The following is a 57,671-nucleotide window of genomic DNA, read 5'->3' as shown; positions in this document are numbered from 1 at the left end:
TCGGCGCGCTCGCCGAAGGTGGCGATGCGCGCATCGTGTACACGCAGGTGTTGCAGGCGCAGCACATTGGCCACATCGGCCAGCAAGCCGGGGCGATCGGGCGCAACCAGACTGATGCGGGTGCGGCGGCCACCGGCGCTCTCGCTGAACTCCACGCGCGGCGCAAAGCGGAAGTGGCGCAGCTGGCGCGGCACCGCACGCCGCGAGGGCCGCACCTTGTGCAGGTCGCCGGCCAGCACCTGGCGCAAGGCTGCGGCCAGGCGCTGCGGGTCGCCATCGGCGGAACTGTCCTGCGGCAGCACTTCGAACACGTCGAAGATCGCATCGTGCGGCGCATCCAGCACGCGGGCGCGATGGATGCCATACCCCTTGCGATCCAGCGTGGCGACGATCGCGGAGAACAAACCATCGCGATCGGGGGAATACACGAACACTTCCAGCGCATCGTTGTCCGGCACCGCGCGCCGCGCCTTGACCATGGTCTGGCCGATCTGCACCTCGATCAGCGACACCGCCTGCCAGGCCAGTTGCTCGGGACGGAAGCGCAGGAAGTTTTCATCCGGCATGCCGGCGAACTGGCGGTCGATGGTGGCATCGTCGTGGCCTTGCGCCTGCATCAGCGCGCGAGCGGACTCGCGCGCTTCGCGCAGGCGCTCTTCGCGCGGCGGCGGATGCTCCAGGCCCTCGCGCAGCGCGCGCCGCGCGGCGAAATACAGGTCGGCCAGCAGCCGGTCCTTCCACGCGTTCCACAGCTTGGGACTGGTGCCGGCAATGTCGGCGCAGGTCAGCAGATACAGGTAATCCAGGCGCTCGCGCGTGCCGACCAGGGTCGCGAAACGGTGGATTACCTCCGGGTCGGAGATGTCCTGCTTCTGCGCGGTGACCGACATGCGCAGATGCTGTTCGACCAGCCAGGCCACCAGCGCGGTATCGCCTTCGCTGAGCCGGTGCGCCTGGCAGAACGCGCGCGCATCCACCGCGCCCAGCTCGGAATGATCGCCGCCGCGGCCCTTGGCGATGTCGTGAAACAGGCCGGCCAGCAGCAGCAATTCCGGCTTGCGCAGGCGCGGCCAGACTTCGTGGGTGATCGAAAAACGCTCGTCGGCGCGACCGGCGGCAAACAGCGAGATGTTCCGCAGCACCATCAAGGTGTGCTGGTCCACCGTGTAGACATGGAACAGGTCGAACTGCATGCGCCCGGACACGCTGGCGAATGCCGGAATCCATTGGCCGAGCACACCCAGGCGCGCCATGCGGTTGAGCGACTCCACCGCCCGCGGGCCGCGCAGCAGTGCCATGAAGCGGTCGCGCGCGGTCGCATCGGCGACGTCGTAGGCCGGCAACTCGCGCAGCACCTCGGCCAGCGCGCGCGCGGTCAGCGAATGCAGCCCGCGTACCTCGCGGTGCGCCGCCCACTGCGCAAACAGCGCAAAGACCTGCAGCACATCGCCGGCCGGCCAGTCCTCTGCATCTGCGGCCAGATAACCGCGACGCAGACTGAAGCCCTCGCCCAGCGGCTCCGGCACCGCCTCGCCGTCGAACTGTTCTTCGAAGCGTTGCAGCAAGCGGTCGCTGATACGGCGGATCAACGCAGCGCTGCGGTAGAAGCGCTGCATCATCTTTTCCACGCCCAGGCTTTCCGGGTCGTCGGCAAAGCCCAGCCGCTCGGCGAGCGTCTTCTGGTAATCGAACCCCAGCCGCTCTTCCGGCCGTTTGGCGACCAGATGCAGGCCGAAGCGTAAGCGCGCCAGCTCCTCGCGTTCGCGCCGCAGCGCTACGGCCTCGTCGAAACCGACATGGCCGAGCCCGACCAGCGCCTCCAGATCCTTGACCCCGAACGCGCGCAGCGCCATCCAGCCCAGCGTCTGCAGGTCGCGCAGACCGCCGGGGCCGTCCTTGATGTCCGGCTCCAGATTGTCGGCGGTATCGCCGAAGCGCTGGTGTCGCGCCAGTAGCTCTTCGCGCTTGGCCTGGAAGAACTCGCGCGCCGGCCACACCTGTTGCGGCGAAATCGCTGCCGCCAGCGCGGCACGCGCCTGGCTGCCGGCCACCAGCGGGCGCGATTCGATCAAGGCGGTCAGCACCGTCTGATCGGCGGCCGCGGCGGTGCACTGCGCCGGCGAGCGCACCGCGTGGCTGATCGGCAGTCCCACATCCCACAGCAAGGCGAACAGCCGCGCCAGGGCCTGCTCATGCTGTTGCTGCACGCCGGTCTTGCCCAGCACCAGCACATCCACATCCGAGCGCGGGAACAGTTCACCGCGCCCATAACCGCCGACGGCATGCAACGACAGCCCGGCATCGGCCGGGATGCAGCGCGTCCACGCATTGCGCATCAATTGATCGACCGCGCGGGCACGCAGGGCCACCAGGCGTTCGATCGGCTCGCCCTGGTCGAAGCGCTTGCACAGCCGCATGTCGGCATGCACCAGCAGCGGGCGCGCTTGCGCGGCCCACTCGGCATCGCCGGCGACACCCGGGTCGGGTCGGTCCGCCGGCGTGGCCGTCATACCGGAGCGGGAGCGTTCGGCGACAGCGTCAGCACATCCACGCCATCTTCGGTCACCGCGACCATGTGTTCCCACTGCGCGGACAACTTGCGGTCCTTGGTCACCACGGTCCAGCCGTCCGGCAGGGTCTTATGGTGGTAGGTGCCTTCGTTGATCATCGGCTCGATGGTGAAGGTCATGCCGGGCTTGAGCACCAGGCCTTCGCCGGGACGGCCGTAATGCATCACCTGCGGCTCGTCGTGGTAGACCTTGCCGATGCCGTGGCCGCAGTAGTCGCGCACCACGCTGAAACGCTCGGCTTCGGCGAACTTCTGGATCGCGTGGCCGACATCGCCCAGCGTTGCGCCCGGCTTGACCGCACGGATGCCGCGCCACATCGCCTCGTAGGTGGTTTCCACCAGCCGCTTGGCCATCACCGACGGCGTGCCGACGTAATACATGCGGCTGGTGTCGCCATGCCAGCCGTCCTTGATGACGGTGACATCGATATTGACGATGTCGCCGTCCTTCAGGACCTTGGCCGCGCTCGGGATGCCGTGACAGATCACGTTGTTGACCGAGGTGCATACGCTCTTGGGAAAGCCGCGGTAGCCGACGTTGGCAGGAATGGTGCCTTGCACGTTGACGATGTGGTCATGGCAGATGCGGTCCAGCTCGGCCGTGGTCACACCCGCCTGCACATACGGCGCCACGACATCGAGCACCTCGGCAGCCAGACGGCCGGCGACGCGCATCAGTTCGATTTCTTCTTTAGTTTTCAGATTGACGCTCATGACAGCGATTATCGCCGATTCGGGCTGAATCTGAACGGCCTGCGCGGGCGTTTTTTCTGCTGGAGGCAATCCGCCGTCAAAACGGACGGGGCAGCAGGAAACTGGCGGCGCCGCGTATTCATGTGTGACGCACTACCGCGCGCGTCAAAAAGTCCATGAACGGGGTCATCCGAAAGACATCGCAATTTTGCGAAAACTCTCAGGATAAACAGCGAGATAGCCAAATCATTCAGGGTAATCTTTGGCACAGCTGATGCATTGGAGGCAGGGCGACGAGTCGTCGCGTCACCAATGACCAGACCGGTCAAGGAAATGTCCATGCGTACTGTCCGCCCTGTCCTGCTGTCCCTCGGCCTGCTCTCGACCATTGGCGTTGCCACTGCAGCAGATACCACCACATTCAACGTCAAGATCGCCGTCACCAAGGCCTGCACCATCACCGCTGCCTCGGCGACGGACGTCGACTTCGGCTCGGTGTTGTCCACCTCCACCGCCAACGCCGACGCCAACGGCAGCGTGACCGCGCAGTGCACCGCGCTGACCCCGTACAACATCGCCTTGAGCGCGGGCAGCAATGCCGGCACCGCCAACGACGTCACCACCCGCCGCATGAAGAACACCGATGCGCTGGTCACCACCAACAACTTCATCGCCTACCAGCTGTACCAGGATCTGGGCCGCAGCACGGTATGGGGCAGCACCACCGGCACCAATACGCTGAGCCGCACCGCCACCGGCATCAACCAGGTCTATCCGGTCTACGGCCGCGTGACCAACCCGTCGGCCAACAATCCCGCGACCGGTACCTACCAAGACACCATCACCGCCACGATCGTCTACTGAGCGCGCGCATGCCATTGCACCACCGCCTGTCGTACCGGATGCCGGCCTGGCTAGTCGCGGCCGGATTGAGCCTGACGCTGGCGCTTGGCAGCGGCGTGCCGCTGCAGCCGGCCCATGCGGCCAGCCTGCAGCTGGCGCCGACCTCGCTGACGCTGAGCGCACAGCAGTCCGCCGACGGGCTCTGGCTGAGCAACAGCGGCAGCGCGCCGGTGCAGGTGCAGACCCGCGCCTATCGCTGGACCCAGCGTGACGGCAAGGACCAGCTCGACCCGACCCAGGAACTGCTGATCAGCCCGCCGATGCGCACGCTGGCCGCCGGCGAGCGCCAGCTGATTCGGGTGATTCGCGCCGGGCCCGCGCCGACCAGCGAGGAAGTCTGCTACCGCATCATCGTCGACGAACTGCCCAACGCCGATGCGGATCGCAAGGGTATGCAGTTCGTGTTGCGCTACTCGGTGCCGATCTTCCTGCTGCCGCCGGGCAAGACCGAATCCACCCCGACCTTGAGCACGCAGGTGATTGCCGGCAGCGACGGCAATGCGCAGATCCAGATCAGCAACACCGGCAATGGGCACGCCCAGGTCGCCGACCTGCAGCATCGGGTCGATGGCACGACCAGGACGGCATTGAACGGGCTGGTGGGTTATGTCCTGCCCGGCCAGACCATGCGCTGGTCGCTGGGGGCACCGCTGGCCCAGTTCGGCCGCGGCACCATCATCGCAAGGATCAATGGTGAGGCGGACGAACGCACCTTGTTGGCCGCGCCAGCAGCGCCGTGATGCGGGCCGGCTGGCGATGACGCTGCTTGCGACCGCCACCTGCCTGGCACATGCCGCCTCCGGCGATCTGGCCGACATGGCGCCATTGCCCGATCAGGCGCCGCAGAACGTGGCAGCCCTGCCGCAGACGCTGTACCTGGATGTCAGCCTCAACCAGGCCGAGCGCGGCCTGGCACCGTTCGAACTGGTGGACGGTCACCTGCGCGGCTCGGTCGACACGCTGCGCAAGCTGGGCTTCCTCCTGGCCGACCGCGCCGCCAGCGAGCTGGTCGACCTGGATCGCCTGCCCGACGTGGAGGTGCGCTACGACGCTGCGCTGCAACGGCTTGCGTTGCAGGTGCCGCTGGCGCAGCTGTCGCTCTCCACCACGGTACTGAAGGCCGAACAGGTCGCACCGCCCAGCGCCACTGCCTCGCCGGGCATGCTGCTCAATTACGACCTCTATGCCACGCGCAATGCCGGGGCCAGCAGCGTGTCGCTGGCGACCGAAGTGCGCGGTTTCGGCATCGGCCGCGGCATGGTCGACACCACCGCGGTGTTCCTGGCCTACGACCGCCCGCAGGACCAGCGCTGGCGCAGCGAAGCGGTGCGCCTGGACAGCGCCTGGCAGATGGATTTCCCCGACAGCGCCACCAGCCTGACGGTCGGCGACTTCTACAGCGGCTTTGTCGACTGGAGCCGCTCGATCCGCCTGGGCGGGATACAGATCGGCCGCAATTACGCCTTGCAGCCGTACCGCGTGCTCACTCCCACGCCAAGCTTCCTGGGCGAGGCGGTGGTGCCGTCGACGGTGGAGCTCTACGTCGACGGGCTGCGCCAGTACAGCGGCCAGGTGCCGGCCGGCCCGTTCCAGCTGGCCGCGCAACCCGGCATCAGCGGCACCGGGCAGGCGCAGATCGTGGTGACCGATGCGTTCGGCCAGGTGCGCCGGTTGGACTTCGCGTTCTATGGCACGCCGCAACTGCTGGCGCGCGGCATTTCCGAGTGGTCGGCCGGCATTGGCCATCTGCGCCAGGACTACGGCGTGCGCTCGTTTTCCTATGAGTCGCGCACGGTCGCCAGTGCCACCCTGCGCAAGGGCCTGCGCGAGGACTTCACCATCGAAGCGCATACCGAGGCCGGCGGCGGCGTGGTCAACGCCGGTGCCGGCGGCGTGTGGCTGCTCGGCGCAGGCGGCGTGGTCAACGCGGCCTACGCGCATAGCCGGATGGATGCGCTGCGCGGCGGCCAGTACGTGCTGGGGTATGCCTGGAACAACCGTCGTTTCAACTTCACTGTCGGCACCCAGCGCACCCACGGCGACTATCGCGACCTGGGCGCGCTGCAGGGCGCGTTGCCGGCGCGCATCAGCGACCGCGCGGTGTTCGGCATCAACGTCAATCCGATCGGCTCGCTGGGCACCAGCTATGTGCGGCTGAGCTACCCGCAAGGCGACACCTCGCGCTACGCGAGCCTGTTCTGGTCGCGCAGTTTCGGGCGCAACTGGGCGGCCAATCTATCCGGCAACCAGAATCTGGATGTGCGCAGCGACCGCAGCCTGTACCTGTCGCTGTCGACCACGTTCGGCGAGCTGCGCCAGGCCAGCGCCTCGATGCAGCGCAACGGCAACCGCACCGGATTCGTGGCCGATCTGAGCCAGCCGCTGCCCGGCGACGGCGACCTGGGCGGGATCGGTTGGCGCCTGCAGGGGCGTGCCGGCGACGATGCCAACGGCGGCTTGGCCGAGCTGGGGTGGTTGAACCGCGTCGGCCGCTACAACCTCGGCGTCGCCAACCAGGATGGCGCCAACTTCGGCTATGCCAGCGCCAGCGGCAGCCTGGTGTGGATGAACGGCCGCGGCTTTGCCGCGCGCGATATCCAGGATGCCTTCGCGGTGGTCTCCACCGACGGCCAGCCCGGCATTCCGGTACGGCTGGAGAATCGCCTGATCGGCGTCACCGACGCGCGCGGAATGCTGCTGGTCACCCCGCTGCAGTCGTGGCAGCGCAACCAGCTTTCCATCGACACCCTGAACCTGCCGGCGGACCTGCGCGTGGACCGCGTCGATACCGCGGTGACACCGCGCCAGCAGTCCGGGGTGGCGGTGCGCTTCGGCATCACCCGGGTACGTGCGGCCATGATCGTGCTGCATGACGCCCAGGGCGTGCCGTTGCCGGTCGGCAGCGTGGTGCAGCGCGAAGGCGATGCCGAACGCGTGGTGGTGGGCTACGACGGCGAGACCTATCTGGACAACCTGCAGACCGACAACCGCATCCTGGTGGAGCTGCCGGATGGTCGTTGCAGCGCGCGCTTCACCTACCCGGCCAACCCCGGCGGCATTCCGCGGGTCGGCCCGCTGCCCTGCGTCCTCGAGCAGAAAACCCCATGAGCCTGCCCGCACTGTGGCGCCTGGTCGTTGCGCTGGCGATGGCCACGTTGTGGCTTGCACCCGGCCAGGACGCGCGCGCGGACACCACCTGCAGCGTTACCCTCGGCACCCCGCTGGCGTTCGGCAACGTGGCGGCCAACGGCACCACCGATGCGGTGGCAACGCTCAACGTCTCCTGCGCGACCGCCGCGCTCAGCGTGCTCGGCTATGCCCAGGTGAGCCTGTGCCTGGACCTCGGGCCGGGCAGCGCCAGCAATGGGCTGTACGCGCCGCGCCGCATGCTCAACCCCACCAGCGACAGCCTGGACTTCCAGATCTACAGCGAGGCCACGCGGACCCAGGTCTGGGGCGCCACCGGGTCGACGACGCCCTCGCCGCGCCTGCTGACGTTGTCCTACGGCGTTCCGGTGGTCACCGGCGGCTCGCAGACGACCAGCGTCACCGTGTACGGGCGGATTCCGGCCAACCAGATCCTGTCGGTCGGCAACCACACCAGTAATTTCGGCGGTGCCGACACGGTGCTGCGCTACTCCTACAACGAGAGCGTCATCGGTGTGCCACCGGCGCCGAGCAGTTGCACGGCCGGCGGCAGCGGCGCCAAGACCGCCAGCAACGCGTTCCCGTTCACTGCCTCGGCCAACGTGCCGGCACGCTGCAATACCTACGTCACCACCGACCTGGATTTCGGCAGCATCGCCGGCACCATCGATACCGCCATCGACCGCACCTCCACCATCAGCCTGTCGTGCACCAACCGCACCGCCTGGAACATCGGGCTGGGCGATGGCATCAATGCCACCGGCAGCGTCCGGCGCATGCGCCATGCCAGCAGTGCCAACTACATCGCCTATGAGCTGTACCGGGACGCCGGCCGCGGCAACCGCTGGGGCACCAGCATCGGTGTGGATACGCTCAGCGGTACCGGCAACGGAGTCGCGCAGACGGTGACCGTGTATGGCCGCGCGCCGGCACCGCAACAGCCCATTGCGGGCGCCTATAACGACACGGTGACCGTCTCCATCACTTACTGACAGTTAATAAAGTTCACATCGGGGGCGTCGCTATTTGTTACGTCTCCAATGCAAACGATTGCCTTCATGACGCTGGTCACTCTGTTGAAGCGCCTGACGCTGGTCGCCCTCGTCTGCAGCGCGAGCTCTACCGCGGCCAACGCAGCCACCGCTCGCGGCCCGGAAAACTTCACCCTGCACATCGGCCTGCGCCTGCTCAGCGGCTGCGAGCTGCGCACTGCGCCGCCACGCGCCAGCTGTTCTCGAGGCACGCCGATGGCGATCGCCCCGCCGGCCAGCAGCACCGATGCCCCCGCCGTCACCAGCACCGGGCAGGATGCCAGCGCACTTGCCGGGCCAGCGCCTGCCGGCAGCGCGCCCATCACCACGATCGCGTTCTGACCATGGCCGCGTCTCGCTCCTGTTGCGGCCTGCTGGCGCTGGCGCTGGCCGGCCTGGCCATCGGCGGTAGCGCCGTTGCCGCCGAGATCGCCATTGCCCCGACCACCGCACGCATTCCCGCCGACAGCGACCAGGCCACCGTCTGGCTTTACAACCAGGCGGCACTGCCCTGGCGCGCCGAAGCCAAGCTCTACCGCTGGCGCCAGGACGGCGACCGCGAGCTGCTCGAACCGGCCACCGCCGCCACCGTCAGCCCGGCGCATTTCGAAATTGCTCCGCAAGGCCGGCAACTGCTGCGGGTGATCCGCCTGGGCCCCAGCCCGGTGCAGACCGAAGACAGCTACCGGTTGGTGGTGACCCAGCATGCTGCCGGTAACGACACCGAATTGCTGCGCTATTCCACCCCGGTGTTCGCCCTGCCCAGCCAGCCCGGCGACCCGCACCCAGCGCTGCAGGCAAGCCTGTCGGGCCAGGGCAGCGGCCGCGCACTGAAGGTCCACAATGCCGGGCTCAGTCATGCCAGGCTGGCCGACCTGGCCTACATCGATGCCGGCGGCACCCGCCGCAGCATCCGCGATGATCTGGCCGGCTACGTGCTTCCCGGCCAGACCCGCCAATGGCCACTGCCAGCCAACCTGCCCGCCGGCAGTGGCCGCTTCGTGGCACGCATCAATAGCGATATCGAGACGACGTTAGCGTTGGAGCCGTGAGTAGGGAATCGGGAATGGGGAGTCGGTACAGCGCATCGCGGTAGCTGATCCTTCGTGGGCTTGTGGACGCTCACGGAGCTAAGCTTTCCCGATTCCCGATTCCCGATTCCCGATTCCCGATTCCCGATTCCCGATTCGCCAATTGCGCGCGCCCGCTCTGCCGGCTATACTCCGCCGGCTGTTTTGCGTCTCTTGCGCATTGCGTCGTTCACGTCGGACGTCATCGACGAATTCACACCTGCTGCCACCATCCGTGCCGGGGTGCCCCGCGAGGGGTTCGTCACGGAGGCGACAGGGAAGCCCAACCCCGGAATCGTTTGTGCGCATCCTTTCGCAAGGGCCCGCACATCCATGTGCGGACTCTTCAAAGTCCAGTCCGCGCACGTAGATTCCGCTACCAGGAGTTACTTCAATGCCCCAAGTCACCATGCGTCAGATGCTGGAAGCCGGCGTCCATTTCGGTCACCAGACCCGCTACTGGAACCCCAAGATGGCGCCGTACATCTTCGGCGCGCGCGGCAAGATCCACATCATCAACCTCGAGAAGACCGTTCCGCTCTTCAATGACGCGATGAACTTCCTCTCCTCGATCGCGCAGAAGCGCGGCACCGTGCTGTTCCTGGGCACCAAGCGCAGCGCGCGCGAGTCCATCAAGGAAGAAGCCGAGCGTTGCGGCATGCCGTTCATGACCCAGCGCTGGCTGGGCGGCACGCTGACCAACTTCCGTACCGTCAAGCAATCGGTTGCCCGCCTGAAGGAACTGGAGTCGGCCGAGACCGACGGCACCTTCGACAAGCTGGTCAAGCACGAAGTGCTGGGCCTGCGTCGCGAGCGCGAGAAGCTGGACGCCTCGCTGGGCGGTATCAAGGAAATGAACCGTCTGCCCGACGCGATCTTCGTGATCGACATCGGCCATGAAGACATCGCCATCAAGGAAGCCAAGAAGCTCGGCATCCCGGTGATCGCGGTGGTCGACACCAACTACGACCCGGCCCTGGTCGACTACGCCATCCCGGGCAACGACGACGCCATCCGTGCCGTGCAGCTGTATGCACGTGCCGCCGCTGACGCCGTACTGGAAGGCAAGGCTGCTGCGCCGAACTCCGCTTCGGTCCGCGAAGAAGAGTTCTCGGCCGAATCCGCCGACGAAGGCAAGGGCCGTCGCGCTCCGGCCAAGAAGGGCGACAAGAAGGCTGACGCACCGGCCGACGCTGCCGCTCCGGCTGCCGAGTAATCGGCCTGCAATGCGGCCGCACCATGCTGTGCGGCCGCAGCCCCGACGGGTCCAGCGCGGCCCGTCGCCGAGGCCACTGAACATTTCTACGGGGGCGGCCGGCCTGGCTGCGCCGTCTCCTACTGGCGGAACACTCCGCCGCACGCATTCGTCCATATGAGGTAATTCCATGGAAATCACTGCTTCCCTGGTCAAGGAACTGCGCGAGCGCACCGGCGCCGGCATGATGGAGTGCAAGAAGGCACTCGTCGAAAACGCAGGCGACATCGACGCCGCTGCCGAATGGCTGCGCAAGTCGGGTCTGGCCAAGGCCGACAAGAAGGCTGACCGCGTTGCTGCCGAAGGCCGCATCGCCACCGCGCAGGCCGGCGGCAAGGCCGTGCTGGTCGAAGTCAACTCCGAGACCGACTTCGTCGCCAAGGACGAGAACTTCCTGGCCTTCACCGAGACCGTGGCCACCGCCGCGCTGAACTCGGATGCAGCCGATGCCGAAGCGCTCAAGAGCGTCAAGCTCGACAGCGGCGAGACCATCGAGGAGCGTCGCGCCGCGGTCATCGCCAAGGTCGGCGAGAACCTGCAGGTGCGTCGCTTGGTCCGCATCGACAGCGCCAACAACGTTGCAGCCTACGTGCACGGCGGCCGCATCGGCGTGCTGGTCGAGCTGAAGGGTGGCGACATCGAGCTGGCACGCGGCATCGCCATGCACATCGCCGCGATGAACCCGCCGCACGTCAAGGCCTCCGATGTTCCGGCCGAGTTCGTCGCCAAGGAAAAGGAAATCGAACTGGCCAAGATGTCCGAGAAGGACAAGGCCAAGCCGGCCGAGATCCTGGAAAAGATCATCAGCGGCAAGATCAGCAAGATCGTCAACGAAGTGACCCTGTACGGCCAGCCGTACGTGCTGAACACCGACCAGACCGTCGAGCAGGCCGTCAAGGCTGCCGGTGCCGAGGTGGTCGGCTTCCAGCGCCTGGCCGTTGGCGAAGGCATCGAGAAGGTGGTGGAAGACTACGCCGCCGAAGTGATGAAGCAGGCCGGTCTGGCCTGATTCTCGCCACTGCGTAGAAAAAGCCGCGGCTTGCCGCGGCTTTTTTTTGGCCCGCCGCTGTCGCGCAGGTCCATCGACGCACGAAGCTGAAGCGAATGCATCCGCCGGGCACGCAACCGGCCTCAACTCTACAGATGTCGTTGCGGTTGCCGCTACAACTGGATGCCGACCAGGCTTTCCGCGTCCATCACGCACGCGCTGCAGCGCGGCGACGGCAGAGCTTGGCGTGCCCCATTAACGAGCGCAGCGGTATGCTTGCGCCCACCGTCGGCGATGACCCATGCAACCAGATCTACAGGCCGCCCTGCACTACTGCCGCAACCTGCCCTCGCCCCCAGGCGTTGCGTTGCGCGTCATCGAGCTGGCGCAGGACCCCGATGTGGACATGACCACCACGGCCAACGTCATCGGTATGGACATGGCCCTGAGCGCGCGCATGCTGCGGGTGGCCAATTCGCCGCTGTACGCCAGCCGCCGCCGCATCGACAACCTCGGCCAGGCGCTGACCATGCTCGGCCTCAACGCCACCCTGAGCCTGGCGCTGGGGTTTTCGATGGTGCACGGCGTGCGCAGCACCTTCACCGCGCATCCGCTGCATGAGCGCATCTGGCGCCGCGCCGGCCTGTGTGCGCTGGCCAGCCGCATCCTCGGCCAGGCCTACGGCATCCGCAAACCCGAAGAACTCATGCTGGCCGGCCTGTTGCAGGACATCGGCAAGCTCGCCCTGCTGCAGGGCGCGCCCGAACTGTATGCGCCGCTGCTGGAGCAGGCGCCCGACAACGCCGCCCTGCTCGATGCCGAACGCGAGCATCTGGGCGCTAACCATGCCGAAGTCGGCGCCTGGCTCGCGCATCAATGGCAGTTGCCGCCGTACCTGCAGAACGCCATCGCGCAGAGCGAGGAAGAGCCCGCCAGCCTGGAGCCGTTCATGGCCTGCGTCGCGCTGTCCGGACGCCTGGCAGACATCTGGCTGTCGGCCAGTGCCGCGGCCGCCACCGAACACGCGCAGCGCCAGGCGCAGGACGTGCTGGAACTGGATGCCGAACGCTTCGAAAAGGTGATCGAACGCATCGCCGAATCGCTGCCGGAACTGGAAGCCCTGTTCGACATCCGCGTGCCGCAACCCGAGCACATCCAGATGATCTTCGAACAGGCGCGCGAGCTGGCGATGCTGCGCAGCCTGCGCGAGTTGCAGGATGTCGCCGAAGCGCGCCGGCATGCCGACGAATCGGAAAACCGCATGCGCCATCTGGCCGAACAGGCCAGCCGCGATGCATTGACCGGCGTGTTCAATCGCCACCAGCTCGGCACCGCGCTTGCGCACGAGTTCGAGCTGGCATCGCGCCAGAACTGGCCGCTGTCGATCGCCTTCATCGACCTGGACGACTTCAAGCGCGTCAACGATGCGCATGGCCATCTGATCGGCGACGAGGTGCTGCGCAACTTCGCGCAGACGCTGCAGCGCATGGTGCGCACCAGCGACCTGGTGGCCCGCTATGGCGGCGAGGAATTCCTGGTGCTATTGCCTAATACCGCGGCCGAAGCGGCGTTGGCGGTGGTCGAGCGCATCCTGGCCGAGACCGCACGCACGCCGATGGCGCAACTGCAGGGCGGCCCGTTGCACATCACCTTCTCGGCGGGACTGGCCACCCACGGCGGTGGCGACCGGCAGTTCGAGAGCATCGAGCATCTGCTGCAGGCCGCCGACAGCACGCTGTATCGCTCCAAACATCGCGGCCGCAACCGCGTCACCGCCTACGATGCGACCGACATGCCGACGCCGCAGCCCCCGCGCGCGCACTGAGCAACGCGTCACGGCATCGCCAACTACCGAATTTTTACCACGCCCGGTGACAGGCTTCCGCTAGACTTGCCGGCGTTTGCCGATCCCCCACACCGAGGTCTCCCCCATGTCTGAACTTCCCTATCGCCGCATTCTTCTCAAACTTTCCGGGGAGGCGCTGATGGGAGACGGGGATTACGGCATCGATCCCAAGGTCATCAACCGCCTCGCCCATGAAGTGATCGAAGCCCAGCAGGCCGGTGCGCAGGTCGCGCTGGTGATCGGCGGCGGCAACATCTTCCGCGGCGCCGGCCTGGCCGCCAGCGGCATGGACCGCGTCACCGGCGACCACATGGGCATGCTGGCCACCGTGATCAACGCGCTGGCGATGCAGGACGCGCTGGAAAAGCTCGGCGCCAAGGTGCGCGTGATGAGCGCGATCAAGATCAACGATGTCTGCGAAGACTTCATCCGCCGCCGCGCGATCCGCCATCTGGAAAAGGGCCGCATCGCGATCTTCGCCGCCGGCACCGGCAACCCGTTCTTCACCACCGACTCGGGCGCGGCGCTGCGCGCGATCGAGATCGGTGCCGACCTGCTGCTCAAGGCAACCAAGGTCGACGGCGTGTACGACAAGGACCCGAAGAAGCACCCCGATGCGGTGCGTTACGACAGCCTGACCTACGACCAGGTCATCCTGCAGGGCCTGGAAGTGATGGACACCGCCGCCTTCGCGCTGGCGCGCGACAGCGACCTGCCGCTGCGCATCTTCGGCATGAGCGAGCCCGGGGTGCTGCTGCGCATCCTGCATGGCGAGCAGATCGGCACGTTGGTGCAGGGTCGGAGTTGAGGCCGGGAATCGGGACTGGGGATTCGTGAAAGCGCAGTGCTGACGCCTGCGTTGATGCTTGCCGGTGGAGCGGCTCCAGCGGAAGCGGCGCCGGCAAGTGAACCGGCTGCGCGGGTCCTGACGACCCGCGAGTCGTGAAACCCCAGTCCCGGCTATAATCTCCGGATTCAGCTCCACACGGATTCCGGCGATGCTCAACCAGATCAAACAAGACGCGCAGACGCGCATGACCAAGAGCATCGATGCTCTGCGCCATTCCTTGACCACCGTACGCACCGGCCGCGCCTCTCCGGCGCTGCTGGACGGCATCAAGGTCAAGGCCTACGGCACCGACACCCCCCTCAACCAGGTCGCCAGCATCAGCGTCTCCGAAGGCCGCTCGCTGGTCATCAGCCTGTTCGACAAGGGCATGATCAAGGACGTGGAAAAGGCGATCTACGCCTCGGATCTGGGCCTGACCCCGACCGTGGTCGGCACCGTGATCCGTCTGAACCTGCCGCCGCTGACCGAGGAGCGCCGCAAGGAGCTCAGCAAGGCCGTGCATGGCGAGGGCGAAGACAGCAAGGTGGCCATCCGCAACATCCGTCGCGATGCCAACCAGCAGGTCAAGGATCTGCTCAAGGACAAGGCGGTCACCGAAGACGAGGCGCGCAGCGCCGAAGACGACATCCAGAAGCTCACCGACAAGGCCATCAAGGATGTGGATGAGGTCGTCAAGGCCAAGGAACAGGAACTGATGACGGTCTGATCGTGGCATCGCCTGCCATGCATCCAGCACCTTCCGCTGCCGCCGTGCCGCGCCACATTGCCATCATCATGGATGGCAACGGGCGTTGGGCGCAGCGTCGGCGACGTCCGCGCATGATCGGTCATCGCGCCGGCGCGCGCGCGGTCAATCGCACCATCGATTTCTGCCTAGAAAAAGGCGTCTCGGCGCTCACCCTGTTCGCGTTCTCCAGTGAAAACTGGGGCCGCCCGCAGGAGGAAGTCGACGCGCTGATGAAGCTGTTCCTGCATGCGCTCGATCGCGAGGTCGACGAACTGCAGCGGCGCGGCGTGCAGGTGCGCTTCATCGGCGATCGCAGCCGTTTCGCGGCGCCGCTGCGCGAACGCATGGCCACCGCCGAACGCATGACCGCCGCCAATGCGCGGCTGGTGCTGAGCATCGCCGCCAGCTATGGCGGCCGCCAGGACATTGCGCTGGCCGCGCGGGCATTGGCCGAAGAAGTGGCCGCCGGCCGCCTGCAGCCGCAGCAGATCGACGAAGCGCTGCTGGCCAGCCGCGTCGCGCTGGCCGATCTGCCGGCGCCGGACCTGTTCATCCGCACCGGCGGCGACACCCGCATCAGCAATTTCCTGCTGTGGCAGCTGGCTTATACCGAACTGTGGTTCACCGAAACCCTGTGGCCGGAGTTCGATGCCGGCGTGCTGCAGCAGGCACTGGATGACTATGCCGGGCGCGAACGTCGCTTCGGCCTGACCAGCGCCCAGATCGCCGACAAGGCGACGGAGAGTTCCTCCGCATGACCAAGACCCGCGTGATTGCCGCGCTGATCATGGCGCCGCTCGCCATCTGCGCGATCGTGCTGCTACCCACGCAATGGCTGGCGGCGCTGGCGGCGATCCTGTTCCTGACCGGCCTGTGGGAGTGGCTCAAGCTCTCCGGCATCGACGACAGCCTGCCGCGCACCGTACTGCTGATGCTCAATCTGCTGCTGATGGTGCTGATGGTGTGGGCCTCGGCCGGCTCCATGGTGCTGTTCCAGATCGCCGCCCTGGTGGGGGTGGTCTGGTGGCTGCTGGCGTTGTTGTGGCTGCGCTTTTTCACCTTCGGTGCCGATCACGGCAACGGTCAGGCGCGCGCGCTCAAGCTCGCCGCCGGCACCCTGGCGGTACTGCCGGCCTGGGCCGCGCTGGTGCTGCTGCATGCCAACCCGGACAAGGGCAACCTGTGGCTGCTGACCGCGCTGACCATGGTGTGGGCGGCCGATTCGGGCGCCTATTTCGCCGGCCGCGCGTTCGGCAAGCACAAGCTGGCGCCGCGGGTCAGCCCCAACAAGACCATCGAAGGCCTGCTCGGCGGCATGGTCGCCGGCATCGTGGTCGCCTGCGCATTCGGCTGGCTGGCCGGGCTGACCCTGGCGCATGTGCCGCAGCTGGTGCTGGTCTCGGCGGTGGCGGTGCTGGCCTCGGTGCTGGGCGATCTGTTCGAGAGCCTGCTCAAGCGCCATGCCGGCGCCAAGGACTCGGGTGCGGTGATTCCGGGCCATGGCGGCGTGCTGGATCGTATCGACGGCGTGCTCGCCGCCCTGCCGGTGTTCGCACTCGGCAAGGAAATTCTCGGATTCTAGGCATGGCTGGCTCCCCTCTCCGTCAGGTCGCCGTGTTCGGCGCCACCGGCTCGATCGGTGCGTCGGCACTGGATGTGATCGCCCGTCATCCGCAGCGGCTACGCGCCAGCGTGCTGTCGGCCGGCAGCAAGGTCGACGAGCTGCTGGCGCTCTGCGTCACCCATCGCCCTGCGCATGCGGTGATCGCCGACCCATCCCTGTATCCGGCACTGCGCGACGGTCTGCGCGCGGCCGGATTGGCCACCCAGGCGCACGCCGGCTCCGACGCCCTGGATGCGCTGGCCGCCAGCGATGCCTGCGACACCGTGGTCGCGGCGATCGTGGGAGCGGCCGGCCTGCCCTCCACGCTGGCCGCGGCCCGCGCCGGCAAGCGCCTGCTGCTGGCCAACAAGGAATCGCTGGTGCTGGCTGGCGAGCTGCTGACCCGCACCGCAGCGGCGGCCGGCGCCGAGATCATCCCGATCGACAGCGAACATAGCGCGATCTTCCAGTGTCTGCGTTCCTGCGACGCCAGTCGCGGTGTGCGCCGGGTGATCCTGACCGCGTCCGGCGGGCCGTTCCGCGGCTGGGACCGCGCCGCGCTGGGCGCCGTCACGCCCGCGCAGGCGGTCGCCCACCCCAAATGGTCGATGGGGCCAAAGATCTCGGTGGATTCGGCGACGCTGATGAACAAGGGCCTGGAAGTGATCGAAGCCCATCACCTGTTCGGCCTGCCCGGTGCGCAGATCGATGTACTGGTGCACCCGCAGAGCCTGGTGCACTCGCTGGTGGAATTCGTCGACGGCTCCACCCTTGCCCAGCTCGGGCTGCCGGACATGCGCACCACGCTGGCGGTCGGCCTGGCGTGGCCGGAGCGGGTCGAGTCCGGGGTTGCCGGGCTGGACCTGCTGACCCAGGGGCGGCTGGATTTCGAGGCGCCGGACACCGCCGCATTCCCGTGCCTGCGCCTGGCCTGGGAGGCGCTGGAGGCCGGCGGAACCGCGCCGGCGATCCTGAACGCAGCCAATGAAGTGGCTGTTTCAGCGTTTCTTCAGGGCCAGGTGGGTTTCCTAGCGATTCCCGCGTTGGTCGAACACACACTGACAACGCTCCCACGGCACAATGCCGACTCCCTCGATACCCTGCTTTCTGCCGATGCGCAAGCGCGGCAGATCACCGAACGCGCCCTCGCCCATCACAGCCTTCATGCCTGATCGATTTACGCAGACGAGTTGCATCCATGGGTGATTTCATCGGTTCGGTCTGGTGGATGATCGTCAGCCTGGGCGTGTTGGTGACCTTCCACGAATTCGGCCACTTCTGGGTCGCGCGCCGCTGCGGCGTCAAGGTGCTGCGCTTTTCGGTGGGCTTCGGCAAACCGTTGTGGATGCGGCGCGACCGTCACGGCACCGAGTTCGTGGTGGCGGCCATCCCGCTGGGCGGCTACGTCAGGATGCTCGACGAGCGCGAAGGCGACGTGCATCCGGCCGAACAGGACCAGGCCTTCAACCGCAAGACGGTGTGGCAGCGCATCGCCATCGTGGCGGCCGGCCCGATCGCCAACCTGCTGCTGTGCATGGCGATGTTGTGGGCGATGTTCGTGGTCGGCAAACAGGATTACTCGGCCACCGTCGGCCGTGCCGATGGCCTGGCCGCCGAAGCCGGCCTGACCCCGGGCGAGCGCATCGTGCGCATCGATGGGCGCGATGTCAGCAGCTGGAGCGATGCCAGCATGCAGCTCACCACCGCGGCGATGGACAAGCGCGATATCCGCGTGCTGACCGCCACCGACGGCGCCGGCAACCGCGAGCACACGCTGCGGCTGTCGCAGCTGCCGGCTGGCTTTGACGAGCGCCGCGTGGCCTCGCTGGCCGGCATCGGCTGGCAGTTCATGCTGCAGCCGCCGGTGGTGGGCCAGGTGGTCGCCGGCTCCGCGGCGCAGGGGCTGCTGCAGCCGGGCGACCGCATCGTGGCCATCGACGGCCAGCCGATCCGCTCGGCCGACGAGATTCCCGCCCAGCTGCAGGCACTGGGCGCGCAGGGCGGTACCGGCATGATCGAGGTCGCGCGCGGCGAAGACCGGCTGGCGCTGGAAATCGCCCCGCGCCGGTCGCTGCAGGGCCAGTGGCTGCTGGGCGTGGGATTTGCGGCAGCGCAGGCACCGGCCTACGACAGCCGCCAGCAGTACGGCGTGTTCGCCGCGGTGCCGGCGGCGATCCGTGAAACCGGCCGGATGACCGCCGATTCGCTGGGCATGATGAAGCGCATGCTGACCGGCCAGGCCTCGGTCAAGAACATCTCCGGGCCGGTCACGATTGCGCGCGCAGCCAACGCCTCGGCCGAACGCGGGCTCGACTGGTTCCTGTATTTCCTCGGATTGCTGTCGCTCAGCCTGGCGATCATCAACCTGATGCCGATCCCGATCTTGGACGGTGGGCATCTGCTGTATTACCTTATCGAGTTGGTCAAGGGCAGCCCGATCAGCGAACGGGCCATGATTGCCGGGCAATATGTCGGCCTGGCGGTCCTGGCCGGGCTGATGGGACTGGCGTTCTACAACGACATCCTCGGCCTGGTTCCACGATGAAGCTGCTCCACTCTTTCCGCCTGTTGTCGTCGTCATACGTCGGCATCCAGCAACACCCGAAATCGACTCCAACCGGATGTGACATGACGCGTCTTCCCACTCGCCGCCTGCTTGCCCTCGCTCTTGCCGCCGGCCTCAGCCTGCCAGTCGTTGCCCTGGCCGCAGAGCCGTTCGTTGCCAGCGACATCCGCGTCGACGGCCTGCAGCGCATCGCCTCCGGCACCGTGTTCACCTATCTGCCGGTGAACCGCGGCGACACCGTGGACGATGCCAAGGTCGCCGACTCGATCCGTGCGCTGTACCGCACCGGCTTCTTCGAGGACGTGCAGCTGGATCGCCAGGGCAACATCCTGGTGATCACCGTGAAGGAACGTCCGGCGATCAACAAGCTCACCGTGACCGGCAACAAGGACATCAAGTCCGAGGAACTGCTCAAGGGCCTGGGCGACATCGGCCTGACCGAAGGCGGCACCTTCGATCGCCTGAGCCTGGACCGCGTGACCCAGGAACTGACCCGCCAGTACAACAACCGCGGCAAGTACAACGTCGAGATCACCCCGACGGTGAGCCCGCTGGACCGTAACCGCGTGGACGTGGCGATCGCGATCAAGGAAGGCAAGGCGGCCAAGATCCGCCACGTCAACCTGATCGGCACCGAGAAGTTCGCCAACGAGGACATCCTGGAGAACTGGGAATCCAAGGAGCACAACTGGGCCTCGTGGTACCGCCGTGACGACCAGTACTCCAAGGAAAAGATGTCCGGCGACCTGGAGAAGCTCAACTCCTGGTACCTGGACCGCGGCTACGTGGACTTCAGCATCGACTCCACCCAGGTGTCGATCAGCCCCGACAAGCGCGACATGTTCGTCAGCGCCGGCGTCACCGAGGGCGAGCAGTACAAGATTTCCGAGATCAAGGTCACCGGCGACACCGTGCTGCCGCAGGCCGACATCGAGCGCCTGGTCATCCCCAAGGCCGGCGACATCTTCTCGCGTGCGCTGCTGGAGTACACCTCCGATGCCATCACCAACACGCTGAGCAACGTTGGTTACGCGTTCGCCAAGGTCAACCCGCTGCCGACCCCGAACCGCGAGGACCGCACCGTTGCGGTGAACCTGCAGGTGGTGCCGGGCCCGCGCGTGACCGTGCGTCGCATCCTGTACAAGGGCAACAGCCGCACCTCCGATGAGGTGTTGCGCCGCGAAATGCGCCAGTTCGAAAACACCTGGTACTCGCAGGCGGCGATCGACCGTTCCAAGATCCGTCTGCAGCGCCTGGGCTACTTCGAGAGCGTGGACGTGGAAACGCCAGCGGTACCGGGCAGCAACGACCAGGTCGACGTGGTCTACAACGTCAAGGAAACCACCTCCGGCAGTTTCGTGTTCGGCCTGGGCTACTCGCAGAGCTTCGGTGTGACCACCTCGGTGCAGTTGTCGCAGAACAACTTCCTGGGCGGCGGTAACCGGGTGGCGGTGGAGGCCTCGCGCAGCAGCTATCAGCAGCGCTACGCGTTCTCCTACACCAACCCGTTCTTTACCGACGACGGCGTGTCGCTGGGCTACAACCTGTCCTGGCGCTCGCTGGACTACTCGGACTTCAACACCGCGCAGTACAACAGCAAGAATGGCTCGGCACAGGTGGTGTTCGGCGTGCCGATCACCGAGAACGACACCGTCTCGGCGATGGTCGGCATCGACAGCAACCAGATCAATACGTTCCAGGGCCAGACCCCACAGGCGATCATCGACTACATCGATGCGGTCGGTACACGCACCTTCCATGCCTGGCGCACCGAACTGGGCTGGGCACGCGACACCCGCAACGACTTCTTCATGCCGACCCGCGGCATGTACCAGCGCGTCGGCCTGGAGACCACCCTGCCCGGCTCCACGGTCGAGTACTACAAGCTCAACTACCAGATCTCCAACTACTGGCCGATCATCCCGGCGATCGTGTTGAACACGCGCTTCGAGCTGGGTTATGGCGACAGCTACGGCAACGACAGCTCGCGCGTGCTGACCAATCCGGACGGGTCGACGCGCACGGTCACCGCCACCGGCCTGCCGTTCTACGAGAACTTCTACGCTGGCGGTACCAACTCGGTGCGCGGCTTCGAAGACAACACGCTGGGTCCGCGTTCGGAACGGACGGTGAACTATTCGCGCGGCCAGCCGCTGGGTGGTTCGTTCAAGACCGTCGGTTCGGTGGAAATGTATTTCCCCAAGCTGTTCGACAGCCCGTCGGCACGCGTATCGGCGTTCTTCGACTTCGGTAACGTCTACGACGGCGTGGACAACTTCAAGGCCAACGAGCTGCGTGCGTCCACCGGCGTGGCGCTGTTGTGGCGCGCACCGGTCGGCCCCATCTCGATCAGCTACGCGTTCCCGCTGAAGAAGGAAGACAACGACGAGATCGAACGTCTGCAGTTCACCTTCGGCGGCCAGTTCTAACAGCCAACGGCAACAAAAAAGGCGGCCCGCGTGTGCGGGCCGCCCGTGTATCGCCGGTGGGACGTCGGCCGGTCAGAACCAGCTGTCGAACCAGGTGGAAACGGTATTGGACAGGCAGCTGGCGATTTCGCCGGCAGGCAGGCTGAGACACTGCAGTTGCTGCTCACCAGTGGCCTTGCCCTGATCGATATCGAAGGTCTGGGCCGATGCACTCGCGACCGCGCCCATCATGACCAGACCACCAAGGATGGAAAGAACGGTTTTCATATGCTTGCTCCTGGATTCGCCGCTTGATTGCGACAGGACCCTAGATACGCAGGCTTTGTTGGGAACTGTTTAATGGTGTTTTTTCCCCGTTAAAGCGGCGCTCCCACATTTACAAGAGGTTCACCCCGATGCGCTTGACCGCCAGTGCAATTGCCGAACAATTTGGGTTGACCGTCGTTGGCGATGGCGCCGTCGAAGTCAGTGGCGTCGCCACCCTGGCGCATGCCGGCGCCGGGCAACTGAGCTTTTTGTCCAATCCGCGCTACCGGCCGCAACTGGGCCAGAGCCAGGCGGCCGTGGTGGTCCTGCGCGCCGACGATGCGGCGGATGCACGCGGCACCGCGCTGGTCGCCAAGGATCCCTATACCGCCTTTGCCAAGATCGCGGCCTTGTTCGACGTGGCGCCGGTGCGCGAACCGGGGATCCACCCTTCCGCGGTGATCGATCCCAGCGCACAGGTTTCGCCGAACGCCCACGTCGGCCCGTTCGTCAGCATCGGTGCGCGCAGCCGCGTGGGCGATGGCTGCGTGATCGGCACCGGCAGCATCATCGGCGAAGACTGCGTGGTCGAGGACGGCAGCGAGCTGATCGCCCGCGTCACCCTGGTCACCCGGGTGCGCCTGGGCAAGCGCGTGCGTATCCATCCCGGTGCGGTGATCGGTGCCGACGGCTTCGGCCTGGCGATGGATGCCGGCCACTGGATCAAGGTCCCGCAACTGGGCGGCGTGGTGATCGGCGACGACTGCGAGATCGGCGCCAACACCTGCATCGACCGCGGCGCACTGGAAGACACCGTGCTGGAAGAGGACGTGCGCGTGGATAACCTGGTGCAGATCGCGCACAACTGCCACATCGGCGCACATAGCGCCATCGCCGGCTGCACCGGGATTGCCGGCAGCGCCAAGATCGGCCGTTACTGCCTGCTCGGCGGGCATGTCGGCGTGGTCGGGCATCTGGAGATCTGCGACAAGGTGGTGATCACCGGCAAGTCGGTGGTACGCAATTCCATCCATGAGCCGGGCGAGTATTCGTCCGGCACCCCTCTCACCGACAATCGCACGTGGCGCAAGAATGCCGCGCGCTTCAAACAACTCGATGTGCTGGCAAGGCGCATCCTGGCTGTGGGCAAGGAGAAAGAATGAGTCACCCCACTTACGAGCTGCCGATCGACGTCAACCAGATCCAGACGCTGATCCCGCACCGCTATCCGTTCCTGCTGATCGACAGGGTCATCGAGCTCGACCTGGATGCCAAGCGCATCGTCGGGCAGAAGAACGTCAGCATCAACGAGCCATTTTTTCAGGGCCATTTCCCCACTCGCCCGGTGATGCCCGGCGTGCTGATCATCGAGGCATTGGCGCAGGCCGGTGGCGTGATGACCCAGCTCGGCCTGGGACGCGACGCGCTGTCCAAGCTCTTCTACATGGTCAAGGTCGACAATGCCCGCTTCAACAAGCAGGTGGTGCCGGGCGACGTGCTGATGCTGGAAGTGCAGATGAAGCGTCTGATCCGCAACATGGGGTGCTATTACGGCGAGGCCAAGGTCAACGGCGAAGTCGTGGCCAGTGCCGAAGTCATGTGCGCCGGCGCCAAGGAATAACCCGTTTTTGGAGGTGAGACACGATGCGTGATCAAGCACCCTTGATTCATCCCACCGCCGTCATCGATCCGTCGGCGCAACTGGCCAGCGATGTGCGCGTGGGCGCGTTTTCGCTGATCGGCGCCGATGTGCAGATCGATGCGGGCACCGAGGTGGGGCCGCATTGCTCGATCCACGGCCCGACCCGGATCGGCCGCAACAACCGCTTCATCGGCCACGCCGCGATCGGCGGCGAACCGCAGGACAAGAAGTACGCCGGCGAGCGCACCGAACTGGTGATCGGCGACGGCAACGTGGTCCGCGAATTCGTCACCATCAATCGCGGCACCGGCGGCGGTGGCGGCATCACCGTGGTCGGCGACGACAACTGGATGCTGGCCTACACCCACGTGGCGCACGACTGCCATGTCGGCAACCACTGCGTGTTCTCCAACAACACCACGCTGGCCGGCCATGTCACCGTGGGCGACTACGTGATCATCAGCGGCTTTGCCGGCGCGCATCAGTTCTGCCGGATCGGCGCGCACGCCTTCCTGGGCATGGGCGCGCTGACCAACGGCGACGTGCCGCCGTTCACCATGGTCGGCAGCGAATCGCTGGGCCGCCCGCGCGGCATCAACAGCGAAGGACTCAAGCGGCGCGGCTTCGATGCCGAGCGCATCACCGCGATCAAGCGCGCCTACCGCACGCTGTACGTCGCCGGCCTGCCGCTGGCCGAAGCCAAACTGCAGCTGGCCGAACAGGCCAAGAGCAGCGAAGACGTGCGCGGGCTGCTCGAGTTCATCGAGGCGGCGGAAAGGCCGTTGTTGCGATGACGGGAATCGGGAATCGGGAATCGGGAATCGATGCCGGCGCGCACACTGACGCGCCTGCCGCCGGCCCATCGCCAGCACTTCCGATTCCCCATTCCCCACTCCCGATTCCCAGCGCGCAAACGCGCGCCCCGCGCATCGCGCTGATCGCCGGCGAAGCCTCCGGCGACATCCTGGGTGCGGGCCTGATCGAACAGCTGCGTCGCCGCTATCCGGGCGCTGAATTCGTCGGCATCGGTGGCGATGCGATGCGTGGTGCCGGCTGCCAGACCTGGTTCGATGCCAGCGAGCTGGCGGTGATGGGGCTGACCGAAGTGCTGCAGCATCTGCCGCGGCTGTTGAAGCTGCGCCGCGCCTTCCGCGAGCGGGTGCTGGCGTGGAAGCCGGACGTGTTCATCGGCATCGACGCACCGGATTTCAATCTATCAGTCGAGCGCTGGCTCAAGCAGCGCGGCGTGCGTACCGTGCATTACGTCAGCCCGTCGGTCTGGGCCTGGCGCGAGAAGCGTGCGGAAAAGATCGGCGCCAGCGCCGACCTGGTGCTGTGCCTGTTTCCGATGGAGCCGCTGATCTATGCCAGGCACGGCATCGATGCGCGCTTTGTCGGCCACCCGATGGCCGACGACATCGCCTACCAGGCCGATCGCGCAGCCGCGCGCGCCAAGCTGGGTCTGTCCGCGTCCAGCACCGTGCTGGCGGTGTTGCCCGGTAGCCGCCATGGCGAAATCAGCAAGCTCGGCGATACCTTCTTCCAGGCCGCCTGGCTGGTGTCCGAGCACCTGCCCAACCTGCACGTGCTGGTTCCCGCGGCCAACCCCGGCTGCAAGCAACTGCTGGCCGAACAATTGTCGCGGTCGTCGCTGCAGGTGCTGCGTTCGCACCTGCTCGACGGCCAGGCGCGCACCGCGATGCTGGCCGCCGACGTGGTGCTGCTGGCGTCGGGCACCGCCACGCTGGAGGCGATGCTGGTCAAGCGCCCGATGGTGGTCGGCTACAAGGTCGCCCCGCTCACCTACCGCATCGTCAGGACGCTGGGCCTGCTCAAGGTCAACCGCTACGCGCTGCCCAACATCCTGGCCAACGACGACCTCGCCCCCGAGCTGATGCAGGACGACTGCACCCCGGAACGGCTGTGCGTGGCCCTGCTGGACTGGTTCAAGCACCCGGAAAAGGTCGCCGCCCTGCAACCGCGCTATCTCGCCCTGCACGCCGAACTGCGCCGCGACGCATCGGCACGCGCGGCCGATGCGGTGGCTGGGCTGCTGGAGGGCCGGGATTCGGGAGTGGGGATTGGGGATTCGGCAGGGGCAAAAACGTGAAGATCATTGCTTCGGGTGCACAAGCCGATAGCGCCAACGCCGAGGCGCGCCAGTCGCCCTTGTTCGGCCAATCCCAAATCCCCAATGCCGAATCCCGGCGTTTGATTGCCGGTGTCGACGAAGCGGGCCGCGGCCCGCTTGCCGGGCCGGTGGCGGTGGCGGCGGTGGTGTTCGACCCGAGCAAGCCGCGCATCAACGGGCTGGACGATTCCAAGCAGCTGAGCGCGCAGCGGCGCGAGCAGTTGTATGCGCGCATCGTCGAGCGGGCGCTGGCGTGGTCGGTGGTGCTGATCGACAGCGAGGAGATCGACCGCATCAACATCTACCAGGCGACCATGCTCGGCATGCGGCGTGCGGTGGAGGGCGTGGCGCATGTGGCCGGGTTTGCGCGCATCGACGGCAACCGGGTTCCCAAGGGCCTGCCCTGCCCGGCCGAGGCCTTGATCGGCGGCGATGCGCTCGATCGCGCCATCATGGCCGCCTCGATCGTGGCCAAGGTTACCCGCGACCGCCTGATGCACGAGCTGCACGCCCAGCACCCGGAATACCGCTTCGACCAGCACAAGGGCTACGCCACGCCGGTGCATCTGGCCGCGCTACGCAGCCACGGACCGTGCCCGCAGCACCGCCGCAGCTTCGCCCCGGTGCGGCGTGCACTGGGTATCGAGGCGGCGCAGTCGCCGTGGGACGTGCCCTGCGCGGCCCCGGCCGACGACCTGCTGCTGGCCGACTGACCGACCGCCCTCCAGGCGAACCTGGAACGGTAATGGCGTCCTCCATCGCTTGGCGCGCATGCCGCCGCTGCGGCCATGGCCTGGAGCGTCGCGCCCCGCACCCGCAGCCCTGCACGCCTGCCGATCCGCGCAATCGCCACCGTCGCGCTGCGCGCAGCTAGCCGAAGCCTGAATCGGCCGCACGGCCCAGCCCCCGTGGCAGCTGGCCGCGGCCCTGCGCCGGCGCTGTCAAGCCTTGTTCGACCCGACCACGCTCGCTACCCTGACCACGCATTATTCCGGTCTCGCATGTCCACTTCCCGCTTCGTCCATCTGCACGTCCACACCGAGTTCTCGCTGGCGGATTCCACCATCCGTGTGCCCGAGAAACCGGATCAGGCTGACCCGAAAAAGGCCAAGCAGGCCAACCTGCTGAGCCGCGCGGTCGAACTCGACATGCCCGCGCTGGCGGTCACCGACCTCAACAACCTGTTCGCGCTGGTCAAGTTCTACAAGGCCGCCGAAGGTGTGGGCATCAAGCCGATCGCCGGCGCCGACGTGATGATCGCCACTCCGGACATGACGCCCTGGCGCATGACCCTGCTGTGCCGCGACCGCGAAGGCTACCTGAGCCTGTCGCGCCTGCTGACCCGCGCCTGGATGGAAGGCCACCGCCCCGAAGGCGGCGTGGCGATCCACCCGGAGTGGCTGCAGAGCGGCCACGCCAACCTGTTCGCCCTGGCCGGGCGCGACAGCCTGGCCGGGCGCCTGTTCGGCGAAGGCCGCGCCGACCTGGCCGAGCAGCAGCTGGCTGACTGGCAGCGCGTGTTCGGCGATGGTCTGCATCTGGAACTGACCCGCACCGGGCGTGAGGGCGAAGAACGCTTCAACCAGTTCGCGCTGCATGCGGCCGGCGTGCGCGGCCTGCCGGTGGTGGCCAGCAACGATGTGCGCTTCCTGTACGCCAGCGACTTCAATGCGCACGAGGCGCGGGTGTGCATTTCCTCCGGCCGCGTGCTCGACGATCCCAAACGTCCGCGCGAGTACAGCGACCAGCAGTACCTGAAGTCCCGCGACGAAATGGCCGCGCTGTTCGCCGATGTGCCCGACGCGATCGACAACACGCTGGCGCTGGCGCAGCGCTGCAACATCGAGATGCGCCTGGGCACCTACTTCCTGCCCGCCTACCCGGTGCCGGAAGACGAGACGCTGGACAGCTGGATCCGCAGCCAGTCGCGCGATGGCCTGGCCGCACGCCTGGAAAAGAACCCGATCGCGCCCGGCAAGACCCGCCAGGACTATGTCGACCGGCTGGAATTCGAGCTGGACACCATCATCAAAATGGGCTTCCCCGGCTACTTCCTGATCGTGGCCGACTTCATCCAGTGGGGCAAGAACCAGGGCATTCCGATCGGCCCGGGCCGCGGTTCCGGTGCCGGCTCGCTGGTGGCGTGGGCGCTGCAGATCACCGACCTGGATCCGCTGCCGTACAACCTGCTGTTCGAGCGCTTCCTCAACCCGGAACGCGTGTCGATGCCCGACTTCGACATCGACTTCTGCATGGACCGCCGCGACGAGGTGATCGACTACGTGGCGCGCAAGTACGGGCGCGAACGGGTCAGCCAGATCATCACCTACGGCACCATGGCGGCCAAGGCGGTGGTGCGCGACGCCGGGCGCGTGCTCGGCTTCAGCTATGGTCTGGTGGACAGCGTCGCCAAGCTGATCCCCAACATCCTGGGCATCACGCTCAAGGATGCGATGGGCGAAGGCAAGGACTCGGAGATGGCCTCGCCGGACCTGATCCAGCGCTATCAGGTCGAAGACGACGTGCGCGACCTGATGGATTTGGCCCGTCAGCTCGAGGACCTCACCCGCAACGCCGGCAAGCACGCCGGCGGCGTGGTGATCGCGCCCGAGCCGCTCTCCGAATTCTGCCCGCTGTTCGCCGAACACGACCAGGACGGACGCGGCAAGAACCAGGTCACCCAGTTCGACAAGGACGACGTCGAAGCGGTCGGCCTGGTCAAGTTCGATTTCCTCGGCCTGCGCACGCTGACCATCATCGACTGGGCGGTCAAGGCGATCAACGTGCGCCACGCACGCGCCGGCATCGACCCGGTCGACATCAGCGCCATTCCGCTTGACGATGCCCCCACCTACAAGGGCGTGTTCGCCTCGGGCAATACCGGCGCGGTGTTCCAGTTCGAATCCTCGGGCATGCGCCGCCTGCTCAAGGACGCGCGCCCGGACCGTTTCGAAGACCTGATCGCGCTGGTGTCGCTGTACCGCCCCGGCCCGATGGACCTGATCCCGGACTTCAACGCGCGTAAGCACGGCCAGCAGGAGATCATCTACCCGGATCCGCGTACCGAAGTCATCCTCAAGGACACCTACGGCATCATGGTGTACCAGGAGCAGGTGATGCAGATGGCGCAGATCGTCGGCGATTATTCGCTGGGCGGCGCCGACCTGTTGCGTCGTGCGATGGGCAAGAAGGTGCCGGCCGAAATGGCCAAGCACCGCGAGATCTTCCGCGAAGGCGCGGCCAAGGGCGGAGTGAGCGCGGCCAAGGCCGACGAAATCTTCGACCTGATGGAGAAGTTCGCCGGCTACGGCTTCAACAAGTCGCACGCCGCCGCCTACGCGCTGGTCAGCTACCAGACCGCCTGGCTGAAACGGCATTACCCGGCCGAATTCATGGCCGCGACGCTGTCCTCGGACATGGACAACACCGACAAGGTGGTGGGCTTTCTCGACGAGGTGCGCAATCTCGGCCTGACCGTCAAGCCGCCGCGCGTCAACGAGTCGGCCTACATGTTCGAGGCCGCCAGCCCGGACACCATCCAGTACGGCCTGGGCGCGATCAAGGGCGTCGGCCAGGGCGCCTGCGAGGCGATCGTCGAAGAACGCCAGCGCGGCGGCCCCTACACCACGTTGCTGGATTTCTGCACGCGCGTGGGCACCGCAAAGCTCAACCGGCGCACGCTGGAAGCGATGATCAACGCCGGCGCGATGGACGGGCTGGGCAAGAACCGCGCCTCGCTGATGCTGCAGCTGCCGGAAGTGGTCAAGGCCACCGAGCAGTTGGCGCGCGAACGCGCCTCGGGCCAGAACTCGCTGTTCGGCGGGCCGGACCCGAGCGCGCCGGCGCTGCGTCTGGACCTGCCCGAAAGCAAGGAATGGCCGCTGGGCCAGTTGCTCACCGGCGAGCGCGAAACGCTGGGCTTCTATCTCAGCGGTCACCCGTTCGACCCGCACCGCGACGAAGTGCGCGAGCTGGTCGGCTGCGACCTGGGCGCGCTGGAGAAGATCCTCGCCTCGCAACAACGCGGCGGTGGCGGTGGCGGCGATGGCGAAAAACGCGCCTGGCGCCCGGAAGTCAGCGCGATCCTGGCCGGCCAGGTGATCGGCGTGCGGCGCAAGGGCGACAGCCAGGTGTTCGTGCAGCTCGAAGACGGCCGTGGCCGGGTCGAATGCAGCGCGTTCTCCGATGCGATGGCCGAGTTCGGGCATCTGCTCACCCGCGACCGCATCCTGATCGTCAAGGGCGGCCTGCGCGAGGACGAATTCAACGGCGGCTACAGCCTGCGCATCCGCCAATGCTGGGACTACGAACAGATCTGCGCCGACCACGCACAGCGCCTGTCGCTGCGCCTGGACCTGCGCGAGAAACAGGCCTGGAAGCGCATCGACGCGCTGCTGGCCAAGCACCGCCCCGGCAAGACCCCCCTGCGCCTGGACCTGCTGCTGCGCGCCCCGACCGGCGGCGTGGCCGGCATGCTTGACCTCAACGGCAGCCACTCGGTGCGGATCGACCAGCAGCTGATGGACAGCCTGCGCGCCGACCCCGCGGTGCGGACCTTGAAGATCAAGTACAGCCCTCCGTGGGCTTGAGGGGCGGGGATTGGGCATTCGGGATTCGGGATTGGCAACAGCAACCCGGACGCAGCAGCGCCGCTTTTGCCAATCCCGAATCCCGACTCCCGAATCCCCGCCACCGAACGGCCCCGTACGGGCCGAAGGCAGCGCTTCAGCTACACTCCCCGCCTTACGTTGACGACACCACTGCATGAATCCTAACTACCTCGACTTCGAGCAACCCATCGCCGATCTGGAAGCAAAGATCCAGGAACTGCGCAAGGCCAGCACCGGTCCTGCAGTCAACGTGGACACCGAGGTGCGAGCGCTGCGCGACAAGCTGCGCGTGCGTACCGCACAGATCTTCCGCGACCTGTCGGCCTGGCAGGTCTCGCAGCTGGCGCGCCACCCGCAGCGCCCGTATACGCTGGACTACATCAACACCATCTGCGACGAATTCCAGGAACTGGCCGGCGACCGTGCCTATGCCGACGACAAGGCGATCGTCGGTGGCCTGGGCCGCATCGATGGCCGCGCAGTGGTGATCATCGGCCACCAGAAGGGCCGCGACACCAAGAGCAAGGTTGCCCGCAATTTCGGCATGCCGCGCCCGGAGGGCTACCGCAAGGCGCTGCGCCTGATGAAGCTGGCCGAGCGTTTCCGCCTGCCGTTGCTGACCTTTATCGACACCCCGGGGGCCTACCCGGGCATCGGCGCCGAAGAGCGCGGCCAGTCCGAAGCGATCGCGCGCAACCTGCTGGAGATGGCCGAGCTGAAGATCCCGGTGATCTGCACCGTGATCGGCGAAGGCGGCTCCGGCGGCGCGCTGGCGATCGGCGTGGGCGACCGCACCTTGATGCTGGAATACGGCACCTACTCGGTGATTTCGCCCGAAGGCTGCGCCTCGATCCTGTGGAAGGACGCGGCCAAGGCCAAGGACGCGGCCGAGCAGCTCGGCTTGACCGCCAAGCGCCTGAAAGGCTTGGGCCTGGTCGACAAGGTGATCCGCGAACCCACCGGCGGCGCGCATCGCAATCCCGAGCAGATGGGCAAGCGGCTCAAGGCGGTGCTGCTCAACGAGCTGGAAGCGCTGGAAAAGCTGCCGGTCGAGGGCCTGCTGCAGCGTCGTTACGAGCGCCTGCGCAGCTACGGCGCCTACGAAGGCAACTGATCGGCGGCAACAAGCCGGGGCGATGGTGCTGCGCGCAGCATCGCCAGCCGGCAAGACGATTGGCCACCATGGAAGGACCTGTTCGGATATGAGCCCGCTACTTCTGCTGTCGCTGGTATTGCAGGCTGCCTGCTGCGTGCACGTGGTGCGCAGCGGCCGCCCGCTGTACTGGATCTTCATCCTGCTGGCGTTTTCGTTGCTGGCGGTCCTGGTCTACGTGTGCGTGGCGGTGATCCCGGACCTGCGCAACGACCCGACGGCGCGCCGTGGCCTGCGCAAGGTGCGTCAGCGCATCGATCCGCAACGCGAACAACGCGATGCATCGCGCCAGCTGGATGTGGCCGACACCCCCGAGAATCGCCGCCGCCTCGCGCAGACGCTGCTGGAACAGGGCGACTACGCGCGTGCCGCCGAGCTGTATCAGGGCGCGCTGCGCGGCATCTACCAGGACGACCCGGACCTGATGCTGGGCCTGGCCAAGGCCCAGTACGGGCTGGGCCAGGCCGCAGAGACACGCAGGACGCTGGACGCGTTGATCGCGGCCAATCCGACATTCCGTTCGCACGACGGGCACCTGCTGTATGCGCGCGCAGTCGAAGACAGCGGCAGCATCGACGAGGCGCTGCACGAGTACGAAACGCTTGCGCAAGGCTATCCGGGCGAAGAAGCACGCGTGCGTTATGCGCAGCTGTTGTTGCGCGCCGCGCGCCCGCAAGACGCCAGGGCCGTCTTCGAGCAGGTGCTGCGCCACGCAGCCGCCTCGCCCAAGCATTACCAGCGCGAGCAACGCGCCTGGATCGACCTGGCGCGCAAGGGACTGAGCGAGCTCGGCGCCCAGGCGTGATCTCCGCCTGACGCGATACTCAAGCGGCGAAACACGGATGGTGAGAGCACCGTGTTCCCCAGAAGACTGGTACGCAACGAAGAGTACCGCGATGCCCAGAAAGCCTGGGATAGCGGCAAGCCTGAAGACCCGGATCGATCACCTGCTGCAATCGTCGATGCAGCCGTTTCGCAATGGCGCCTTGGCGGAATCCCTCGACTATCCGCGCCACATCACCGCAGTGCTGCGCGAACACGCCAGCGTCGACCGATGCATCCGGCAAGCGCATGCACCGCCCGGGCGTTGTGTCAGAACGGCTTGGCCAGCACCAGCCAGATCACCCCGACCAGCAACACCACCGGCACTTCATTGAACAGCCGCAATGCGCGGCCGCTGGGCAGGCTGCGGCCCTGATCCACGCCCTTCAACCAGCGCCCGGCCACGATGTAATGCGCCAGGATCAAGGCCACCGCAAACAGTTTTGCGTGCAGCCAGCCACCGGCCACCATCGTCGGGAAATCCGGAATCACCCGATAGCCCTGCCACAGCACCGCGCCCAACAGCAGCGCAAGCCCCAGCATGCTGTGGCCGAATTTGTAGAGACGGCGCCCCATCAGCACCAGGCGCGTACGTACCGCAGGCTCGGCACCGGCTTCGGCGATATTGACCAGGATGCGTGGCAGGTAGAACACCGCCGCCATCCACGCAGTGACGAACAACAGATGGAAGGTCTTGATCCACAGGTACAGGGTCATGTGCTGGCTTCGCTGGCTGGCGTAGGATGGCCCGCATTTTCACCTATCCGCTCACGCGAAAGCACCTGACGTCCATGTCCGAACCCGACGACAAGCAGTACGACGCCCACTATTTCCGCCGCTGGTACCGGGATGCCGGGCTGGCCGACCCTGCGCGCCTGCGACGCAAGGTCGCACTGGCGGTGAGCCAGGCCGAGTACTACCTGGAGCGCCCGATCCGCAGCGTGCTGGATCTCGGCTGCGGAGAGGCGGCCTGGCGCGCGCCATTGCTGGCGTTACGCCCCAAGCTGAGCTATCTGGGCTTCGACAGCAGCGCCTACGCGGTGCAGCGTTACGGACGCAGCCGGCAGATCCACCCTGCCCGCTTCGGCGATTTCGCCTGGCTGCGCCCCTGCGCGCCGGTGGATCTGCTGATCTGCTCAGACGTGCTGCATTACGTACCCACGCGCGAGTTCAACCAGGGCCTGCCGGGGTTGGCCGAGATGTGCACAGGCGTGGCATTTCTGGAAACCTTCGCCGAAGAAGATGCCTTCGAAGGCGACCACGATGGTTTTCAGGCGCGGCCGGCGCGCTGGTATCGGCGCCGCTTCGCCAGCGTGGGGTTTGCTGCACTCGGCTCGCACTGCTGGTTATCGCCGCAGTTGGCCGATGAGGCATCTGCGCTGGAGCGCGGCTGAGCAGGACGCTGGCCGGTTGAGGCACGCATGGCGAGCGGCTTCGCCGCGCACCCTCACCTCCTCCCGCAGGAGAGGGGCTTTATTCCGCTCATCTCCCCGCAGACAGAGAAACGTCACTCCCTTCTCCCGCCGGGAGAAGGTGCCCCGCGGGGGCGGATGAGGTTGCGTGCGAAGCCTGGTGGAGATTGAACGCTGATAAAGGTTGAGTGCACTGCGCTTCGCCCTGCACCTCACCTATCCATCCCCTGCAGGAAAGAGGACTCGTCCAGCAGCCGTAGGGTTCTGCGACGAACGCGCGCTTTCGACTCGCATAGCCATCCAAAGAATCACCAATCGCGGCAAACCAAATCGCGGCCAATCAACGCGCTGACGCCTGCCATAAGTCGTATGACAGCCTCTACCGTCCGCAGCCCCATTAAGGTGCAAATGCGCCAAAGGGGGTATGCTGCGCGGCAGCAAAGAGCCGCACGGATGGGTGGAATGCTTTATCAACTGCACGAGCTGACCCGCAATCTGCTAGCCCCTTGGGTGCACCAGGCCCAGGCGAACGCCAAGATGTTCTCCGACCCCGACAGTCTGTGGGCCTCGCTCCCGGGCGCCGAACGCATGGCGGCCGGCAATGAGCTGTTCCATCGCCTGGGCAAGGAATATGAAAAGCCGGCCTGGGCGCTCGACGACGTCGAGGTCGACGGCCATTCGTTGCCGATCATCGAACGCGAAGTGCTGAGCAAGCCGTTCTGCCGTCTGCTGCGCTTCAAGCGTTTCAGCGACCATGTCGAGCTGATCGGCACGATGAAGCAGCAGCCGGCCGTGTTGGTGGTGGCGCCCTTGTCCGGCCACCACGCCACCCTGCTGCGCGATACCGTGCGCACCCTGTTGCGCAACCACAAGGTCTATGTCACCGATTGGGTCGACGCGCGCATGGTGCCGCTGGAAGCCGGCGCTTTCCGGCTCGAGGACTACATCAGCTACATCCAGGAGTTCATCCGTCACATCGGCGCCGAGCGCCTGCATGTGGTGAGCGTGTGTCAGCCCACCGTGCCGGTGCTTGCGGCGGTGTCGTTGATGGCCACCAACGACGAACCCACGCCGCGCTCGCTGGTGATGATGGGCGGGCCGATCGATGCGCGCCGCAGCCCGACCCAGGTCAACAACCTGGCCACCGAAAATGGCATCGAGTGGTTCCAGAACAACCTGATCCACACCGTGCCATTCCCGTATCCGGGCCACGGCCGGCAGGTGTATCCGGGCTTCCTTCAGCATGCCGGCTTCCTGTCGATGAACCCCAACCGGCACGTGATGTCGCACTGGGATTTCTACACCGATCTGGTCAAGGGCGACCTGCAGGACGCGCAGGCGCACCGGCAGTTCTACGACGAATACAACGCCGTGCTCGACATGCCGGCCGAGTATTACCTGGACACCATTCGCGTGGTGTTCCAGGACTTCCTGCTGCCGCAGGGCAAGTGGAAAGTGGATGGCCAGCTGGTCAAGCCGTCGGCGATCCGCAATACCGCACTGCTCAGCATCGAAGGCGAACTGGACGATATCGCCGGTCTTGGCCAGACCGAAGCGGTGCACGATCTGTGCACCGGGATCGACGCGGCGCATCGTCGTCATCTGGTAGTGGAAGGTGCCGGCCACTACGGCATCTTCAGCGGCCGTCGCTGGCGCGAAGTGGTGTACCCGCAGGTGCGCGAATTCATCGCTCGCTATGATGCCGACCCGGTCGGCAGCCGCGATCCCGCCACCGTCACCCCGATCCGCAAGCGCGGCAAACGCGCCTGATCGGCCGAAAAATCGGCGGACAAAAACGCCCCTTGATCGAGACCGATCAAGGGGCGTTTTTTATGCGCAGATTTTTGGTTCCAGTAAAAACAGCGCACTGCGTGGCAACGTGCGCGGCGCCCGCACCAGACAGTTGCCGGTCGCTTTATTGAAAGTGCTTGCCACCACGCACACCGACCATCTTCGATGGTCCTTGCCCGCCCACCGTCGCGGGACCTTACGCGGCATGGATGCCGCGTAAGAGCCTACACGGACGTACTTGCGGCGTGTCCTGCGATGGTGGGCGGGCAAGGGCCCTGCTGCCAAGCCGCAGATCCGCCGCTTCACAACTGGTCCATGCGCGCTATCCAGACTCCTCAGGACGCAACGCCTAGAGCAATCGAGACTTAGAACGGTGGCGTCGTTTAGCCAAAATCGGATGCTTAACTCAAGAGCTTGGTGATTCGAGCGCGCGGTGCCCTCGCCGCTCGCGGGACACGCCGTGAATCCGTCCATGGAGGCTCGTTAGCGGCATCCATGCCGCTAAGGGTCCCGCAACCGGCGAGGACACCGCACCAGAGAGTTCGTCGATTGTTTGTTTAAAACCCTGCACATCGACCATCTCGACTGGTCCTTGCCCGCTCACCGTCGCGGGACCTTACGCGGCATGGATGCCGCGTAAGAGCCTACAAGGACGTACTTGCGGCGTGTCCTGCGAGGGTGGGCGGACAAGGGCCCTGCAGCCAAGCCACAGAGCGGCCGCCCTGCAACTGCTCCATCCGCGCTGTCCAACCACCTACACGACTACGGGACTTCAAGTCGTTGCGTCTTTCAGGCCTTTCACTACAGACCACGTAACACTGCAGCGATCGCAGCCGCGTGCCATACAACCCGCAATCACACGCTGCACTCAACCTTCACCGCTCTTGACCAGCAAATGCTTGGCGAACATGCCGTGCAGCTTGCCGAAGGCGCGTGCCAGATGCAGCGTGACGAACAGCAGCAGCACGCCCACGACGAACAACGGCAGCGTCATCCAAGCGCTGGTGACATCCACGCCATCCCAGGTCAGCACCGCCGTGTTGTCGAACAGCAGCACCAGCGGTGAAGCGGCCAGGCCCAGCGCCAACGACAACAAGGTGGTGAACACGCTGAAGTAGACAATGCCCAGCGGCAGCATCAGCAGGAAGTACAGCATCGTGCTCCAGGTGAGCGCATCGGTGAACATCGCGCCGATGCGTTGCAGCCAGCCACCTTGTGGCCCCGGATGGGCAGGACGACGCGGCATGCGCACGCCCAGCAGCGTTTCCACCACGCGGCCTTCCACCAGTGATAGCACCCGCACCGATCCGAAGAACAGCACCAGCAACGGCACGCCGATGATCAGGATCATCAAACCCGCCGACAGGCTCGCGCCGGTGATCACCCAGGTGAAATAGAACACGCCGGTGACCAGCGACAGCAGCATGTAGAACAGCGCGCCGTAGCTGCGTGGATCGGCAGCCACGCCGAAGAATCTGCCGAACCACGTGCTGCGTCTGCGCGGCAGCGGCGGGCGCAGTGCACGTGTCACCGTCACTTCGGTTTCGCGATAGATCTCGGCCACCTCATCCGGCGCACCGTAGCTGCCTGCCACGCCGGCGATTACTTCCGCTTCGCTCTTGCCGGCCTGCTCGGCCAGTTCGGCGCGCAGATACTCTTCGGCGTCGTAGAGCGCGTCCTGGATCATCGCCGGATCCGCGCCGGCCAGGGCCTGGCGCAGTTGTGCCAGGTAATCGGGAATGGTGGTCGGCAACGGGCGTGCCTGCGCAATGGTCGTCATGAGTGGGTCCCCTCCAGCACTGAGTCAACGGAATCGCGGGTGGCGCGCCAGGCGGCGGTCCAGTCGCGCAGGCAATCACACCCGGTTTGGGTGATGCGGTAATAGCGCCGCGGCGGACCGGATGCCGACGGCTCGACATGGCTCTGCAGCAACCCGGCCCCCTCCAGATTGCGCAGCACCGGATACAGCGCGCTCTGCTTGCCGCTCAGCACACCGTCCAGCCGCTCCATGCGCTTGGCGATCAGATAGCCGTACAGCGGCTCCTCGGCCTGCGCCAGCACTGCCAGTAGCGCCAGAGACACCGTGCCCGCACTCAGCTCTTTCTGAAATTTCCGCAGGTAGGCATCGGGTTCGCTCATCGGCCATCTCCGCTAGGTCGAAGGCAATGCTATTGCGAAGTTGGGTATAGTGGATGTGCCGGTAGTCATGAGGCGGGGATTGGGGATTGGGGATTCGCAGAGCATTCCGGCTGAGAATTTCCTAGCGTTAACTCAAGCGGACTGAAGAAGAACTGGAGCGTCACTTGCACGCCTGTTTTTGCAAATCCCCAATCCCGACTCCCCAATCCCCGCTCATGTGCTTAGAACCATTGGGTTACTCCCTTTGCGGCAGCGCTCCACTACAGTCATTGCCCACTGAGCCGATACCACTCGCTCAGACGACTCACTTTTTTCGATAGGGCGACACGATGCGACTAGCACGCTTGGCACAGCCGGCCATGGCTGAAACTTCCTTTGGTGCCACCCGGCGCCTGTGCCTGGCGATCGGGTTGTCACTGCCGGGATTGGGGTTTGCGCAGGCGCAGACCGCGCCGGTCAATGCCGAGCAGACCCAGCCGGAGCCTGCCAAGGCTGCGCCTGCCGCTCCGGCAGCGCCCGCTACCGCGAAGGGTTATCCGCTGGAAGCGCAGGGTTGGGGCGCCAAGCAGGGCGGCAACATGTGGCAGGTGCGTTGGGCCGAAGACTGGTCGTATCTAAAGGATCCGTCCAAGCGCAAGAGTCCGTTCGATCCACTTAAGTACATTCCGTTCAATGAATCGGGCGATGTGTATGTCTCGCTCAGCAACGAATTGCGCGTGCGCAGCAACACCATCACCAATCCCGGTTTGATTCCCGGCAGCCATTCGCAGCAGCAGTATCTATTGCGCGCGTTCTTCGGCGCCGACTTTCATGTCGGCGAGCACTTCCGTCTGTATACGGAACTGGCGCACGGCAGCCTGGATGGACGCAACGAAGGTGCCAAGACCGGCACGCAGGAAAACAACGCGATCCTGCAGCAGGTGTTTTTCGATGTGAAGGGCCGTGTCGCCGATGCCGACCTCGGCCTGCGTGTCGGCCGTCAGGTGTTTGTCGATGGCCCCGTCACGCTGATGGCATTGCGCGACAACACCGATATCTTCGTGACCTTCAACGGTGTGCGCGCCTGGGCGATCGGCGAAAAGACCCGCGTGGACCTGTTCGATTTCAACTTCAACCTCGATGGCACCGAAGGCCTGGGCGACGATCGCATCGACCGCTCGCGGCACTTCCGCGGCGTGGTCGGCGGCTATCGCATGCCGACCGCCAAGCCGATGTACCTGGAGCCGTTCTTCTACCAGTTCCGTAACGACAATCAGGTCTGGGGCCGGCAGACCGCCGAAGAAAACCGCAACTATTACGGCCTGCGCCTCTGGGGCAATGTGGGCAAGCTGCGCACCGACTCGTTCGTGACCGTGCAGCGCGGCAGCTACGGCGGGCGCGATCTGCGCGCCTACATGGCCAGCACCTCCAACGCCTGGTCGCTGAGCGAATCGGGCTGGAAACCGCGATTGGGCTTCCATAGCGAAATCGCTTCCGGCGGCGGTGGCTCCTCCGGCACCGGCACGCTGCGCAACAACAACTTCCTCTATGGCAATACGATCTACTTCAGCTGGGCGACGTTCTTCGGCCCGGTCAACCTGGTCACCGCTGCGCCCACGTTCACCTTCTCGCCCACTTCCAAGATCACCGTGAACCTGGAATGGGAAACCCTGTGGCGGCAGACCACCAGCGATGCGATCTACAACAACCAGGCACGCGCCTACGCCCGCACGCAAAGCACCGGCGAGCGCCGCATCGGCACCATGCCGCGCATCAACGCCACCTGGAACATCGACCCGAACTGGTCGGTGACCTTCCGCGCCGAACACCTGATGGCCGGGCCTGCGCTCGAAAAGGCCGGTTACGGCGATTCGACCTTCGTGATGGGCTGGTTGAATTTCCGGTTCTAAGCCCGCGCTACGAGCGGCGCGTTGCATTGCGCAGCGCGCTCTTGCGCGTCCATGCGAGCAGGCGGAAGAAAGCTGATGTTGATAGCAACGCTGCACGCTTTCGCTATCACAGATGGCGGCACTGCCAACTTGGCGTATTAGCCTTCCTACGCAGCACGCAAGACGATGCTCCGCCAGCAGATGTAGCGGCAGCCCAAAGCGGGGCCGAGGTGGATCGCATGCACCCGCCCCACCCGTCCGCTGGACTTCAATGGTTAGGGCGCCTGGTTCTTCGGGGCCACTGCCGCCCCGGACTGATGCGCCATCCGGCTGCCTGCGAGCGGCCACAGATCCTCCATGACACCGTCTTCAGGCCTGGCGTATTGACGCAGCTGCATGCTCAGGCCGTCCGCAGCGGGCTGCAGTGGTCGCGCTTGCCCGCGCAGCGATGGCGGCAAGCCGGCAAGGCGCTGCTCGAGTGTCTGCGCATCACCAGGGTGATCGCGTAACCACAGCACGGCCGATAACGCGCGCAGTGCGGCGGCAGTGTCTTGCCGCTTATGCTGGTAATTTGCATAGTCAGGGCGTGCCAGACCCGCCAACAGACACCCCACTGCATTGGCAACGCAACCCATCGAGACGGTGTCCGGCACTGGAATCAGTGCCTGCGGCACCGCTTGATCCTGCGCCAGCACGGCCCGTACCGGCGCGCTGCATGCCCAGGTATAGGTCGGAGCCATCAGCGCATGGGTGCGTTCCTGGTCGAGTAGATGCAGCGACAATCGATCGTCCCAGGACAGATCGGTTGCCTGGCCGTTGTGGCTGGCTTCCTGAAATATCGAAAGCGCCATCCTTGATTCGCCGTGCAATGCGTCGCATAGCGAGATCTCATCGACCGCAAGCGGCGCAAATGCGGCCAGGCAGTGCGCAGGCAACGGATGCTGCGCCGGCAGCTCGGACAGCATGTCGGCAAGCAGGTGCGCATTGGTGCGCAGCATCGCCGCGCCAAGCATCGGCATGAGCAGATTGTCGCCGCTGCGCAGCAGTACGCGTGCAACCTGCGCATCGGTGCAGACACCCGCCAACGCCTGTGTGGTGCGCCCTTGCACAAAGTCCAGCGCGTTGCTGGTTATCGACACATTGAACCGAGGCAGTGGCGGCAACGGCGCAGTGGCAGAAGGCGGGAACGGGCTTCGGTAATCGGCGTAACCGGCCAGATCGCGCAGCTTGAACAACAACGGTATCTGGGTAGCCAGCGCATCGGCATAGGCTTGCGGCTGCTGACGCACGCGGTCCAGGCAGCCGGCATGGCGCGCGCATGGCGCCGGGGCTGTGGCCGGCCAATCCGGGTGGCGCGGATAGCGCGTGGCCGCACTCTGCAGCTGCATGCCTGCCGGCAAGCGCGCGAACCGCTGCACATCCTGCGCAACCAGCGCATTCCGCTGCGCATCGGGTACCGCGTACCCCAACGACCATAGCGCGGCGAACATATTGGGCCCACGCAGCGGCGGCTGCGGTTGACGCAGTTGCGCCAACGCCTGGCGCTGCGCGTCAGGAATCGGCCAGCGCGCGGAGATCGCGTACAGGGCCACCAGCAGGGCAATCAGGATGCATAGCCCCAGCAGGGCCGACTTGAGGAATTTGGCGAGCATGCGGGGGCAACCGTCCGTGGATGAGCTGCGCCATCTTAGAGCGGCCCGGACAGAGCCGCGAGTGGCATACGCCGATGCGCATTTGCCGTCTCCCCGGCGAACAAGGCGCACCGTGCGCCTGCACCGGACGCGGCCGAATGCCTACAATGCGCGTATGTCCGAATCCCCCACTCCGCCCACCCGCCCTTCCCTGCAACGCGTCTTTCTGACCGGTTTGCTCACCCTGCTGCCGGTCTGGCTGACCTGGGTGGTGGTGAAGTTCGTGTTCTCGCTGTTGTCGGGCATCAGCAGCCCGTGGGTGGTGCCGTTATCCGAACGCATCGCCGCCTCGTTCCCCGACTATCTGGGCTGGATCAAGGCACTGTGGGTGCAGAACACCATCGCGCTGATCGCCACCGTGGGCGCGATCCTGTTTGTCGGCATCCTGAGCCGGCGCGTGATCGGCCAGCGCCTGCTGCGCTGGTTCGAGGCGATCATGCGGCGCATCCCGCTGGCCAGCGTGGTGTACGACAGCGCGCGCAAATTGCTCGACATCCTGCAGACCCAGCCCGGCAGCACCCAGCGCGTGGTGCTGATCGACTTCCCGCACCGGGACATGAAATCGGTCGGTCTGGTTACGCGGGTGATCAAGGAACAGGGCACCGGCCGCGAGCTGGCAGCGGTGTACGTGCCGACCACGCCCAACCCGACCTCCGGCTATCTGGAGATCGTGCCGGTGGAGCTGCTCACGCCCACCGACTGGAGCGTGGACCAGGCGATGAGCTTCATCATCTCCGGCGGCGCAGTGGCGCCCGAATCCGTTCCCTTTACCCGTACCGCGGATCGCTAACGCCATGACACAGGTGCGCACCCTCGACGATCGTGCGGTTCGCCTGTTCATTGCGCTGGCGGCGTTCTTCTGCGTCAACGCGGCATTGGCCGAGTTCATCGGGGTCAAGATCTTCGCGCTGGAAGACACCCTCGGCATCGCGCCGTTGAACTGGAACCTGTTCGGCCAGACCGGCTCGCTCAGCTTCACCGCCGGCACCTTGCTGTGGCCGGTGGTGTTCATCATGACCGACACCATCAACGAGTTCTTCGGCAGCCGCGGGGTGCGTTTCATCTCGTGGGTGGCGGTGGCGCTGATCGGCTACGGCTTCGTGTTCGCGTTCGCCGCCATCGCACTGGCGCCGGCGGCTTGGTGGGTCACGGCGGCGCAGAGCCAGGGCGTGCCCGACTACCAGGCCGCCTTTGCAGCGGTCTTCGGCCAGGGGCTGTGGACGATCGGCGGCTCGCTGGTGGCCTTCCTGTTCGGCCAGTTGATCGATGTATCGGTGTTCCATCGCATCCGCCGCGCCACCGGCGAAAAGCACGTGTGGCTGCGCGCCACCGGCTCCACGGCGGTGTCGCAGTTGGTGGACAGCTTCGTGGTGATCTACATCGCCTTCGTGCTCGGCCCGCAGCATTGGTCCACCGACCAGTTCCTGGCGGTGAGCACGCTCAACTACGTCTACAAGATGGGCTTTGCGATCGCACTGATCCCGCTGCTGTATCTGGCGCGCCGCGCCATCGGCGCATACCTGGGCGCCGAGCGCGCCGAGCAACTGCGCGAAGAAGCCGCCGCCGGCTGACAACGCAAAAACCTGCCGGCCGCAGCGCTGCCAGGCGAGGACCCGCATCCGTGGCGTTGGCTCGCACTCGGCCTCATCGGTCCGGCATGTCGCCTGCCTGACGACCGCTGGCTGCGTTTACCGATCATGCAACGCCCGCAGCGACCGCCCATCGAAATTTTGTTCAATCCGTCGCCGCGCTCGCTGGCCATGCTGTTGCGCCCCGCTACGGATTCCGCGCCATGGACCATCTTGTCGCAATGGCCAGCTTCGCGCTGGTGTGCTCGATTTCGCCCGGGCCGGTCAACCTGGTCGCGCTGAGCACCGGCGCCAGCGCCGGCGCGCGTGCCGGGCACGGCCATGTGATCGGCGCCACCGTCGGCTTCGTCGCGCTGCTGGTGTTGGTGGGCATGGGACTGCAGCAGGTGCTGCTGCGCTGGCCGCTGCTCGGCCGTGCATTGCATCTGGCCGGGGTGGCGTTTCTGCTCTACATGGCCTGGCGCCTGCTGCGCGACGATGGCGTCATCCAGACCGACGAGGCGCGCCCGGCGGCCTCGTTCTGGACCGGTGCAGCAATGCAGTGGCTCAACCCCAAGGCCTGGTTGGCGGCGACCTCCGGCGTTGCCCTGTATGCGACGGCAGGCACCACGCAACTGGCGGGTTTTGCGGCGTTGTATGCGCTGATCTGCTATCCCTCGCTGGGGTGCTGGTTGCTGGCCGGCGCCGTGCTGCGGCGGCATGTGCAGGTGCCAAGGCAGCTGCGGCGGTTGAACCGGGTGCTGGCCGCGCTGCTGGTGCTGAGCGCGGTCTATCTGTTGCTGGAATGGGGCACGGCATTGCGGTAACGCCCTGGCGTCACCGCCCAGGCACGTTTGAAGCTGCGCTGCAGATGCGCCTGGTCGGCGTAGCCATGCGCGTAGGCGACCTCGGCAATGTCACCACCGCGCCGCAAGGCCTCGCGCGCACGCTGGAAACGGCAATCCAGCAGATACGCATGCGGGGTCAGCCCGTGCGCCTGACGGAAGCCACGAATCAAGCGCGGTGCCGGCATCCCGGCCAGCGTGCATAGCTCGCGCAGCGAGACCGCACGTGCATGATGGGCCTGCAGATACTCGGCTACCCGCTGCATCGGCCCGGTATCGACCGCAAGCGCACGACTGATCGGCTCCACATGCAGATGCAGCCGCGCCACGAATGCGATCAACGCACTCTCGCGTGCCAGCGCATCGGCATTGCCATCGATCAACACGGCATGCATGCGCTCGAAGGCGGTATAGGCTGCCGGGGTCTGGCACAGCGGCGCTGCGAGCATGTGCACATCCGCATTGGCGGCCAGGCCGAGTGCGCGTTGTTGTTCGCGCAGCCACGCCACGTCCAGATACAGCATGCGGAACGACCAGTCCTGCTGCTGATCCGGATTGCAGGCATGCACATCGCCAGGGTTGATCAGGGTCAGCGACCGCGCGCCCACCTGCGCTTGCATGCGTCCATTGCGATAGCGCGCCAGCCCGCGATCGATCGCACCCACCGACCATTGCTCATGCGTATGCGCGGCATAACACAGGCTGCGGCTGTTGATCACTTGGCGCAGTTCGACGAAGGGCAACGCCGGATCGCGCCAGAAGCCCTGCCCACCCTGCACGGGCAGCTGCGTCCCGCATGTCGATTCATCCCTTGGCATGTGCGCAAGCCTATCGCACTGCAACATGCCTGCGTGCTGCAGGCGTGCGCAGCGGGCTTCATGAATTCCAGGCGCGCCCCGTGTGCCGCATGGGTGGCCGGAACGGTGCGGATCGGGCAAGCTCCCCGCTCGCTTGTTCCCGGAGCCGGTAATGCCCCTCAGCTTTTCCCGCCTGCTGTCCCTGGCCCTGGCCGCCGTGCTGAGCCTGTCAGTGGCAGCGCCCGCCGATGCGGCCAAGAAGAAAACCGGCAAGGCACAGACCACGCAAACCCGCGCCAAGGCGAGCAAGGGCAAGAAGACCGCCAAGCCGGCGGCCAAGACCACCAAGGCCGCCAAGGGTGGCAAAGCCGCCAAGCCCAGGCCGCGTGCCGTGGCCGCACCGGTGGTGTTGACCAAGGCGCAGCAGCTCAATTTGCTCTACGACCAGTACTGGGATGCCTCGCTCAAGCTCAACCCGCTGCAGGCCACCTTCCAGGGCGAGACCCGCTACAACGACCAGTTGCCCAACTTCCTGTCGCCGGCGTTCCGGCAGCAGTCGCACGACTTCACCGTGCTGTGGCTGGGCAAGGCCGAGGCGCTGGGGCCGGACGGGCTGAGCGGGCAGGACCTGCTGAGCTACCAGATCTTCGTGCGCGATGCGCGTAGCGCACTGGCGGCCGAGCAGTTCCCCAGCTGGATGCTGCCGATCAACCAGTTCTACAACATCGCCAGCATCGCGGTGGTGCTGGGCTCGGGCACCGGCGCGCAGCCGTTCAAGACGGTCAAGGACTACGACAACTGGTCGCGGCGCGCGGTGGGCATCCCTGACCTGTTCGACCAGGCCATCACCAACATGCGCGCCGGCATGCAGGCCGGCGTGGTGCAGCCGAAGGTATTGATGCAGAAGGTGCTGCCGCAGCTGGACGCGATCATCGCGCGCAATGCCGAAGACAGCCTGTTCTGGGGTCCGGTGCGCAACCTGCCGGCAGACATGCCCGAGGCCGACAAGCAGCGCATCACCGCCGAGTACAAGCGACTGATCGAAGTGCGGATCATGCCGGCGTACCGGGCACTGCGCGGCTTCATCGCCACCGAGTACCTGCCGGCCTGCCGCGACACCGACGGCCTGACCGCGCTGCGCAATGGCGCGGCCTGGTACGCCTACGACGTGCGCCAGAGCACCACCTCCGAGCTGACCCCGGAGCAGATCCATCAGGTCGGGCTGGACGAGGTCGCGCGCCTGCAGGCAGAGATCGCCACGCTGGCCAAGCAGGTCAGGTTCCGCGGCAACCTGCCCAAGTTCTACAAGTTCATGCAGACCGACAGGCGCTTTGCGTTCCGCAGCGAGACCGAACTGTTGGGCTACTACCGTGGCCTGCAGGGACGCGTGCAGGCCGCGGTGCCGCGCCTGTTCAATGTGCAGGGCATGCCGGCGCTGGAAGTGCGCGTGGTGGAACCGCAGCGTGCGCAGTCGGCCGCCAGCGGCTCGTACATGCGTCCCAGCGGCGACGGCAGCACACCGGGCGTTTTCTACGTCAACACCTCCGACCTGGACACGCGCCGGACCTGGGAGACCGAGAGCCTGTATCTGCACGAGGCCATCCCCGGCCACCATTTCCAGCTCGGGCTGCAGCAGCAGCTGACCGACCTGCCCAAGTTCCGCCGCCTGGGCGGCGAGACCGCCTATATCGAGGGCTGGGGGCTGTATGCCGAATCGCTGGGCCGCGAACTGGGCCTGTATCAGGACCCGTACAACTACTACGGCTATCTGCAGAATGCGTTGTGGCGCGCGATTCGCCTGGTCACCGACACCGGGCTGCACAGCAAGGGCTGGACCCGCACCCAGGCGATCGACTACATGCTCAACAACTCCGCCATGACCCGGACCGATGCCGAGGCCGAGGTGGACCGCTACATGGCCATCCCCGGCCAGGCGTTGGCCTACAAGGTCGGCGAGATGAAGATCGCGCAGTTGCGCGAGCAGGCGCAACGCGAACTGGGCCCGCGCTTCGATGTGCGCGCCTTCCACACCGAAGTGCTCAAGGACGGCTCGGTGCCGCTGGATATCCTGCAGGACAAGATCCAGCGCTGGATCGCCACGCAGAAGGGCTGAGGCAGCTCAGCCCGCCACCCGCGCACGCGCCAGCGCGGCGATGTCGCGCGGTGTGGTGCGGCAGCAACCGCCGATCAGCCGCGCACCGGCCGCCAGCCACTGCGCATGCTGGTCGGCCAGGGTGCAGGCGGTCGTGCTTCCGGCATGCCACTGTTTTGCGCCGGCATCGTAGTGCTCGCCGGAATTGGGGTACACCACCAGCGGCAGCGCCGTCAGCGCGGACAATGTCTGCAACGCGGCGGTGACCTGCTCCAGCGCAATGCAGTTGATGCCCACCGCGATCACCTGCGCACACGCATCCAGCGCGGGTACGACCTGCGCCAGCGCGGTGCCATCGCTCAAATGCGCCGCATCGCGCAGGGTGAACGAGAACCACGCGTGCAGCTGCGGGAACTCCTCCAGCAGCAGGCGCAGCGCGACGATCTCGTTGGCCGACGGCAGCGTCTCGCAAGCCAGCACATCCACCCCCGCCTCGGCCAACGCGGCGATGCGCGGGCGATGGAAGTCCATCAGTTGCGCCAGCGGCAGGGCGTAGTCGCCCCGGTATTCCGAGCCATCGGCCAGGTAGGCGCCATACGGCCCGACCGACCCGGCCACCCATAACGGCGCGTCCTGTGGTTGCGCCTGCAGATGATCGACACGCGCCTGTGCCGCCAGGGCCACGCTGCGTGCGATCAGCGCCTGCGATTGCGCCAGGTCCAGCCCGCGCGCGGCAAAGCCCAGCGGCGTGGCCTGGTAGCTGGCAGTGATGGCGCACTGCGCGCCGGCAGCGAAATAGTCGCGATGCACCTGATAGATCAGCTCCGGCTGCTCCATCAGCACGCGCGCCGACCACAGCGCATCGTTGAGATCGCAGCCGCGCTGCTCCAGTTCGGTGGCGAGCGCGCCATCGAGCAGCACGTAGCCGTCCTGCTGCAGCGCCTGGCTGAAAGGCGCACCGGCGCGCGGCTGGCGTGGAAGAATCGTCATGCGGGTTGCCTCCTGCTCGCAAGCCATTGGGTGAGTGCGTAGGCGCCGTAGCACAGCGCCACGAATGGAATGCCGCACCACAACGCAATGCGCTGCTGCGGATCGAATGCCAGGCCGATGCAGGCCAGCAGACAGAGTGCAAAGCCCAGCAGCGGCGTCCACGGATACCAAGGTGCGCGATAGGCCAGGCTCTCCGGCGCGATGCCGTCGCGCAGCAACTGGCGACGGAAACGATAGTGCGAGGCGCAGATGCTCAACCACACCACCACCACCGCAAAGCCGGACACCGCCGAAATCGCCACGAACACGGTATCGGCCGCATAGACGCCGGTGAGCAGCGCCAACAGGCCGCCCAGCATGCTCAGTACCAGGGCCGGCAACGGGATGCCGCGCCGGGTCAGGCCTGCGAGCCGCGCCGGCAGCGTGCCTTCGTTGGCCAGCGACCACAGCATGCGCGCGGCCGCATACAGGCCGGAATTGGCCGCCGACAGGATCGCCGTCAGGATCACCGCATTCAACACATCGGCCGCATACGGGATGCCCAGCAACTCGAACGCGCGCACGAACGGGCTGGTGTCCACCGCCGCCTGCTCGGCCGGCAGCAACGCGGCCAGCACCAGCACGGTGCCGACGAACAACACCACCAGCCGCACCAGCGTGGTACGGATTGCCAGCGGAATCGCACGCGCCGGCTGCGCGGTTTCGCCAGCGGCCACGCCGATCAACTCGGTGCCGGAAAAGGCGAAGTTCACCGCCACCATCGTCATCAGGATCGGCAGCGTGCCTTGCGCAAACCAGCCGTCGGCGCGCAGGTGGCGCAATCCGGGTGCCGGCGACCCATCGGCCAACGGCAGCACGCCGATCACCGCCGCGCCGCCAAGCACGATGAACAGCACGATCGTGATCACCTTGATCAGCGAGAACCAGAATTCGCCTTCGGCAAACCAGCGCGCCGACACCGTGTTCAGGCCGAAGATCAGCGCGCAGAACAGCAGGCACCACGGCCATGCCGGCGTGTGCGGGAACCAGTACTGCATGCAGAACGCCGCCGCAGTCAGGCTCGATCCCAGCGCCACCGTCCAGGTGAGCCAGTACAACCACGCCACCACGTACCCGGTGGCCGGGCCGAGATAACGCGCGGCATACACATGGAAGGCCCCGGTCTGCGGCATCGCCACCGCCAGCTCGCCCAGGCACTGCATCACCAGATACACCACCAGCGCGCCGATCAGATAGGCGATCACCGTGCCGAGCGCGCCGGTGCTGGCGATGATGTAGCCGGTGTTGAAGAACAGCCCGGTGCCGATGACCCCACCCAGCGACAACATCACCAGATGGCGCACCTGCATGCTGCGCTGGAATTGCGGTGCGGCGGTCGGCGACGATTCGGGCATAGGTACATCTGATCGGGGGGAAGCTGCATCCTGCCACGTGCAGGCAGACGGGCACAGCCGTGTGCGGGCGAGCCGTGAGCCATGAGCTTTCGCTGACTGACGGGCGGCGATGCTGCCGATTGGTTTCCGCAGGCCCTCGGCATGCCGCATCATCGCCATCCAGCTGCGCAAACATCTGCGCGCGGCCGGTTTGCCCACAAACCTGCCAATGCCACAGCGGTGCATGCGATGACCTTGCTGCGCTCTGCATCGCGGGCACACGCCGGCCTTCTATGTGCGACGCGCCTTTGAACGTGCCGGGTCGAACTGGACCTGCACGCGGGCATGCGCGCCGCTGTCTTCGTCGTCGATGACCACGCCGCCGACCTTGGGATGCTGCACGTTGGCGCCGAGCGTGATCGCCGGCGCCTCGATCATGCCGTGCCGCAGGCTGCGCGGCGCGCCCAGCGAGGCGCTGCGCGAGACCTGCACCTTCGGCCGCACGTCGTGCAGCAGTTCGCGCGAGATCTCGCGCAGGAAGCGCGAGGGCAGGACGTTCGCCGTGCCGGTCAGGGATCGAGCCGGCAATAGGCGCCCGGTGTGTAGCCGAAGCTCTCGCTCATCGCGTTGCGAAACTCGGCGAACGTGAAGTCGGTCGCCACCCGCATCAACACGCCGGCATAGGCACCGCCGGTTCTGCCGCCGCTGCCGGTGCCCCACTGCACCTGCCAGGTCGCGTAGGTGTTACCGTCGTGGGTCTGGGCGCGCTGCAGGTCCACACGCAGGCCCTTGACCAGTTCCATTCCCGCAATCACGCCTTCGCTGTTGGCGTAGTCGGCGGGGACTTGGATCACGGTAGCGTCGTTGACCTCGCTGCGGCGGATGCCGACATGGTTGGCGATCTTCGCCGCCAGGTAGTCGTCGAGCACATGCTTGCGTATCGTGCTGCTGGTACTGCTGAACGTGCCGGTGCCGTTGTTGGTATAGGTGGTCATGGAGACAGTCCTCTTGTGTTGGGTGGATGCGCGGATGGGCGACGGCGTCGGGCCGGTCAGAGTTGGTGCAGGCGTTCGATGAACCCGGCGCGGTCCTCGATGCGTTGGTCGGTGGCGATCAGCGGCCGGTCCTGCCAGGTCGCCTTGCCGACGCGGACGAGGGTTGCCTGGGCATCGGTGAGATCGCCGGCCTTAACCCCCACGCTCTCGGTCAACTGCGCATAGCGGATCAGCAACCGGTCACGTGCGATGTAGACCACCTGGCTGGACGTTGCCGTATGCATATTGATCTCGATCTGCTCCACCAGCGCCGGCAACCGGTGCGATGTCAGCAGTTCGAGGCGATTGACGCCGCAGATGCACGACCAGCCGGCAAACATGCCGTCCTCGGTGAGCAGGGGAGCAAATTGCGGCAGCCAGGCCAGCGAAAAGCAGCTATCGACGATCAGCGCCGGCGTGCGGATGCCGATGGTGACCAGATCCTCGATGAAACTCGTGACCTCTTCGACACCTTTGCAGTCGTTTAACTGGATCGGTGCGCCTTGGTTGTCGACATCGCCGTGGCCGCCGCCGATCCACAGCGTGTCGTAATGCAACTGCGGCGTGCCCTGCTCGGTGCGCGGCAAAGCTGCGACGATCGCGTCGCGATCAGGCAGCGTGCCGGCCGTGTGCCGGATCACATGCACGCCCTGGGGGATGGATTTGAGATGCTGCGGCTGGAACGCAAGAATGGACATGGGCAGACTCGGTTGGCATGGAAGGACGATGCCCGGCGGCGTCATGCAAACGCGCACCGGTACGACATCGGTGTCCAGCATCGGTTGCGTCGACAGTGCAGCCCATCGGCAAACCCCTGAGATCGGCCTGCCACGCGGAGGATGTCGGCGGAGCGGAGGATGTCGGCGGAGAGCACCACGATGCGCTTCCGCATTCCCGGCCAGGAATCGCGCATGCGGCGCTACATGTCCGTGCAGGGGCGTTGGCGGATCAGCCGTGCTGTGGTCCTCGATGTGCACGCGCGGAGCGCTGCGTCACGCGCATTGCATCGCTGCCGCACGATGTCGATCAGCCATCCTGCAACGCGTGCGCAGACGAGCACAGCCGTATGCCAGGGCCCGCGGCTAACTATCGGGCGGTTATGCTGCCGATTGGTTTCCGCTGGTCTTCTGACATGCCGCATCATCGCCACCTAGCTCCGCAAACATCTGCGCACGGCCTGCTTGCTGTGGGCTTGCCCACAACCCTGCCAATGCCGCAGCACCTTGCATGCGATGACGCTGCTGCGTCCTGCATCGCGGGCACGCGCCCGCCGTCTGCATGCGAGGCGCCGCCGAGCGTGCCGGCACTGCCCGGCTGGTCGACGTCAATGCGTTGGAGCGCGGCATGAAGCTCGCCGGCATCCACCATGTGGCGATCATCGCTGGCGACTACGCGGTGTCCAAACGGTTCTACTGCGACATCCTGGGCTTGCGCGTGCTCGATGAGCATTATCGGCAGGCGCGCGATTCCTGGAAGCTGGACCTGGCACTGCCCGATGGCGGCCAGATCGAGCTGTTCTCGTTTCCCGCCGCACCGCTGCGCCCCAGCCGCCCGGAAGCACGCGGCCTGCGCCATCTTGCCTTCCGCGTCGAGGATCTGGACGCGGCCGTGGCGCATCTCACTGCGCACGGCGTGGCCACCGAAGACATCCGCATCGACGAGTACACCGGCCGCCGCTTCACCTTCTTCGCCGACCCGGATGACCTGCCGCTGGAGCTGTACGAAGTGGGTTGAGCGCAGCATGCCCTGCGGGTTCGGTCACATCCGCCCTACGGTCGCGTCCAACAGGCGTAGTCGATCGTCTCTGTGACTTTCGGCGGATGCGGCACTGCAGTAACGCCGTGAAGATCAAGCCACCCAGGACACAGGAACCGTCCATGCTGCAGATCCGTGCGCTGTCCAAGACCTACGCCAATGGCGTGCATGCGCTGCAAGGCGTCACGCTCGACATCCCTCGCGGCATGTTCGGCTTGCTGGGGCCAAACGGCGCCGGCAAGTCGTCCTTGATGCGCACGCTGGCCACGCTGCAGGAACCTGACTCGGGTAGCGTCAGCCTGACCGGTGCCGATGGCAGCAGCATCGACGTACTCGCCGACAAGGACGCATTGCGGCGCCGGCTGGGCTATTTGCCGCAGGATTTCGGCGTGTACCCGAAAGTGAGCGCGCTGGACATGCTCGATCACTTCGCCGTGCTCAAGGGGCTCACCGATCGCGGCCAACGCAAGGAGGTGGTCGAGCGACTATTGCAGCAGGTCAACCTGTGGGACGCGCGCAAGCGCAAGCTCGGCACCTATTCCGGCGGCATGCGGCAACGCTTCGGCATTGCGCAGGCACTGCTGGGCAATCCGCAACTGGTCATCGTCGACGAGCCCACCGCCGGGCTGGATCCGGAAGAGCGCAATCGCTTTCTCAATCTGCTGGCCGAAATCGGCGAAAACGTGGTGGTGATCCTGTCCACCCACATCGTCGAGGACGTCACCGACCTGTGCCCGACGATGGCCATCATGAACAAGGGCCAGGTGCTGCTGAGCGGGCGGCCCGCCGATGCGATCGACATGCTGCATCAACAGGTCTGGCGCAAACAGGTCAGCAAGCAGGCATTGCCCGATTACGAGGCGCGCCTCACCGTGCTGTCCACGCGCCTGATTGCCGGCCACCCGGTGATCCACGTGTTCAGTGCCGACTGCCCGGAGCCGGGGTTCGAACAGGTCGCTCCCGATCTTGAGGATGTCTATTTCCAGCGCCTGCGCAAGCAAGCGCTGGCCGCCTGACGGAGCGCGGCGATGATCATGGCGTTCCTGCGCTTCGAGCTGCGCGAACAACTGCGCTCGCCCTTGCTGTGGCTGCTGGCCGCGCTGTACGCGTTGCTGGCGTTTGCCGCGCTGTCCAGCGATGCCGTGCAGATCGGCGGCGGCATCGGCAACGTGCTGCGCAATGCGCCTACGGTGATCGCCACGCTGCTGGGGCTTTTCAGCCTGCTCGGCCTGCTGGTGATCACCCTGTTCGTCAGCAATGCCCTGCTGCGCGACTTCGACCTGGGCACTGCCGAGCTGGTGTTTTCCACACCGATACGGCGGCGCGACTACCTGCTCGGCCGCATCGGTGCTGCACTGATCGCCGGCATGCTGATGTACGTGGTGATCGCGCTGGGCATGTTCGCCGCGCAATTCATGCCGTGGATCGATCAGGCGCGGCTCGGGCCGGTCGCGGTGCTGCCCTATCTGTGGTCGCTGCTGGTGCTGGTGCTGCCCAACCTGCTGTTCACCACCGCGCTGCTGTCGGTGCTGGCGGTGACCACGCGCAGCATCCTGTGGGTCTACATCGGCGTGATCGTGTTCTTCGTACTGTACGGCGTGAGCCGTGCGCTGATGGCCGACCTGGACAATGTGTGGATTGCCACGCTGGCCGACCCGCTCGGCATTCGCGCGCTATCGCAGACGCTGCGCTACTGGTCGGTGGAGCAGCGCAACCACCAGCTACCGCCGCTGACCGGCTACCTGCTCGCCAATCGCGCGGTGTGGCTGGGTATGAGCGGTGTGTTGTTTGCCGCCACGTTCGCGCTGTTCCGTACCGAGCGCAGCGGGACGCGACGGCGCCGTGGGGTGGCGTCGGTTGCGCCCGCTGATGCACCTCCCGCCAGCGCGCACGTCAGCACGACACGCCTGACGGTCACCCCGCGCTTCGGCGCGGCCACTGCATGGCGGCAACTGCTGCGCCAGATCCGCTTCGACACGCTGGGCGTGCTGCGCAGCGCACCGTTCGTGGTGCTGCTGATGCTGGGCCTGGCCAACTTCATTCCGACCGCGCTGTTCAACGCGCGCTATTACGGCACCGCCGTGCTGCCGGTGACCTCGTTGATGCTGGAGGCCCTGCAAAACAGCTACAGCTTTCTGCTGATCATCGTGGTGCTGTTCTATGCCGGCGAGCTGGTGTGGAAGGAGCGCAGCAACCGCATCGACGGCATCACCGACGCAATGCCGGTCCCCGATTGGGTGCCGCTGCTCGGCAAGTTCGTCGCCTTGCTGGCGGTGATCGCCAGCTTCCAGGCCGCCGGTGCGTTGACCTCGATCGCGCTGCAGCTGGGCCGTGGCTATACCAGCATCGAGCCGCTGCTGTATCTCAAGACGCTGGCGCTGGGCTCGGTGCTTTACGTGCTGATGGGCGGCATGGCGCTTGCGCTGCAGGTGCTGAGCAACAACAAGTTCGTCGGCTATGCGCTGCTGATGCTGGTGTTGATCGGGCAATCGGTGCTGTCGATGCTCGACTACACCCAGAACCTCTACACCTTTGGCGGCTGGCCCAACGCGCCGTATTCGGACATGAACGGCTACGGGCACTTCCTGCCCGGCCAGTTGTTGTTCCAGGGCTATTGGGGCGTGTTCCTGCTGGCGCTGCTCCTGCTGTCCTCGGCGTTCTGGCCGCGCGGCGTGGGCCCTGGCCTGCGCCAGCGCGTGCGGCTGGCGTTACGGCGCCTGCGCGGCCCGACCGGTGCGGCCCTGGCGATCACCCTGCTCGGCTTCGCGGCGATCGGCGGCTGGCTGTACTGGAACACCAACGTCTACAACAGCTTCCTGTCGCCGGAACAACAGCTGGACCTGCAGGCACGCTACGAGCGCGATTACCGCAAGTACAAGGATCTGCCGCAGCCGCGCATCGTCGCCGTCGACAACCACGTCGACCTGCATCCGGAAAGCCAGTCGGTCGTGGTCGATGCCACCTGGACGGTGCGCAACACCCACCCCACACCGATCAGCGAAGTGCACATCGGCATGCAGGGCCGCACCGGCGACCGCAGCCTGGTCAAGGTGGATCTGGGCGGGCAGACGCTGACCACGCACGATATCCCGGCCGGCTATCGCATCTACCGCCTGCAGACACCGCTGCAGCCCGGGCAGGAGCGCGTATTCCGCTTCCGCGTGGACCAGCATCCGCATGGCCTCACCGCCGAGCAGGCGCAGACCGAACTGGTCGCCAACGGCAGCTTCTTCAACACCACCCTGCTGCCCTGGTTCGGCTACAACACGCAGACCGAGATCAGCGACCGCAACGAGCGCCGCAAACGCGGCCTGGGCGAGCCCACCCGCATGCCCAAGCTCGAAGACCAGGCCGCGCGCGCCAACACCTACGTCAGCAACGATGCCGACTGGCTCGCTTTTGCCAGCACCGTCTGCACCGCGCCGGACCAGATCGCGCTGGCGCCGGGCTATCTGCAGCAGGAATTCCAACGCAATGGCAGGCGCTGCTTCCGCTACGTGATGGATCGTCCCATGCTCAACTTCTATGCCTACCTGTCGGCACGCTGGGAAGTGCGCAAGGCGCGCTACAAGAACATCCCGATCGAGATCTATTACGACCCCAAGCACCCGTACAACGTGCAGCGCATGATCGAGAGCGTACAGAAATCGCTGGCCTATTACGAAGCCAACTTCAGCCCGTATCAGCATCATCAGGTGCGCATCATCGAGTTCCCCGGCTACGCGCGGTTTGCGCAGTCGTTCGCCAATACCATTCCCTACTCCGAGTCGATCGGCTTCATCGCCGACCTGCGCGACAAGAACGACATCGACTACGTGTTCTATGTCACCGCGCACGAAGTGGCGCACCAGTGGTGGGCGCACCAGGTGATCGGTGCGAACGTGCAGGGCGCCACCCTGCTGTCCGAATCGCTGGCGCAGTATTCGGCGTTGATGGTGATGGAGCGCGAGTACGGACGCGCGCATATGCGCCGTTTCCTCCGCTACGAGCTGGATCGCTACCTGGAAGGCCGTGGTGGCGAAACCATCGAGGAATTGCCGCTGTATCGGGTGGAGGATCAGCAATACATCCACTACCGCAAGGGCTCGCTGGCGTTCTATCGGCTGCGCGAGGACATCGGTGAGCAGGCGCTCAATCGCGCATTGCAGCGCTTTCTGGCGGCCAAGGCGTTTCAACAACCGCCTTACACCACCTCGGCCGAGCTGCTGCAGACCATTCGCGCCGAAGCACGCCCGGACCAGCAAGGGCTGATCACCGACCTGTTCGAGAAGATCACCTTCTACGACAACCGCGTGGTCAGCGCACAGGCACGCAAGCGCCCCGATGGCCGCTTCGAGGTGACCGTGCAAACGCAGGCGGCCAAGCTGCAGGCCGATGGCAAGGGCAAGGAGCATGCAGTGCCGCTGGACGACTGGATCGAAGTGGCGATCTACGGCGCTCCGGCCGGCAAGGACGCGCAGGCGCCGGTACTGGCCTTGCAACGGCAGCACGTCACCAGCGCCGCGCCCAGTTTCACCATGACCGTGGACCGCCTGCCGGTCGAAGCCGGCTTCGATCCGGACAACAAGCTGATCGACCGCGTGCCGGCGGACAACCGCAAGCAGGTAACCCTGCAGTAGCCGAATGAACGCATTCCGCAGCGCGTCTTTCCGCCACCATACTCCACGGTATACATTCCGGTCAGGCCGCCGACGGCGGCCATAGCAATCCCTGGGAGGGGACACATGCGCAAGACCTTCAAGACCCTGATGCTGGCCCTGCCGCTGGCCGCCGCCTCGCTGCTGGCCCAGGCCGCCGATTCGCCGGTGGGCCGCTGGAAGACCATCGACGACGAGACCGGCAAGCCCAAGTCGGTGGTGCAGATCGAACAGCTCGGCAACGGCACGCTGAGCGGCAAGGTGGTCGACATCCTGCAGTCCAACCACGGGCCCAACCCGACCTGCGACAAGTGCGATGGCGCGCTCAAGGGCAAGCCGATCAAGGGCATGACCATCCTGTGGGGCCTCAAGCCCGACGGCACCGCGGTGTGGAGCGGCGGCTCGGTGCTCGACCCGGCCAAGGGCAAGACCTACAAGGCCAAGGTCACCCTGACCGATGGCGGCAAGAAGCTGCAGATGCGCGGCTATGTGGGCATCGAGGCATTGGGCCGGACCCAGACCTGGATTCGCGAGTAGTCGGGAATCGGGATTGGGGAATCGGTACGAGCAGGCGCCCGTGAGGGCGCCTTTTTTGCGCGTGTCCATCCTGACGCTACATGCGCGGCCAAACACCTGCGCGCCTCGACAACACGGCCGCATGACCCTGCTTTGACCGATTCCCCAATCCCGATTCCCGATTCCCAGCCCCAAACCCGGCTCCCGACTAATGCGATAATCGGCTGTCCCCCCGCATTACGCCTGCCATGACCCGCACCGCACTCGTCACCACCGCCCTGCCCTACGCCAACGGGCCGCTGCATCTTGGCCATCTGGTCGGCTATATCCAGGCCGACATCTGGGTGCGCGCGCGCCGGCTGCGCGGCGACAAGACCTGGTTCGTCTGCGCCGACGACACCCATGGCACGCCGATCATGCTCGCTGCCGAAAAGGCCGGGGTCACCCCGGAAGCCTTCATCGCCAACATCCAGGCCAGCCATGAGCGCGATTTCGCCGCGTTCGGGGTGACCTTCGATCATTACGATTCGACCAATTCGCCGGTCAATCGCGTGCTCACCGAGGCGTTCTACACCAGGCTGGAGGCCGCCGGTCACATCAGCCGTCGCTCGGTGGCGCAGTTCTACGACCCGGCCAAGGGCATGTTCCTGCCGGATCGCTACATCAAGGGCATCTGTCCCAACTGCGGCAGCGCCGACCAGTACGGCGACAACTGCGAGGTCTGCGGCGCCACCTACGCGCCGACCGAGCTGAAGGAGCCCAAATCGGTGATCTCCGGCGCCACGCCCGAACTGCGCGACTCGGAGCATTTCTTCTTCGAAGTGGGCCATTTCGACGGATTTTTGCGCGAGTGGCTGGCCGGCGATGTGGCGCTGCCCGGGG

At 66.0% G+C, this 57,671-nt stretch carries 48 protein-coding genes and 1 pseudogene (2 of these 49 cut by a window edge); 36 read left to right on the top strand and 13 right to left on the bottom strand.

From position 1 onward, the window contains the following. Together KHN93_RS07380 and map are read right to left on the bottom strand one after the other, a co-directional pair. Positions 1 to 2,510: the 5' portion of a [protein-PII] uridylyltransferase gene (locus tag KHN93_RS07380; RefSeq protein WP_212579337.1), read on the bottom strand. Its footprint begins 100 nt before the window's first position; only the first 2,510 of its 2,610 coding nucleotides appear in the window; its start codon is at positions 2,508 to 2,510; its stop codon lies beyond the left edge, outside the window. Continuing rightward, positions 2,507 to 3,283, bottom strand: coding sequence for a type I methionyl aminopeptidase (map, locus tag KHN93_RS07375; RefSeq protein ID WP_039520326.1), 777 nt, complete (start codon positions 3,281 to 3,283; stop codon positions 2,507 to 2,509). The genes KHN93_RS07380 and map overlap by 4 nt, the downstream gene beginning before the upstream one ends. Positions 3,284 to 3,601: 318 nt before the next feature. On the opposite strand from map, the gene KHN93_RS07370 reads away from it, so the two are divergent. From KHN93_RS07370 to bamA, 16 genes are all read left to right on the top strand, one after another. Beyond that, complete coding sequence (locus KHN93_RS07370; RefSeq protein ID WP_039530071.1) at positions 3,602 to 4,126, top strand: Csu type fimbrial protein; 525 nt, start codon at positions 3,602 to 3,604, stop codon at positions 4,124 to 4,126. Between the two features lie 8 nt (positions 4,127 to 4,134). Beyond that, entirely contained in the window at positions 4,135 to 4,905 is a 771-nt protein-coding gene (locus KHN93_RS07365; RefSeq protein WP_047125670.1) for a fimbrial biogenesis chaperone, read from the top strand. A gap of 16 nt (positions 4,906 to 4,921) precedes the next feature. Next, positions 4,922 to 7,273, top strand: a complete 2,352-nt coding sequence (locus KHN93_RS07360; RefSeq protein WP_104561613.1) for a fimbria/pilus outer membrane usher protein — start codon at positions 4,922 to 4,924, stop codon at positions 7,271 to 7,273. Further along, the gene (locus KHN93_RS07355; RefSeq protein WP_104561611.1) at positions 7,270 to 8,304 is read left to right on the top strand and encodes a Csu type fimbrial protein; all 1,035 of its coding nucleotides are present in this window, start codon (positions 7,270 to 7,272) and stop codon (positions 8,302 to 8,304) included. The genes KHN93_RS07360 and KHN93_RS07355 overlap by 4 nt, the downstream gene beginning before the upstream one ends. A 48-nt stretch (positions 8,305 to 8,352) precedes the next feature. Further along, positions 8,353 to 8,685 (top strand): hypothetical protein, encoded by a 333-nt coding sequence (locus tag KHN93_RS07350; RefSeq protein ID WP_104561609.1) that lies wholly within the window; start codon positions 8,353 to 8,355, stop codon positions 8,683 to 8,685. Between the two features lie 2 nt (positions 8,686 to 8,687). Further along, complete coding sequence (locus KHN93_RS07345; RefSeq protein WP_104561607.1) at positions 8,688 to 9,395, top strand: fimbrial biogenesis chaperone; 708 nt, start codon at positions 8,688 to 8,690, stop codon at positions 9,393 to 9,395. 412 nt (positions 9,396 to 9,807) lie between these two features. Further along, positions 9,808 to 10,629 (top strand): 30S ribosomal protein S2, encoded by an 822-nt coding sequence (gene rpsB / locus KHN93_RS07340; RefSeq protein WP_026064294.1) that lies wholly within the window; start codon positions 9,808 to 9,810, stop codon positions 10,627 to 10,629. A 169-nt stretch (positions 10,630 to 10,798) separates the two neighbouring features. Beyond that, positions 10,799 to 11,677 (top strand): translation elongation factor Ts, encoded by an 879-nt coding sequence (tsf, locus tag KHN93_RS07335; RefSeq protein WP_016902389.1) that lies wholly within the window; start codon positions 10,799 to 10,801, stop codon positions 11,675 to 11,677. Positions 11,678 to 11,957: 280 nt separating this feature from the next. Beyond that, positions 11,958 to 13,481 (top strand): sensor domain-containing diguanylate cyclase, encoded by a 1,524-nt coding sequence (locus KHN93_RS07330; protein ID WP_065050117.1) that lies wholly within the window; start codon positions 11,958 to 11,960, stop codon positions 13,479 to 13,481. Between the two features lie 106 nt (positions 13,482 to 13,587). Beyond that, a complete protein-coding gene (gene pyrH, locus KHN93_RS07325; protein ID WP_039520304.1) occupies positions 13,588 to 14,310 on the top strand; it encodes a UMP kinase in 723 nt (240 codons plus the stop codon). Between the two features lie 190 nt (positions 14,311 to 14,500). Continuing rightward, positions 14,501 to 15,058: a ribosome recycling factor gene (gene frr / locus KHN93_RS07320; protein WP_016902392.1), complete on the top strand. Its 558-nt coding sequence runs from the start codon at positions 14,501 to 14,503 to the stop codon at positions 15,056 to 15,058. Between the two features lie 17 nt (positions 15,059 to 15,075). Beyond that, positions 15,076 to 15,837, top strand: coding sequence for a polyprenyl diphosphate synthase (gene uppS, locus KHN93_RS07315; protein WP_026064296.1), 762 nt, complete (start codon positions 15,076 to 15,078; stop codon positions 15,835 to 15,837). After that, entirely contained in the window at positions 15,834 to 16,661 is an 828-nt protein-coding gene (locus KHN93_RS07310; protein ID WP_016902394.1) for a phosphatidate cytidylyltransferase, read from the top strand. Before uppS ends, KHN93_RS07310 begins: the two co-directional genes overlap by 4 nt. A 2-nt stretch (positions 16,662 to 16,663) precedes the next feature. Next, entirely contained in the window at positions 16,664 to 17,854 is a 1,191-nt protein-coding gene (locus KHN93_RS07305; RefSeq protein ID WP_047128444.1) for a 1-deoxy-D-xylulose-5-phosphate reductoisomerase, read from the top strand. A 26-nt stretch (positions 17,855 to 17,880) separates the two neighbouring features. Beyond that, positions 17,881 to 19,227 carry an RIP metalloprotease RseP gene (rseP, locus tag KHN93_RS07300; RefSeq protein WP_102254501.1) on the top strand — a complete coding sequence of 449 codons (1,347 nt, stop codon included), beginning with the start codon at positions 17,881 to 17,883 and terminating at the stop codon, positions 19,225 to 19,227. An 83-nt stretch (positions 19,228 to 19,310) separates the two neighbouring features. Next, a complete protein-coding gene (gene bamA / locus KHN93_RS07295) occupies positions 19,311 to 21,677 on the top strand; it encodes an outer membrane protein assembly factor BamA (RefSeq protein WP_161961410.1) in 2,367 nt (788 codons plus the stop codon). A 72-nt stretch (positions 21,678 to 21,749) separates the two neighbouring features. Here bamA and KHN93_RS07290 read toward each other — a convergent pair whose 3' ends face one another. Further along, a complete protein-coding gene (locus tag KHN93_RS07290) occupies positions 21,750 to 21,944 on the bottom strand; it encodes a hypothetical protein (protein WP_104561603.1) in 195 nt (64 codons plus the stop codon). Positions 21,945 to 22,072: 128 nt separating this feature from the next. Between KHN93_RS07290 and lpxD the strand changes: the two genes are divergently transcribed. The 8 genes from lpxD to KHN93_RS07250 all read left to right on the top strand — a co-directional run bounded on the left by lpxD (position 22,073) and on the right by KHN93_RS07250 (position 32,264). Further along, entirely contained in the window at positions 22,073 to 23,086 is a 1,014-nt protein-coding gene (gene lpxD / locus KHN93_RS07285; protein WP_102256152.1) for a UDP-3-O-(3-hydroxymyristoyl)glucosamine N-acyltransferase, read from the top strand. Beyond that, a complete protein-coding gene (gene fabZ / locus KHN93_RS07280) occupies positions 23,083 to 23,544 on the top strand; it encodes a 3-hydroxyacyl-ACP dehydratase FabZ (RefSeq protein ID WP_016902400.1) in 462 nt (153 codons plus the stop codon). Before lpxD ends, fabZ begins: the two co-directional genes overlap by 4 nt. Before the next feature lie 23 nt (positions 23,545 to 23,567). Next, positions 23,568 to 24,359, top strand: coding sequence for an acyl-ACP--UDP-N-acetylglucosamine O-acyltransferase (gene lpxA, locus KHN93_RS07275; protein ID WP_212579336.1), 792 nt, complete (start codon positions 23,568 to 23,570; stop codon positions 24,357 to 24,359). Next, on the top strand, positions 24,356 to 25,675 hold the full coding sequence (gene lpxB / locus KHN93_RS07270) for a lipid-A-disaccharide synthase (RefSeq protein WP_244812216.1): 1,320 nt from the start codon (positions 24,356 to 24,358) through the stop codon (positions 25,673 to 25,675). The genes lpxA and lpxB overlap by 4 nt, the downstream gene beginning before the upstream one ends. Beyond that, complete coding sequence (locus tag KHN93_RS07265) at positions 25,672 to 26,409, top strand: ribonuclease HII (protein ID WP_212579335.1); 738 nt, start codon at positions 25,672 to 25,674, stop codon at positions 26,407 to 26,409. Before lpxB ends, KHN93_RS07265 begins: the two co-directional genes overlap by 4 nt. A gap of 288 nt (positions 26,410 to 26,697) precedes the next feature. After that, positions 26,698 to 30,285, top strand: coding sequence for a DNA polymerase III subunit alpha (dnaE, locus tag KHN93_RS07260; RefSeq protein WP_115510803.1), 3,588 nt, complete (start codon positions 26,698 to 26,700; stop codon positions 30,283 to 30,285). A 175-nt stretch (positions 30,286 to 30,460) separates the two neighbouring features. Continuing rightward, the gene (locus KHN93_RS07255) at positions 30,461 to 31,420 is read left to right on the top strand and encodes an acetyl-CoA carboxylase carboxyltransferase subunit alpha (protein WP_016902405.1); all 960 of its coding nucleotides are present in this window, start codon (positions 30,461 to 30,463) and stop codon (positions 31,418 to 31,420) included. An 88-nt stretch (positions 31,421 to 31,508) separates the two neighbouring features. Further along, the gene (locus KHN93_RS07250) at positions 31,509 to 32,264 is read left to right on the top strand and encodes a tetratricopeptide repeat protein (RefSeq protein ID WP_212579334.1); all 756 of its coding nucleotides are present in this window, start codon (positions 31,509 to 31,511) and stop codon (positions 32,262 to 32,264) included. Between the two features lie 287 nt (positions 32,265 to 32,551). Here KHN93_RS07250 and KHN93_RS07245 read toward each other — a convergent pair whose 3' ends face one another. Next, on the bottom strand, positions 32,552 to 32,998 hold the full coding sequence (locus KHN93_RS07245) for a CopD family protein (protein ID WP_016902407.1): 447 nt from the start codon (positions 32,996 to 32,998) through the stop codon (positions 32,552 to 32,554). A 74-nt stretch (positions 32,999 to 33,072) separates the two neighbouring features. Between KHN93_RS07245 and KHN93_RS07240 the strand changes: the two genes are divergently transcribed. Then, entirely contained in the window at positions 33,073 to 33,675 is a 603-nt protein-coding gene (locus KHN93_RS07240) for a methyltransferase (RefSeq protein WP_181141977.1), read from the top strand. Between the two features lie 480 nt (positions 33,676 to 34,155). Further along, a complete protein-coding gene (locus KHN93_RS07235) occupies positions 34,156 to 35,463 on the top strand; it encodes a polyhydroxyalkanoate depolymerase (RefSeq protein ID WP_016904270.1) in 1,308 nt (435 codons plus the stop codon). Between the two features lie 889 nt (positions 35,464 to 36,352). Here the strand turns inward: KHN93_RS07235 and KHN93_RS07230 are convergent. After that, the gene (locus KHN93_RS07230; RefSeq protein ID WP_212579333.1) at positions 36,353 to 37,264 is read right to left on the bottom strand and encodes a sensor domain-containing protein; all 912 of its coding nucleotides are present in this window, start codon (positions 37,262 to 37,264) and stop codon (positions 36,353 to 36,355) included. Beyond that, the gene (locus KHN93_RS07225; protein ID WP_104561595.1) at positions 37,261 to 37,623 is read right to left on the bottom strand and encodes a PadR family transcriptional regulator; all 363 of its coding nucleotides are present in this window, start codon (positions 37,621 to 37,623) and stop codon (positions 37,261 to 37,263) included. Before KHN93_RS07225 ends, KHN93_RS07230 begins: the two co-directional genes overlap by 4 nt. 329 nt (positions 37,624 to 37,952) lie before the next feature. Between KHN93_RS07225 and KHN93_RS07220 the strand changes: the two genes are divergently transcribed. Beyond that, entirely contained in the window at positions 37,953 to 39,512 is a 1,560-nt protein-coding gene (locus KHN93_RS07220; protein WP_212579332.1) for an alginate export family protein, read from the top strand. Between the two features lie 254 nt (positions 39,513 to 39,766). Here the strand turns inward: KHN93_RS07220 and KHN93_RS07215 are convergent, their stop codons facing one another. Then, positions 39,767 to 41,143 (bottom strand): hypothetical protein, encoded by a 1,377-nt coding sequence (locus tag KHN93_RS07215; protein WP_212579613.1) that lies wholly within the window; start codon positions 41,141 to 41,143, stop codon positions 39,767 to 39,769. Between the two features lie 154 nt (positions 41,144 to 41,297). Between KHN93_RS07215 and KHN93_RS07210 the strand changes: the two genes are divergently transcribed. The 3 genes from KHN93_RS07210 (at position 41,298) to KHN93_RS07200 (ending at position 43,577) form a co-directional block, all read left to right on the top strand. Beyond that, the gene (locus tag KHN93_RS07210) at positions 41,298 to 41,972 is read left to right on the top strand and encodes a DUF502 domain-containing protein (protein WP_024940643.1); all 675 of its coding nucleotides are present in this window, start codon (positions 41,298 to 41,300) and stop codon (positions 41,970 to 41,972) included. Between the two features lie 4 nt (positions 41,973 to 41,976). Then, positions 41,977 to 42,753 (top strand): queuosine precursor transporter, encoded by a 777-nt coding sequence (locus tag KHN93_RS07205; RefSeq protein WP_024940642.1) that lies wholly within the window; start codon positions 41,977 to 41,979, stop codon positions 42,751 to 42,753. A 221-nt stretch (positions 42,754 to 42,974) separates the two neighbouring features. Continuing rightward, entirely contained in the window at positions 42,975 to 43,577 is a 603-nt protein-coding gene (locus KHN93_RS07200; RefSeq protein WP_244812215.1) for a LysE family translocator, read from the top strand. On the opposite strand, the gene KHN93_RS07195 is transcribed toward KHN93_RS07200, so the two are convergent. After that, positions 43,541 to 44,374, bottom strand: a complete 834-nt coding sequence (locus tag KHN93_RS07195) for an AraC family transcriptional regulator (RefSeq protein WP_212579331.1) — start codon at positions 44,372 to 44,374, stop codon at positions 43,541 to 43,543. The two genes, KHN93_RS07200 and KHN93_RS07195, sit on opposite strands and share 37 nt — an antisense overlap. A gap of 190 nt (positions 44,375 to 44,564) precedes the next feature. Here KHN93_RS07195 and KHN93_RS07190 point away from each other — a divergent pair, with 190 nt between their 5' ends. Next, positions 44,565 to 46,505, top strand: coding sequence for a DUF885 domain-containing protein (locus tag KHN93_RS07190; RefSeq protein ID WP_212579330.1), 1,941 nt, complete (start codon positions 44,565 to 44,567; stop codon positions 46,503 to 46,505). A 6-nt stretch (positions 46,506 to 46,511) separates the two neighbouring features. Here KHN93_RS07190 and mmuM read toward each other — a convergent pair whose 3' ends face one another. From mmuM to KHN93_RS07165, 5 genes and pseudogenes are all read right to left on the bottom strand, one after another. Beyond that, positions 46,512 to 47,474 carry a homocysteine S-methyltransferase gene (mmuM, locus tag KHN93_RS07185; protein ID WP_104570591.1) on the bottom strand — a complete coding sequence of 321 codons (963 nt, stop codon included), beginning with the start codon at positions 47,472 to 47,474 and terminating at the stop codon, positions 46,512 to 46,514. After that, complete coding sequence (gene mmuP / locus KHN93_RS07180) at positions 47,471 to 48,868, bottom strand: S-methylmethionine permease (protein WP_102596375.1); 1,398 nt, start codon at positions 48,866 to 48,868, stop codon at positions 47,471 to 47,473. Before mmuP ends, mmuM begins: the two co-directional genes overlap by 4 nt. 270 nt (positions 48,869 to 49,138) lie before the next feature. After that, positions 49,139 to 49,399, bottom strand: a pseudogene (uvrD, locus tag KHN93_RS07175) (DNA helicase II); the annotation flags it as partial. 17 nt (positions 49,400 to 49,416) lie between these two features. After that, positions 49,417 to 49,842, bottom strand: a complete 426-nt coding sequence (locus tag KHN93_RS07170) for a hypothetical protein (RefSeq protein ID WP_212579329.1) — start codon at positions 49,840 to 49,842, stop codon at positions 49,417 to 49,419. Between the two features lie 56 nt (positions 49,843 to 49,898). After that, complete coding sequence (locus tag KHN93_RS07165; protein WP_104561585.1) at positions 49,899 to 50,579, bottom strand: hypothetical protein; 681 nt, start codon at positions 50,577 to 50,579, stop codon at positions 49,899 to 49,901. Between the two features lie 646 nt (positions 50,580 to 51,225). Between KHN93_RS07165 and gloA2 the strand changes: the two genes are divergently transcribed. The 5 genes from gloA2 to metG form a co-directional block, all read left to right on the top strand. Next, positions 51,226 to 51,615: an SMU1112c/YaeR family gloxylase I-like metalloprotein gene (gene gloA2 / locus KHN93_RS07160; protein ID WP_104561482.1), complete on the top strand. Its 390-nt coding sequence runs from the start codon at positions 51,226 to 51,228 to the stop codon at positions 51,613 to 51,615. Between the two features lie 143 nt (positions 51,616 to 51,758). Further along, positions 51,759 to 52,652 (top strand): ABC transporter ATP-binding protein, encoded by an 894-nt coding sequence (locus KHN93_RS07155; protein ID WP_212579328.1) that lies wholly within the window; start codon positions 51,759 to 51,761, stop codon positions 52,650 to 52,652. A 12-nt stretch (positions 52,653 to 52,664) separates the two neighbouring features. After that, positions 52,665 to 56,255, top strand: a complete 3,591-nt coding sequence (locus KHN93_RS07150; protein WP_212579327.1) for an ABC transporter permease/M1 family aminopeptidase — start codon at positions 52,665 to 52,667, stop codon at positions 56,253 to 56,255. Positions 56,256 to 56,360: 105 nt separating this feature from the next. Then, positions 56,361 to 56,810: a DUF2147 domain-containing protein gene (locus tag KHN93_RS07145; RefSeq protein WP_016904108.1), complete on the top strand. Its 450-nt coding sequence runs from the start codon at positions 56,361 to 56,363 to the stop codon at positions 56,808 to 56,810. A gap of 227 nt (positions 56,811 to 57,037) precedes the next feature. Beyond that, on the top strand, positions 57,038 to 57,671 hold the 5' end (the start) of the coding sequence (metG, locus tag KHN93_RS07140) for a methionine--tRNA ligase (protein WP_212579326.1). It continues 1,454 nt past the right edge of the window; 634 of the gene's 2,088 nt are visible here — the first part of the coding sequence; it begins with the start codon at positions 57,038 to 57,040; the stop codon falls past the right edge of the window.

The organism is Xanthomonas arboricola pv. juglandis, assembly GCF_905367715.1.
Taxonomy (GTDB): Bacteria; Pseudomonadota; Gammaproteobacteria; order Xanthomonadales; family Xanthomonadaceae; genus Xanthomonas; species Xanthomonas arboricola.
Note: the sequence above shows the minus strand (reverse complement) of the source record. Positions and strands in the feature narration are given on the sequence as shown.

What these genes read in the sequence shown, in the direction of transcription:
- KHN93_RS07330 (WP_065050117.1), top strand. Translation starts at nt 11,958, where the DNA reads ATGCAACCAGATCTACAGGCCGCCCTGCACTACTGCCGCAACCTGCCC.
- rpsB (WP_026064294.1), top strand. Translation starts at nt 9,808, where the DNA reads ATGCCCCAAGTCACCATGCGTCAGATGCTGGAAGCCGGCGTCCATTTC.
- KHN93_RS07225 (WP_104561595.1), bottom strand. Translation starts at nt 37,623, where the DNA reads ATGAGCGAACCCGATGCCTACCTGCGGAAATTTCAGAAAGAGCTGAGT.
- KHN93_RS07245 (WP_016902407.1), bottom strand. Translation starts at nt 32,998, where the DNA reads ATGACCCTGTACCTGTGGATCAAGACCTTCCATCTGTTGTTCGTCACT.
- KHN93_RS07360 (WP_104561613.1), top strand. Translation starts at nt 4,922, where the DNA reads ATGACGCTGCTTGCGACCGCCACCTGCCTGGCACATGCCGCCTCCGGC.
- KHN93_RS07255 (WP_016902405.1), top strand. Translation starts at nt 30,461, where the DNA reads ATGAATCCTAACTACCTCGACTTCGAGCAACCCATCGCCGATCTGGAA.
- KHN93_RS07155 (WP_212579328.1), top strand. Translation starts at nt 51,759, where the DNA reads ATGCTGCAGATCCGTGCGCTGTCCAAGACCTACGCCAATGGCGTGCAT.
- KHN93_RS07200 (WP_244812215.1), top strand. Translation starts at nt 42,975, where the DNA reads ATGGACCATCTTGTCGCAATGGCCAGCTTCGCGCTGGTGTGCTCGATT.
- gloA2 (WP_104561482.1), top strand. Translation starts at nt 51,226, where the DNA reads ATGAAGCTCGCCGGCATCCACCATGTGGCGATCATCGCTGGCGACTAC.
- KHN93_RS07240 (WP_181141977.1), top strand. Translation starts at nt 33,073, where the DNA reads ATGTCCGAACCCGACGACAAGCAGTACGACGCCCACTATTTCCGCCGC.
- lpxB (WP_244812216.1), top strand. Translation starts at nt 24,356, where the DNA reads ATGACGGGAATCGGGAATCGGGAATCGGGAATCGATGCCGGCGCGCAC.
- lpxD (WP_102256152.1), top strand. Translation starts at nt 22,073, where the DNA reads ATGCGCTTGACCGCCAGTGCAATTGCCGAACAATTTGGGTTGACCGTC.
- mmuP (WP_102596375.1), bottom strand. Translation starts at nt 48,868, where the DNA reads ATGCCCGAATCGTCGCCGACCGCCGCACCGCAATTCCAGCGCAGCATG.
- KHN93_RS07235 (WP_016904270.1), top strand. Translation starts at nt 34,156, where the DNA reads ATGCTTTATCAACTGCACGAGCTGACCCGCAATCTGCTAGCCCCTTGG.
- frr (WP_016902392.1), top strand. Translation starts at nt 14,501, where the DNA reads ATGCTCAACCAGATCAAACAAGACGCGCAGACGCGCATGACCAAGAGC.
- map (WP_039520326.1), bottom strand. Translation starts at nt 3,283, where the DNA reads ATGAGCGTCAATCTGAAAACTAAAGAAGAAATCGAACTGATGCGCGTC.
- KHN93_RS07350 (WP_104561609.1), top strand. Translation starts at nt 8,353, where the DNA reads ATGCAAACGATTGCCTTCATGACGCTGGTCACTCTGTTGAAGCGCCTG.
- KHN93_RS07250 (WP_212579334.1), top strand. Translation starts at nt 31,509, where the DNA reads ATGAGCCCGCTACTTCTGCTGTCGCTGGTATTGCAGGCTGCCTGCTGC.
- KHN93_RS07145 (WP_016904108.1), top strand. Translation starts at nt 56,361, where the DNA reads ATGCGCAAGACCTTCAAGACCCTGATGCTGGCCCTGCCGCTGGCCGCC.
- lpxA (WP_212579336.1), top strand. Translation starts at nt 23,568, where the DNA reads ATGCGTGATCAAGCACCCTTGATTCATCCCACCGCCGTCATCGATCCG.
- dnaE (WP_115510803.1), top strand. Translation starts at nt 26,698, where the DNA reads ATGTCCACTTCCCGCTTCGTCCATCTGCACGTCCACACCGAGTTCTCG.
- KHN93_RS07210 (WP_024940643.1), top strand. Translation starts at nt 41,298, where the DNA reads ATGTCCGAATCCCCCACTCCGCCCACCCGCCCTTCCCTGCAACGCGTC.
- KHN93_RS07310 (WP_016902394.1), top strand. Translation starts at nt 15,834, where the DNA reads ATGACCAAGACCCGCGTGATTGCCGCGCTGATCATGGCGCCGCTCGCC.
- KHN93_RS07365 (WP_047125670.1), top strand. Translation starts at nt 4,135, where the DNA reads ATGCCATTGCACCACCGCCTGTCGTACCGGATGCCGGCCTGGCTAGTC.
- KHN93_RS07305 (WP_047128444.1), top strand. Translation starts at nt 16,664, where the DNA reads ATGGCTGGCTCCCCTCTCCGTCAGGTCGCCGTGTTCGGCGCCACCGGC.
- tsf (WP_016902389.1), top strand. Translation starts at nt 10,799, where the DNA reads ATGGAAATCACTGCTTCCCTGGTCAAGGAACTGCGCGAGCGCACCGGC.
- mmuM (WP_104570591.1), bottom strand. Translation starts at nt 47,474, where the DNA reads ATGACGATTCTTCCACGCCAGCCGCGCGCCGGTGCGCCTTTCAGCCAG.
- uppS (WP_026064296.1), top strand. Translation starts at nt 15,076, where the DNA reads ATGCATCCAGCACCTTCCGCTGCCGCCGTGCCGCGCCACATTGCCATC.
- fabZ (WP_016902400.1), top strand. Translation starts at nt 23,083, where the DNA reads ATGAGTCACCCCACTTACGAGCTGCCGATCGACGTCAACCAGATCCAG.
- KHN93_RS07150 (WP_212579327.1), top strand. Translation starts at nt 52,665, where the DNA reads ATGATCATGGCGTTCCTGCGCTTCGAGCTGCGCGAACAACTGCGCTCG.
- KHN93_RS07215 (WP_212579613.1), bottom strand. Translation starts at nt 41,143, where the DNA reads ATGCTCGCCAAATTCCTCAAGTCGGCCCTGCTGGGGCTATGCATCCTG.
- KHN93_RS07190 (WP_212579330.1), top strand. Translation starts at nt 44,565, where the DNA reads ATGCCCCTCAGCTTTTCCCGCCTGCTGTCCCTGGCCCTGGCCGCCGTG.
- KHN93_RS07290 (WP_104561603.1), bottom strand. Translation starts at nt 21,944, where the DNA reads ATGAAAACCGTTCTTTCCATCCTTGGTGGTCTGGTCATGATGGGCGCG.
- KHN93_RS07230 (WP_212579333.1), bottom strand. Translation starts at nt 37,264, where the DNA reads ATGACGACCATTGCGCAGGCACGCCCGTTGCCGACCACCATTCCCGAT.
- KHN93_RS07170 (WP_212579329.1), bottom strand. Translation starts at nt 49,842, where the DNA reads ATGACCACCTATACCAACAACGGCACCGGCACGTTCAGCAGTACCAGC.
- KHN93_RS07205 (WP_024940642.1), top strand. Translation starts at nt 41,977, where the DNA reads ATGACACAGGTGCGCACCCTCGACGATCGTGCGGTTCGCCTGTTCATT.
- KHN93_RS07355 (WP_104561611.1), top strand. Translation starts at nt 7,270, where the DNA reads ATGAGCCTGCCCGCACTGTGGCGCCTGGTCGTTGCGCTGGCGATGGCC.
- rseP (WP_102254501.1), top strand. Translation starts at nt 17,881, where the DNA reads ATGGGTGATTTCATCGGTTCGGTCTGGTGGATGATCGTCAGCCTGGGC.
- KHN93_RS07370 (WP_039530071.1), top strand. Translation starts at nt 3,602, where the DNA reads ATGCGTACTGTCCGCCCTGTCCTGCTGTCCCTCGGCCTGCTCTCGACC.
- KHN93_RS07220 (WP_212579332.1), top strand. Translation starts at nt 37,953, where the DNA reads ATGCGACTAGCACGCTTGGCACAGCCGGCCATGGCTGAAACTTCCTTT.
- pyrH (WP_039520304.1), top strand. Translation starts at nt 13,588, where the DNA reads ATGTCTGAACTTCCCTATCGCCGCATTCTTCTCAAACTTTCCGGGGAG.
- KHN93_RS07165 (WP_104561585.1), bottom strand. Translation starts at nt 50,579, where the DNA reads ATGTCCATTCTTGCGTTCCAGCCGCAGCATCTCAAATCCATCCCCCAG.
- bamA (WP_161961410.1), top strand. Translation starts at nt 19,311, where the DNA reads ATGACGCGTCTTCCCACTCGCCGCCTGCTTGCCCTCGCTCTTGCCGCC.
- KHN93_RS07345 (WP_104561607.1), top strand. Translation starts at nt 8,688, where the DNA reads ATGGCCGCGTCTCGCTCCTGTTGCGGCCTGCTGGCGCTGGCGCTGGCC.